At 48.6% G+C, this 57,671-nt stretch carries 46 protein-coding genes and 4 pseudogenes (1 of these 50 running past the window's edge); 29 read left to right on the top strand and 21 right to left on the bottom strand.

Going from position 1 to position 57,671, the window contains the following annotated elements:
• The coding region (locus tag L6J37_RS14795) for a hypothetical protein (RefSeq protein ID WP_237795677.1) at positions 1–899 on the top strand (899 nt) is incomplete at its 5' end.
• A 21-nt stretch (positions 900–920) separates the two neighbouring features.
• Positions 921–1,808, top strand: a complete 888-nt coding sequence (locus L6J37_RS14800) for a hypothetical protein (RefSeq protein ID WP_237795679.1) — start codon at positions 921–923, stop codon at positions 1,806–1,808.
• An 86-nt stretch (positions 1,809–1,894) separates the two neighbouring features.
• On the opposite strand, the gene L6J37_RS14805 is transcribed toward L6J37_RS14800, so the two are convergent.
• Positions 1,895–3,478 carry a DHA2 family efflux MFS transporter permease subunit gene (locus tag L6J37_RS14805; protein ID WP_237795681.1) on the bottom strand — a complete coding sequence of 528 codons (1,584 nt, stop codon included), beginning with the start codon at positions 3,476–3,478 and terminating at the stop codon, positions 1,895–1,897.
• Positions 3,471–4,565, bottom strand: a complete 1,095-nt coding sequence (locus L6J37_RS14810; RefSeq protein ID WP_237795683.1) for an HlyD family secretion protein — start codon at positions 4,563–4,565, stop codon at positions 3,471–3,473. Before L6J37_RS14810 ends, L6J37_RS14805 begins: the two co-directional genes overlap by 8 nt.
• A 163-nt stretch (positions 4,566–4,728) precedes the next feature.
• On the opposite strand from L6J37_RS14810, the gene L6J37_RS14815 reads away from it, so the two are divergent.
• Positions 4,729–5,640, top strand: coding sequence for a LysR family transcriptional regulator (locus tag L6J37_RS14815; RefSeq protein WP_237795685.1), 912 nt, complete (start codon positions 4,729–4,731; stop codon positions 5,638–5,640).
• Here L6J37_RS14815 and L6J37_RS14820 read toward each other — a convergent pair.
• Positions 5,612–6,589, bottom strand: coding sequence for a DUF3187 family protein (locus tag L6J37_RS14820; protein WP_237795686.1), 978 nt, complete (start codon positions 6,587–6,589; stop codon positions 5,612–5,614). The genes L6J37_RS14815 and L6J37_RS14820 overlap by 29 nt on opposite strands.
• 404 nt (positions 6,590–6,993) lie before the next feature.
• On the opposite strand from L6J37_RS14820, the gene rimK reads away from it, so the two are divergent.
• From rimK to L6J37_RS14875, 11 genes are all read left to right on the top strand, one after another.
• Positions 6,994–7,899: a 30S ribosomal protein S6--L-glutamate ligase gene (gene rimK, locus L6J37_RS14825; protein WP_192017226.1), complete on the top strand. Its 906-nt coding sequence runs from the start codon at positions 6,994–6,996 to the stop codon at positions 7,897–7,899.
• Entirely contained in the window at positions 7,886–8,929 is a 1,044-nt protein-coding gene (locus L6J37_RS14830; protein ID WP_237795689.1) for a succinylglutamate desuccinylase/aspartoacylase family protein, read from the top strand. The genes rimK and L6J37_RS14830 overlap by 14 nt, the downstream gene beginning before the upstream one ends.
• A gap of 50 nt (positions 8,930–8,979) precedes the next feature.
• Positions 8,980–9,936 (top strand): CorA family divalent cation transporter, encoded by a 957-nt coding sequence (locus tag L6J37_RS14835; protein ID WP_192017224.1) that lies wholly within the window; start codon positions 8,980–8,982, stop codon positions 9,934–9,936.
• Complete coding sequence (locus L6J37_RS14840; protein ID WP_237795691.1) at positions 9,936–10,532, top strand: mechanosensitive ion channel family protein; 597 nt, start codon at positions 9,936–9,938, stop codon at positions 10,530–10,532. Before L6J37_RS14835 ends, L6J37_RS14840 begins: the two co-directional genes overlap by 1 nt.
• Positions 10,533–10,549: 17 nt before the next feature.
• The gene (locus L6J37_RS14845; protein WP_218387056.1) at positions 10,550–11,932 is read left to right on the top strand and encodes a magnesium transporter; all 1,383 of its coding nucleotides are present in this window, start codon (positions 10,550–10,552) and stop codon (positions 11,930–11,932) included.
• 158 nt (positions 11,933–12,090) lie between these two features.
• Complete coding sequence (locus tag L6J37_RS14850) at positions 12,091–12,486, top strand: DUF2391 family protein (protein ID WP_237795693.1); 396 nt, start codon at positions 12,091–12,093, stop codon at positions 12,484–12,486.
• Positions 12,487–12,670: 184 nt separating this feature from the next.
• Positions 12,671–13,003, top strand: a complete 333-nt coding sequence (locus tag L6J37_RS14855) for a DUF3332 family protein (RefSeq protein ID WP_218387053.1) — start codon at positions 12,671–12,673, stop codon at positions 13,001–13,003.
• 115 nt (positions 13,004–13,118) lie between these two features.
• Positions 13,119–13,559 (top strand): NUDIX hydrolase, encoded by a 441-nt coding sequence (locus L6J37_RS14860; RefSeq protein WP_192017219.1) that lies wholly within the window; start codon positions 13,119–13,121, stop codon positions 13,557–13,559.
• A 147-nt stretch (positions 13,560–13,706) separates the two neighbouring features.
• Positions 13,707–15,311, top strand: a complete 1,605-nt coding sequence (locus tag L6J37_RS14865) for a mechanosensitive ion channel family protein (RefSeq protein ID WP_237795695.1) — start codon at positions 13,707–13,709, stop codon at positions 15,309–15,311.
• 88 nt (positions 15,312–15,399) lie between these two features.
• Complete coding sequence (locus L6J37_RS14870) at positions 15,400–15,693, top strand: antibiotic biosynthesis monooxygenase family protein (protein ID WP_192017217.1); 294 nt, start codon at positions 15,400–15,402, stop codon at positions 15,691–15,693.
• A gap of 280 nt (positions 15,694–15,973) precedes the next feature.
• Entirely contained in the window at positions 15,974–16,630 is a 657-nt protein-coding gene (locus tag L6J37_RS14875) for a Qnr family pentapeptide repeat protein (RefSeq protein WP_192017216.1), read from the top strand.
• 141 nt (positions 16,631–16,771) lie between these two features.
• Here the strand turns inward: L6J37_RS14875 and L6J37_RS14880 are convergent, their stop codons facing one another.
• Both L6J37_RS14880 and L6J37_RS14885 read right to left on the bottom strand, forming a co-directional pair.
• Entirely contained in the window at positions 16,772–16,984 is a 213-nt protein-coding gene (locus L6J37_RS14880; protein WP_237795697.1) for a hypothetical protein, read from the bottom strand.
• 283 nt (positions 16,985–17,267) lie between these two features.
• Positions 17,268–18,434 carry a glutathionylspermidine synthase family protein gene (locus L6J37_RS14885; RefSeq protein ID WP_192017214.1) on the bottom strand — a complete coding sequence of 389 codons (1,167 nt, stop codon included), beginning with the start codon at positions 18,432–18,434 and terminating at the stop codon, positions 17,268–17,270.
• 170 nt (positions 18,435–18,604) lie between these two features.
• Here L6J37_RS14885 and L6J37_RS14890 point away from each other — a divergent pair, with 170 nt between their 5' ends.
• The 5 genes from L6J37_RS14890 (at position 18,605) to L6J37_RS14910 (ending at position 21,220) form a co-directional block, all read left to right on the top strand.
• Positions 18,605–18,817, top strand: a complete 213-nt coding sequence (locus L6J37_RS14890) for a ParD-like family protein (protein ID WP_027251232.1) — start codon at positions 18,605–18,607, stop codon at positions 18,815–18,817.
• Between the two features lie 28 nt (positions 18,818–18,845).
• Positions 18,846–19,577, top strand: coding sequence for a type I methionyl aminopeptidase (map, locus tag L6J37_RS14895; RefSeq protein WP_237795752.1), 732 nt, complete (start codon positions 18,846–18,848; stop codon positions 19,575–19,577).
• A gap of 115 nt (positions 19,578–19,692) precedes the next feature.
• Positions 19,693–20,202, top strand: a complete 510-nt coding sequence (locus L6J37_RS14900; protein WP_192017212.1) for a GNAT family N-acetyltransferase — start codon at positions 19,693–19,695, stop codon at positions 20,200–20,202.
• A gap of 31 nt (positions 20,203–20,233) precedes the next feature.
• Positions 20,234–20,815 carry a sugar O-acetyltransferase gene (locus tag L6J37_RS14905; RefSeq protein ID WP_192017283.1) on the top strand — a complete coding sequence of 194 codons (582 nt, stop codon included), beginning with the start codon at positions 20,234–20,236 and terminating at the stop codon, positions 20,813–20,815.
• 15 nt (positions 20,816–20,830) lie between these two features.
• Positions 20,831–21,220 (top strand): VOC family protein, encoded by a 390-nt coding sequence (locus L6J37_RS14910; protein WP_161442582.1) that lies wholly within the window; start codon positions 20,831–20,833, stop codon positions 21,218–21,220.
• A gap of 77 nt (positions 21,221–21,297) precedes the next feature.
• On the opposite strand, the gene L6J37_RS14915 is transcribed toward L6J37_RS14910, so the two are convergent.
• The gene (locus tag L6J37_RS14915; RefSeq protein WP_237795699.1) at positions 21,298–23,268 is read right to left on the bottom strand and encodes an alkyl/aryl-sulfatase; all 1,971 of its coding nucleotides are present in this window, start codon (positions 23,266–23,268) and stop codon (positions 21,298–21,300) included.
• A 379-nt stretch (positions 23,269–23,647) separates the two neighbouring features.
• Between L6J37_RS14915 and L6J37_RS14920 the strand changes: the two genes are divergently transcribed.
• The gene (locus L6J37_RS14920) at positions 23,648–24,676 is read left to right on the top strand and encodes an AraC family transcriptional regulator (RefSeq protein WP_192017210.1); all 1,029 of its coding nucleotides are present in this window, start codon (positions 23,648–23,650) and stop codon (positions 24,674–24,676) included.
• A 76-nt stretch (positions 24,677–24,752) separates the two neighbouring features.
• Here L6J37_RS14920 and L6J37_RS14925 read toward each other — a convergent pair whose 3' ends face one another.
• Entirely contained in the window at positions 24,753–26,396 is a 1,644-nt protein-coding gene (locus L6J37_RS14925; protein WP_237795700.1) for a GMC family oxidoreductase, read from the bottom strand.
• 262 nt (positions 26,397–26,658) lie between these two features.
• Here L6J37_RS14925 and L6J37_RS14930 point away from each other — a divergent pair, with 262 nt between their 5' ends.
• Positions 26,659–26,931 (top strand): hypothetical protein, encoded by a 273-nt coding sequence (locus L6J37_RS14930; protein ID WP_237795701.1) that lies wholly within the window; start codon positions 26,659–26,661, stop codon positions 26,929–26,931.
• A 286-nt stretch (positions 26,932–27,217) separates the two neighbouring features.
• Positions 27,218–27,943 carry a PLAT/LH2 domain-containing protein gene (locus L6J37_RS14935; protein WP_237795702.1) on the top strand — a complete coding sequence of 242 codons (726 nt, stop codon included), beginning with the start codon at positions 27,218–27,220 and terminating at the stop codon, positions 27,941–27,943.
• A gap of 91 nt (positions 27,944–28,034) precedes the next feature.
• Here L6J37_RS14935 and choV read toward each other — a convergent pair whose 3' ends face one another.
• The 6 genes from choV to betI form a co-directional block, all read right to left on the bottom strand.
• Positions 28,035–29,243, bottom strand: coding sequence for a choline ABC transporter ATP-binding protein (gene choV / locus L6J37_RS14940; RefSeq protein ID WP_237795703.1), 1,209 nt, complete (start codon positions 29,241–29,243; stop codon positions 28,035–28,037).
• 2 nt (positions 29,244–29,245) lie between these two features.
• A complete protein-coding gene (choW, locus tag L6J37_RS14945) occupies positions 29,246–30,094 on the bottom strand; it encodes a choline ABC transporter permease subunit (protein ID WP_192017205.1) in 849 nt (282 codons plus the stop codon).
• Positions 30,095–30,162: 68 nt separating this feature from the next.
• Complete coding sequence (locus L6J37_RS14950; RefSeq protein ID WP_237795704.1) at positions 30,163–31,107, bottom strand: choline ABC transporter substrate-binding protein; 945 nt, start codon at positions 31,105–31,107, stop codon at positions 30,163–30,165.
• 156 nt (positions 31,108–31,263) lie between these two features.
• Positions 31,264–32,958 carry a choline dehydrogenase gene (gene betA, locus L6J37_RS14955; protein ID WP_237795705.1) on the bottom strand — a complete coding sequence of 565 codons (1,695 nt, stop codon included), beginning with the start codon at positions 32,956–32,958 and terminating at the stop codon, positions 31,264–31,266.
• A gap of 56 nt (positions 32,959–33,014) precedes the next feature.
• A complete protein-coding gene (betB, locus tag L6J37_RS14960; RefSeq protein WP_237795706.1) occupies positions 33,015–34,475 on the bottom strand; it encodes a betaine-aldehyde dehydrogenase in 1,461 nt (486 codons plus the stop codon).
• Between the two features lie 85 nt (positions 34,476–34,560).
• Positions 34,561–35,151 carry a transcriptional regulator BetI gene (gene betI / locus L6J37_RS14965; protein ID WP_192017201.1) on the bottom strand — a complete coding sequence of 197 codons (591 nt, stop codon included), beginning with the start codon at positions 35,149–35,151 and terminating at the stop codon, positions 34,561–34,563.
• 748 nt (positions 35,152–35,899) lie between these two features.
• On the opposite strand from betI, the gene L6J37_RS14970 reads away from it, so the two are divergent.
• Positions 35,900–37,213 (top strand): cytochrome c peroxidase, encoded by a 1,314-nt coding sequence (locus L6J37_RS14970; protein ID WP_237795707.1) that lies wholly within the window; start codon positions 35,900–35,902, stop codon positions 37,211–37,213.
• Between the two features lie 26 nt (positions 37,214–37,239).
• On the opposite strand, the gene L6J37_RS14975 is transcribed toward L6J37_RS14970, so the two are convergent.
• The 5 genes from L6J37_RS14975 to L6J37_RS14995 all read right to left on the bottom strand — a co-directional run bounded on the left by L6J37_RS14975 (position 37,240) and on the right by L6J37_RS14995 (position 48,963).
• The gene (locus tag L6J37_RS14975) at positions 37,240–37,863 is read right to left on the bottom strand and encodes a site-specific integrase (RefSeq protein WP_218387011.1); all 624 of its coding nucleotides are present in this window, start codon (positions 37,861–37,863) and stop codon (positions 37,240–37,242) included.
• A gap of 98 nt (positions 37,864–37,961) precedes the next feature.
• Complete coding sequence (locus tag L6J37_RS14980) at positions 37,962–39,689, bottom strand: aldehyde dehydrogenase family protein (protein WP_237795709.1); 1,728 nt, start codon at positions 39,687–39,689, stop codon at positions 37,962–37,964.
• A 13-nt stretch (positions 39,690–39,702) separates the two neighbouring features.
• Positions 39,703–40,599: an SDR family NAD(P)-dependent oxidoreductase gene (locus L6J37_RS14985; protein WP_237795710.1), complete on the bottom strand. Its 897-nt coding sequence runs from the start codon at positions 40,597–40,599 to the stop codon at positions 39,703–39,705.
• Position 40,600: 1 nt separating this feature from the next.
• Positions 40,601–41,803 (bottom strand): FAD-dependent monooxygenase, encoded by a 1,203-nt coding sequence (locus tag L6J37_RS14990; protein WP_237795711.1) that lies wholly within the window; start codon positions 41,801–41,803, stop codon positions 40,601–40,603.
• Positions 41,800–48,963: an amino acid adenylation domain-containing protein gene (locus L6J37_RS14995; protein WP_237795712.1), complete on the bottom strand. Its 7,164-nt coding sequence runs from the start codon at positions 48,961–48,963 to the stop codon at positions 41,800–41,802. The genes L6J37_RS14990 and L6J37_RS14995 overlap by 4 nt, the downstream gene beginning before the upstream one ends.
• Positions 48,964–49,265: 302 nt before the next feature.
• On the opposite strand from L6J37_RS14995, the gene L6J37_RS15000 reads away from it, so the two are divergent.
• The 3 genes and pseudogenes from L6J37_RS15000 to L6J37_RS15010 form a co-directional block, all read left to right on the top strand.
• Complete coding sequence (locus tag L6J37_RS15000; RefSeq protein ID WP_237795713.1) at positions 49,266–49,946, top strand: TetR/AcrR family transcriptional regulator; 681 nt, start codon at positions 49,266–49,268, stop codon at positions 49,944–49,946.
• A 99-nt stretch (positions 49,947–50,045) separates the two neighbouring features.
• Positions 50,046–50,742, top strand: a pseudogene (locus L6J37_RS15005) (IS4 family transposase); the annotation flags it as partial.
• Positions 50,724–50,993, top strand: a pseudogene (locus L6J37_RS15010) (transposase); the annotation flags it as partial. The pseudogenes L6J37_RS15005 and L6J37_RS15010, both read left to right, overlap by 19 nt.
• A gap of 52 nt (positions 50,994–51,045) precedes the next feature.
• Here L6J37_RS15010 and L6J37_RS15015 read toward each other — a convergent pair.
• Positions 51,046–52,244, bottom strand: a pseudogene (locus L6J37_RS15015) (IS3 family transposase).
• A 77-nt stretch (positions 52,245–52,321) separates the two neighbouring features.
• On the opposite strand from L6J37_RS15015, the pseudogene L6J37_RS15020 reads away from it, so the two are divergent.
• Positions 52,322–52,600: pseudogene (locus L6J37_RS15020) on the top strand (ISAs1 family transposase); the annotation flags it as partial.
• Positions 52,601–52,839: 239 nt separating this feature from the next.
• Here L6J37_RS15020 and L6J37_RS15025 read toward each other — a convergent pair.
• A complete protein-coding gene (locus tag L6J37_RS15025) occupies positions 52,840–54,036 on the bottom strand; it encodes an MFS transporter (protein ID WP_218387072.1) in 1,197 nt (398 codons plus the stop codon).
• A 122-nt stretch (positions 54,037–54,158) separates the two neighbouring features.
• On the opposite strand from L6J37_RS15025, the gene L6J37_RS15030 reads away from it, so the two are divergent.
• The gene (locus L6J37_RS15030; protein WP_218387074.1) at positions 54,159–54,746 is read left to right on the top strand and encodes a TetR/AcrR family transcriptional regulator; all 588 of its coding nucleotides are present in this window, start codon (positions 54,159–54,161) and stop codon (positions 54,744–54,746) included.
• Positions 54,747–55,072: 326 nt separating this feature from the next.
• Here the strand turns inward: L6J37_RS15030 and L6J37_RS15035 are convergent, their stop codons facing one another.
• Positions 55,073–56,941 (bottom strand): ABC transporter ATP-binding protein, encoded by a 1,869-nt coding sequence (locus L6J37_RS15035; RefSeq protein ID WP_237795714.1) that lies wholly within the window; start codon positions 56,939–56,941, stop codon positions 55,073–55,075.
• A 263-nt stretch (positions 56,942–57,204) separates the two neighbouring features.
• Here L6J37_RS15035 and L6J37_RS15040 point away from each other — a divergent pair, with 263 nt between their 5' ends.
• On the top strand, positions 57,205–57,671 hold the 5' portion of the coding sequence (locus L6J37_RS15040) for an ABC transporter ATP-binding protein (RefSeq protein WP_330872802.1). Its footprint extends 100 nt past the window's final position; only the first 467 of its 567 coding nucleotides appear in the window; the start codon lies at positions 57,205–57,207; its stop codon lies off the right edge, out of view.

Below are 57,671 nucleotides of genomic sequence, written 5' to 3' on the forward strand. Positions count from 1 at the left end.
GACTGAGTATGGATGCAGTTACCAGGCCATTAACAAAAGCTCAGGTACCAACAGAAACCGAGGTTAAAGAACTATATGAAAAAATAAACTCGGATCCGGATAAAATTGAATGGGAAGTGGTCGCTTTTCAACAGCCTTATCCGAGTCGGCGTAAATATTATGTGACGTTGATGACGTTAATGTTAAATTTGATTATATTTTTTCTCATTTTAATTGGTGAATCATTTGATGTTATGAAAGCTATCACCGATGGTTTTACTTGGTTCATGCTTGGTGGTGTTATATTTATAAGTTTAACAGTAGGGAAAATTAATTTATTTCCCAGGTTTCGCCATCACTACATTTTAAGCCGTTATGGCCTTATTACTGAAGATCATGTTCATTCATCAAAAATAGGAAATGCTATCCTAAGAAAGTTGCTGGCTGTTGCCGCTGTTGGTTCATTGGCGGCGGTATTTATCATTGGTCCGTCTGCACTAGTAGGGTTTGCCGGGCTGGGTGTGACCTGGCTGGTATTGAGCGGAACGAATCTAGATAAGTATTTGTTGTCGCAATGTATTAGTACGCATGATGAGATATTTTTCTTAAGGGAGCATGATGATCATGATGAATCAAGAGACTATTTTTTAATTTATCATCGTGGATATATATTCGAAGAGCCTGAAGAGTCCGTTATTGAATTAGAGCAATATAAGGTTACATCAACCGACATTTATTGCTTACAAGGTGACAAACAAAAAATTATGAATAAATTTAATGAGTTTTTCCCTTATGGGAAAATCCCAAGTGATAAGAAGGACTTATTTAAAGGGGCAGCGAGGTTTTTACCACCTCAGGAAATCATGGATCTAGAAACACAGACCTCACCGTATCGAGATGATATAGAGAAATACAGTTAATTGTTGGGTAGGGACTTGAGCATGGATGCTTTCATCAGGCCAGACGTTAAAGCAAGTGTACCAACAGAAACCGAAGTTAAAGAGCTATATGAAAAAATAAATTCGGATCCGGATAAAATTGAGTGGGAAGTTATAACTTCTGATCAAGCTTATCCAAGTCGGCGAAAATACTATATTGCTTGTACAACGGTATTGTTTGTTTTATTAATGTTTATGATTAATTTATTCGTATCATCATTTGATGTAGTTGATACTATAACGCATCCTCTCACGTGGATGATGTCAGGTGCTGCAGTATTTGCAAATCTCACCATTGGAAGAATAACAATGTTTCCATTGTTTCGGTATCATTACATCTTAAGCCGTTATGGTCTGATAACTGAAAGTCATGTTCATTCATCAAAAATAGGAAATGCTATTCTAAGAAAGTTGCTGGCTGTTGCCGCTGTTGGTTCGCTGGCTGCTGTATTTATCATTGGTCCGTCGGCGTTAGTGGGTTTTGCCGGGTTGGGTGTGACCTGGTTGGTATTGAGCGGAGCAAATTTAGACAAGTACATGCTGTTACAGCGCATCAGTACCTATGATGATATCTTTTTCTTAAGAGAGCATGATGATTCTGATGAACCAAGGGATTTATTTTTATTATTTCACCGTTTTATGAAATTCTCAGAAACGGAAGATAATGAAATTGAATTTAAAGAATATAAGTTCTTTTCGACACAGATATACTGTCAACAAGGGGACAAAGATAAAATTATCTCTATGATTAATGGTTTATATCCTTATGGTCAGATACCGAGTGATAAAAAAGATATTTTTGATGAACTGTATGAATATGTGCCACCTCAGGAGATTAAAGACTTAGTCGCACAAACCTCGCCGCATCGTGATGCTGAGCAATGCAGTTAATCGTTTTCTTCATTGAAAAGCGCCCTGTCAGTGAACAAATTGACAAGGCGCACATGATACCAACATGTTGTCTCAGCTTTAATGGATCAACCCTTAACCAGCTCTGCATCCGGTAAAGACAGCACCAAAATGGCGGCAAAGACCAGGAAGCCTGTCATCATCATGAACACATCGTTATACGCCATGATGTAGGCGTCGGTTTGCATGCTTTGTGCCAAGCTGGCTTTGGCTTTCAGCATCGCGGTTGTTGGATCGGTACCCTGTTGCAGGTAATGCCCGGCTTGCTGTGCCAGTTGATGCCACGCGTCGTTACTGACGCTGGGTAAGCTGGCCTTGATGTGAGCCAGATGCTCCCGCGCTTTGTTGTCCAGCATGGTGGCTATCAGTGCGATGCTGAAAGCGCCGCCCAGATTACGTAACACATTGGTGATGGTCGAGGCATCCGGTGTCTGGTGTTTTTGTATGGTCTGCATCGCGACCAGTGACAGCGGCACAATGATAAAGGGGCTGCCAATGGCCCGCAGTAACATCGACAGTATCATCTGCTGTCCGCCAAAATCCTGATTCATGTGGGTATTCACATAACAGCTGATACCAAACATGATGAAACCAAATGCCACCAGAAACTTGGGTTTAACAACTTGCGTCAGTTTGGGGATCAGAGGGAAAAGCAATAATTGAGGGAACCCCATCCACATCAGTACTTTCCCGATCTCCAGCGCGTTGTACTGATGGATCTGCGTCAGATACATGGGCAGAACAAAAATGGAACCCAGCAGTGCCATGCCCAGGATCAGATAAGCCAGTCCTGACATTGCAAAGTGCGGATTAGTGAGCAACCTCAGGTTCACCAGGGGTCTGGGATGCCGCAGTTCATTGATAACGAACGCCACTAAGCTCAGAACGGCGATAACGGTTAGCCCTATGATAAAGTGCGAACTGAACCACTCCTCCCGGTTTCCTTCTTCCAGCATGACTTCCAGACAGCCTAAGCCGACCGCCATGGTCACGATGCCAGCCCAGTCGGCATTTTTCAGGCTGCTGATATTCATTGGCTGATCATCCAGGCCATAGCGGAGCATGGCCAGCATCAGCAAAGCCGGCGGCAGGTTGATGTAAAAAATGTAATGCCACGACAGATGCTCTGTTAGCCAGCCGCCCAGCGTCGGGCCGATAGACGGCGCAAACGTGGCCGTGACGCCGAACATCGCCATACCTATAGCCCGTTTATGAATCGGTAACAGCTGGACCACCAGTGAAAACGCCATTGGAATCAGCGCGCCGCCACTGAAGCCCTGCATAGCGCGAAAGGCAATCATTGAGCTCATACTCCAGGCGATAGAGCACAGCAGCGAGGACACAGTGAAAATCACAGTTGTGCCAATCAGGTAGCGTCGAGCCCCCAATGCCGTTGATAACCATCCGCTCAGGGGAATCGCGATCATTTCTGCCACCAGATACGAGGTGGAAATCCACGAACTTTCATCCAGGGTGGCGGACAGCGCGCCCTGAATATCTTTCAGGGATGAGTTGGTGATCTGAATATCAAGGATCGCCATAAACGCGCCCAGCATTCCGCCCAGCAGGGCAATCCAGTGCCGGAGCGGGACGTCATTCTCGGAGCGCTGATCAAGGGCTGGATTTGTCTGAGGCAGGGCCTGTTCACTCATGAGCGACCTCAACACTTGCCAGTGTTTCAGCTCCCTGCGCTGACTGTGAGCGGGTATCTATGGTCGCAACCACAGACAGGCCCGGCAGTAGCTGACCGGCGAGCTGCTCAGGGTGTGGGATCACAATTTTGACCGGCACCCGCTGAACAATTTTGGTGAAGTTGCCTGTGGCATTCTCGGGCGGCAGTAACGCAAACTTTGCCCCGGTGGCGGGAGAAAAGCTGTCGACCACACCGTCCAGAGTCTGGCCCGGATAGGCATCCAGCTCAAATTCCACATGTTGTCCCTGATGAATACTGGCAAGCTGAGTTTCTTTAAAATTGGCTTCAATCCAGACTTCCCGGGTAGGCACCAGACTGAGCAGCGGCATGCCCGGCTGGACATACAGTCCGATTCTCAGGCTGCGTTTGCCGACAATACCTTCAACCGGGGCATAAATACGGGTGTAACTGAGATCGAGCTCCGCCTGTTTGACCTGCACCATGGCTTCCTGTACCGAAGCTTCCGCCTGACCTTTCTGGCTGTTCAGGACCAGAAGCTGATCTTTTGCCGCCTGCAGGCTGGCTTTTGCGGCTTCTAGTTCGGCAGCACTGACTTTCAGGTGTGAGCTGGCATCGTCGACTTCATCCTGAGACGAATAGTTTTTTGCCAGCAGGGAACGGGCGCGGCTGTCTTGCTGCGTTGCACGTTCCAGCTCTGCCTGCGCCGAGCTGACCTGGCTGGCCGACTGGCGAATCACGGTTTTCTGCAGTGCAAACTGGGCATTAAGGTGGGCGACTGCAGCTTGTGTCACAACCAGGTTGGCCTTGGCCTTTTCCAGCGCGGCCTGATAGTCACGATCGTCAATGGTGGCCAGTAGTTGCCCTGCTTCGACTCTGTCGTTATCGCTGACATAGGTTGCCTGGATATAGCCGGCCACTTTGGGGCTGATGTTGGTGATCTCACCCTGTAAATAGGCATTGTCTGTGGTTTCAAAATAGCGGCCGTAGCCGTACCAGTATCCTCCCACCGACACGGCGATAAGACCCAGCGTCAGCGTTGCAATAAGAGGAAGGCGTGAAGATGTTTTAGAAGCTTGCTCGGTCATGAGAATTCGTATTGTTGTGATTTATGTTTGGGCATGAATTGTAAAAAATTATGAATTGGTTTATTAGATAGGAAAAATCGAAAACACTGTTGCGGATTTTTCACTAATGGTGGTGTTACTTGTGGTTTTCGTGCAGGTTGCTTTCTGATGAATGGATGGTGGAATGGATTTAAATGCAATGGTGATGTTCGCTCAGGTGGTTGAGTGCGGGAGTTTTACGCAGGCCGCTGAGGCAATGGATATGACTAAGTCGACGATCAGCAGGAAAATTGCGGATCTGGAGAAAGATTTGGCGGTACGCCTGCTGACCCGCAGCACCCGCAATCTGGTGCTGACCCATGAAGGGGAAGCGTTTTATCAGTCGTGCCGTCAGGTGGTTGAAATTGCGAACCAGGCTGAGCTTGAAGTCACGGCAAATCAGGATTTGATCAGAGGCAGGCTGAATGTGGTGATGCCAGTCGAGGTCGGGCAGAAAGTGTTCGGTAAGAGCATCAACGCATTTTTGAAACAGTACCCGCATGTCAGCCTGCACCTTGAGTTAAGCAACCGGGAAGTTGATCTGATTGCTGAAGGGGTCGATCTGTATGTGCAGGTGGGCGACATAAACGATTCCGGCATGGTGGCAAGGCCGTTTCATTCGTCGCGGCGGATCCTGGTTGCCAGCCCTGACTATCTCGCGCTGAACGGAAGCATTGAGTCGCCTGTAGACTTGGTTGCACCTCATCATCAGATCAAGATCTACAATGCCGTGAAGATACCGCATTGGGCACTGGAAAAAGACGGACATCAGGTGCAGATTGAACTGCCGTACCGTTTCAGGGTGAACACTATCACCTCGGCAATGTCTGCCTGCCTGGACGGACTGGGTATTGCCTTGTTGCCGGAGTTTATCTGTCGGGAACACATTGACCGTGGTGAACTGATACAGATACTGCCAGGCTGGGTGTCGCCGGTTGTGCCGATCAGCTTTGTTTACCCGCAGCGGGATTTGATACCGAACCGGCTTCGTCTGTTTATTGATTACTTGCTTGAGCGCTTTGAGGTGATCACCAGCGTTGCCGATAGCCAAGAGTAATCGCCACATCCGGGCTGTTATCCATATTGAATATATTTTCAGTGAGGACCAGCTCCAGCACGCTGGTGGGAAAATGGTAGCGGTATCCTGCCAGAATCTCGTTTGAGGCTTGTGACAGGGCCGAGGTGGCTTCTGACACACCTTCGTAAAAATGGTATTCCAGCAACACTCTGTGAGGGCCATTGAACTGATACTGCCAGCCTGCAGCTGCAGCATAGGTCAGCGTGTTATAAGGAATGAGTGCCGCCGGACTATGGCGATAAACTCCGCCAAACATGGCGTGAAAGCGATGGCGGTCCAGGTGATAGCTGTAGTTAAGCTGTAAAGCCTGCTCCAGGTTATGGTTATGGAACGGGCCGGAGTCTACATAGTTGTAATACAGGGAGGCGCCGATAGAAAGGGCTTCCCTTGGGCGATCCAGTATCTGCCAGCCGCTGTACAGGGTCAGTGTTCGTGTCAGCGTTTCGCCTTTGAAATCTGAATACTCCACCCCGTATTCAGGGATAGAAATATCAAAGCTGTGCCTGGGCACATCCTCACGGCCGTTCAGGCTTATGCCGAACAGGTTATGAAAACCAAACGTCAGGTTATCTAAGTGGCTGTCCAGAGCAATTCGCCAGCTGGCGTCCAGCTCCAGTTGCCAGCCGGCTGTGACTTGCCACATTAATCCGGTGCTGAACGTCGACTGATAGTAGTCGGCCCGGTACTCAGGGGTTTCTGCCCAGATACTGGCCGTGGCCGCCGTGGCGTAAAATTCCAGTGACTCTTCGGGTAACGCAAAGCCGCTCCTGAGCTGCGGGCTCAGGCTGTTGGACTGGAGGGGCGATTGGGCATAGGTTTTCAGCGGCCCGAAATCCTGCGGACTTGGCGGCGCTGCGAAGGCTGTGTGCCAAATAGACAAGCCAATGACGAGAGTGCCTGTTACTGCCGGATACTGAAAGCATATCATTCATTTCTCCGGGTGCCGGATAATCCGTTTTTTATCGTGCCTGATTGCTATCGTATACCGCTAAGCTGTTGTGCAATATAACCAATCTGTCACTATAGTCATGGGATAAATTTAGTCATGAGATAGATACAGTCATCAGATAAAGTCAGGATTAAATTTACTTGCGATAAGAGCAGTATAAGTTAAGTCTTGTGTGCAATTTGCCTCACAATTGCAACCCTCAGGCGGAGAACGCTGAACGCTATCTGATTGACTACACTGAGACTATAGAAGCAGGCACTCAGTCATGAGTGTTTTTCGAGTTTTTGAGCAGCATGCTAGTGTACCGGTTGGCACTCTAAGTTGTTGTCCCGGTTGTTCCATTTTGACGTGCAATACCTGCTTATGCATTTTTTGGAGTGACAATGAAAATTGGTATCCTTTCCCGTAATTCAAAGCTGTACTCAACCCGTCGTCTGATTGAAGCCTGCCGTGAGCGTGGGCACGAGGCACAGGTCATTGATGCGCTGCGCTGCTACATGAACATCAATTCCGACCAGCCTTCCATCCATTCCAAAGGTCAGGATTTATCTGGTTTGGATGCGATTATTCCGCGCATCGGCGCCTCGGTCACTTTCTATGGCTGTGCGGTATTGCGCCAGTTTGAAATGATGGGGGTTTTTCCGGTCAATGAATCTGTGGCGATTACCCGCTCCCGGGATAAATTACGTTCGCTGCAATTGCTGTCGCGCAAAGGGGTCGGGATGCCTATAACTGGCTTTGCCAGTAAACCGGACGACATTGGCGATTTGCTTGAAATGGTGGGCGGCGCACCTGTGGTGATCAAACTGCTGGAAGGGACGCAAGGGATAGGTGTAGTACTGGCCGAAACCCGCAAGGCGGCAGAAAGTGTGATTGAAGCTTTTCTGGGCCTGAAAGCGAACATTATGGTGCAGGAATACATCAAAGAAGCCGGCGGCGCGGATATCCGCTGTTTCGTGATCGGCGACAAAGTGATCGCCGCGATGAAGCGCCAGGGCGCTGAAGGGGAGTTCAGATCGAATTTACACCGGGGCGGTTCGGCGTCATTGATCAGGATTACTCCGGAAGAACGTAAGACGGCAGTGCTTGCCGCTAAGGTGATGGGGCTGCGTGTAGCCGGTGTGGATTTGCTGCGTTCTCAGCGCGGGCCGCTGGTGATGGAAGTGAACTCCTCCCCAGGTTTGGAAGGGATTGAACAAGCGACTGGTAAGGATATCGCGGGTATGATAATCAAATACATAGAATCAACCGCAAAACCGCAGAGGACGCGCACCAGTGGCAAAGGCTAGATTAAACAAAGTCATCGAATTTATTGGCACCGAAGTGCCGCCAGGACAATCTGCCACCATAGATTTAGAAGCTGCTCAGCTATATACCCATTCACCTCTGCACATTCCCGTTCATGTGGTGAACGGGCGCTATCAGGGGCCCGTATTGCTGGTCAGCGCTGCTATTCATGGTGATGAGCTCAATGGTGTGGAAGCGGTCAGGCAACTGCTGAATAAAGTGGATCCGTTGAAATTGCACGGTACTTTAGTGGCTGTTCCCGTTGTTAATGTGTTCGGATTTATTCATAAATCACGCTATTTACCTGACCGACGCGATCTCAACCGGTGTTTTCCCGGCTCTGAACGTGGATCAACGGCCGCCCGTATGGCCTACCAGTTCAGTGAACACGTCGTTAATAAGTGTACGCATATTATTGACTTGCATACAGGGGCGATTCACAGAGGGAATCTGCCCCAGGTGCGGGCAAATCTTGACGATGAAGCAAGTGCCGAAATGGCGCATGCTTTCGGCACCCCTGTGATTCTGGATGCCGCTATTCGTGATGGCTCACTACGGGCGGTAGCGGATGCGGCAGGTATCCCGGTTATCACCTACGAAGGCGGGGAAGCGTTGCGGTTTGAGCCGCTTGTGATTGCTGCGGCGGTGAAAGGGATAGTGAGTGTCATGCGGATGCTGGGAATGATACGCCGGGTAAGCCGGAAAAAAGAGCAGGCATCGCCTTTTATCGCCCGCTCCAGCAGTTGGGTGAGGGCTGAGCAGAACGGAATAGTGCGCTGTGTGGTGGCACTCGGTGAGCGGGTAACCAAAGGGCAGGTGCTTGCCTATATCAGTGCCCCGCTCGGCCATGGTGAAGACACTATGGCTGCCCCCAGAGACGGCATCGTTATCGGCCAGCAAATGCTGCCGTTGGTCAATGAAGGGGACGCGGTTTTTCACCTTGCTTATTTCAATAAAGGGGCAAGTTCAGAAGTCGAGCAACAAATTGAATCGTTTCTTGATGAAGTCAGCGATGAAGTTGATATCACCTGATGGGATGTTGAGCTAACCACTCTTATTTTTGCGCACGGGAGGCGCACCTTATGGTCAATTCGGAAACCGCTACAGATTGGTTTATTGATGGTTGGCAGTTAGGGGATACACCGCGTCAACTGACGCTTGAAGATTGCGAGACGCTGGAGAAAGACTGCTGGTATCACTGCCAGCGTGATGCCACCGGGCTGAAGCACTGGTTGTCCAAAGTGGGCGTGCCACCGTCACTGACTTCAGCTTTACTGGCAGATGATACACGTCCGCGCTTCGAGCTGTTGGGGGAGGAGACTTTCCTTCTGATACTGCGAGGCATTAATCTGAATGAAGGGAATAACCCGGACGACATGCTAAGTATCCGGTTTCTCTATTTTAAAGGTTGTCTGATCTCTACCCGTAAATACCCGTCACGGGCAATTGCTGAGGCGCGGCGTCAGTGTGAAGAAGGCAACAGTCCGCCGAGCCTGTTGGCTATGCTGGCAACCATTGTTGATAAACTGAACCGGAATATTGAAACCTTTCTCGACCCGATTGAAGAAGATATTGAATATTACGCAGAGCATCAGGATGAAGCTGATAGCCAGTCACTGGCTCACCTGAACAAACGCTTGCTGAAAATTCGCCGCTTTCTGACTCCCCAGCGCTATGCACTGGATGATTTGCTGCATTCGGAAATGGCGAGTTTGGAATCGTTGCGTATGCCCTTGCTGAACTGCCGTGATCTTGTGGTACGGATTAACGAGTCGATTAACTTTTATATCGACCAGATCCAGGTCATCAATCAGCACCTGGGCCAGATGCAGTCTGAGAAGGTAAACCGAAACACGTATCTTATTTCGATGATCTCTATTATTTTCCTGCCTATCAGTTTTCTTACCGGCTTGCTGGGCGTTAATATTGGCGGCATGCCTGGTGTGGATTCATCAACGGCATTCTGGCTGTTTTGTATCGCTTTAATAGTGGTTACCGTGTTTGAGATTATTTTGTTCAGAAGGATGAAATTTATTTAATGATAGAAGCCGTTCTACAAAGTCGGTTGGCTTATAACCTGTTTATTATTCTGGCTTTTCTGATTGTTTACGCGATTGCAAAACGTGTCATCAACTTGTGGCTGACCAGGCTGGGTAAGACCAAGATGGTGAGTGAAGCCAGAGTGCGGTTTATCTCTCGTATTTTATCGTCCGTGGTGTTTTTCGTGTTGTTCAGTGTGGCGGTGATCAGCCTGGGGCTGGGATACAGTGACATTTCACTGTTTTTCTCTTCGGCCTTTGCCGTGCTGGGTGTCGCCCTGTTCGCGCAATGGTCCATGCTGAGCAACGTGACGGCGAGTGTGTTGATCTTTTTTGTGTTTCCGTACCGTATTGGCGATCGGGTCAAAGTAGTGGATAAAGACGATGATATCAGTGGGGTGATCAATGATATCACCATGTTTCATGTGATTATTGAGCGCACAGATGGCAGCCTGGTCACTTATCCCAATAACATCATTTTGCAAAAACCAGTGATTAAGCTGACTCAGCTGGTGGTAAACCCTAAGCCGGACAATGAGCAGCCTGAGGCAGTTGATACACCACAGGCAAGCACGCAGCAGCCAATGCAGCAGTAACCAATGTAAGAAAAACTATGAATGAAGAACAAGACAAAGCAGCGGTGAAAGATCTTCTGCCACAACAGGAACTTAGTCAGTGGGTTGAAGATCTTAACCGGGTTCATGACGAAGAGCAGGAAAGGGTATTCTCAGAAGCCTCGGAAGTGCTGGAAACGTCTGAGCTGGGTTTATTGCTGGAATCTTTGCCTATTGATGAGCGTCTGGCTCTCTGGCAGACCGTTGCGCCGGAAGAGCGGGTAGAAGTCCTGGTTGCCATGCGATCCGATGCGCGGGGTGTGCTGATCGACAATCTCAGCATGCCGGATCTGCGGGCTATGCTGCACGGGCTGGATGCTGAAGATCTGATCGAACTGTCGCAGAGTCTGTCAGATAAGCTGGTGGATTTTGCGCTGGCGAAGATGAGCCAGGATCAGAAGTCCTGGTATGAACAGAGCCAGCAGTATGACGAAGAACAGATTGGCCGCTATGTGGATCACAGCCTGGTGATGTTAACGCCGAATACCCGTGTTTTCGAAGCCTTGCGTGCGGTGCGACGCGCCGATCACCCTATGCTGGATCGCGTTTATGTTGTTGACAAAAAAGGGTTGTATAAAGGCGAGGTGTCATTACCTGTCCTGCTGGCGGCCGATGGTCAGGCCAGGGTGGACAGCCTGGAAGATGATATTGCCTCTCCCCTGAAAGCGGAAATGGACGTTTATGATGCTTCAGAACGTCTTGAACACTCGGACCAGGCGGCGATGGCGGTGGTAGATGAATCCGGCCGCTTTGTCGGGCGCGCTACGCTCCGGCTGGCGATGGAGATTACCCGGGAAACCTATGAAGCCAGACTGATGGCACGGGCGGGTCTGAATGAAGACACCGACCTGTTTGCCCCCGTCTGGCTCAGTGCAAAACGTCGTGCTTTGTGGCTGGGCATTAACCTGCTTACTGCATTTCTGGCGTCCTGGACTATCGGGTTGTTCGAAGCCACGCTCAGCCAGGTGGTGGCACTGGCGGTCCTGATGCCTGTGGTGGCGTCAATGGGGGGCATTGCCGGCAGCCAGACCTTAACCCTGATTATCCGCGGTCTGGCGATGGGGCAAATCACCTTTGGTAACGTGTGGTCGCTGGCCAAAAAAGAGTTGCTGGTCGCCTGCCTGAACGGCGTGCTCTGGGCGGTCGTTATCGCCATTGTGGCGGCTGTCTGGTTCAGCAGTGTGGGGATTGGTGGAGTGATAGCCGCTGCTATCACCATTAATATTGTGGTTGCAGCAATTGCCGGTGTCGTTATTCCGGTGATCCTGGATAAATACGAGATTGATCCTGCCCTGTCCGGGTCTGTCATACTTACAACAGTCACAGATGTGGTGGGCTTTTTTACCTTTCTCGGTCTTGGCAGCCTGTTTTTGCTGGGCTGAACCACGAAGATTCCCTCCCCTTGGCAAGGGGAGGGTCAGGGTGGGGTTCGTGAAGCGGGCACGGGTTTGATGATTATGCCTTGTAACCCCCTCCTAACCTCCCCCTTGAAAAGGGGGAGGGATAGTCAAAAGCAAAATAAACAGAACCGGAGTGGTCAATGGACTGGAAATTCAACGCTGAAGATTTGGGCCAGATTGTGATCGGCGCCTTTGCCCTGGGCGTCCCCATTTCCTTTTCTGAAGAAGCCTGGCAACTGAGTGAATCTCTTCCACTGCTGAATTTGTCTGTCCTTGTTGTGCTCACCTTGGTTTTTATGGGGCTATACGCTTACCAGTCCATGTTTGGTCAGAATATCCGTAAACGCGTGCCTGTTTTTCTGGTCAGGGTACTTGGGGCCTATCTGATCACTTATCTGGTGGTTTGCCTGATCCTGTTTTCGCTTAACCAGTTCCCACTCATCGATAATTGGGTCGTTGCTGTTAAACGTGCATTGATCATTGCCATGCCCGCTTCTATGGGAGCGATTATTGTGGACAGTTTCGATAAAGAATAAAGGCACTCTCTCAACATACATTCAGCCGGCCAAATCTGATTACGGCAATTATTTGCTAATGTAATTGAACGATGTTTTTTACCTGAATGTATCCTGAATTAGTATCAGATTTAACAAGCTGCTGGTTTAAATCGAGAAGGGTATGATTACAATTAAACCCTGTTTTATTTACGGGTATTGAACAATGAAAAAAATGGCTTTTGTAGCGGTCTCTCTGGTGACTTTATTAACGGGGTGTGCGGGCCAGATGGCAGCAACCAATGCAACCATGAAATTCAATATGGATGTGGTGGATAACCGTTATGCACGTGGCGGTCTGACCATTGCGATGGCGCCGGTTTATGCTGTGACCACAGTGGCAGATTACATGGTGCTAAACCCTATCGAGTTCTGGACCGGCGAAAATGCGGTAACTCAGAAACAGTCTATCTATGACGTTAAAGGTGAAGATTACATCAAGATTAATGATCAGCTTGATGACGATCTTAAAACGGCGCCTATCAAGCCTCTGAACTGAATGATTCGTACTCCTTAACCTGCCGCTCTGCGCTAACGGCTATGGCCCGGCAGGTACTTTCTGCGTAAAACATGCGATATCATGGGCTTCCTGAAACAGAATTCGGAAGCCCGGTATGCCCCATCAGCACAGCACGTTTTCATCACCCAAAGTGGCGGTTCTCGCTGTCACCTACAAAGACGATCAACTCATTCTGGTTCAACGCAAAAATGAACCGCAGAAAGATGGCTGGGGCTTTCCCGGCGGCTCCGTCTGGCCGGGTGAAACCCTGCGTGATGCGGCTGTGCGGGAATTGAAAGAAGAAACCAGTGTGTTAGCGGTAGCAGAACAACTATTGGAAGTGGTTGAAGTCAATGAATTCGATGGTGACAACTGTCACCATCACTTTATTCTGGTGCCTGTACTTTGCCGCTATGTGGCAGGAGAGCTGCAGCCGGGTGATGACGCCAGTGACTGTTGCTGGATGTCAGTGGCCGACATTGTCAGCAACCAGTCGGATCTCATCGAAAAAGTGGCCGATGTGGCGCTGAAGGCTCAGCAGACGTTGTCAGAATAGTACCCAGCCAGCGTGATGGTGATGCGGCGAACTCACTTGTATTCTGTGCCTTTGAGAGTCAGTGCAGTTAGTGCATAACAATGTCTGGCCTCTGAAAGCAGTCGCTTATAAAATCGCATCAGCTTTGGATATTCAGACGGACATCAGATGATGCAAACCTTGTTCAGAACCTTTCTGCTTTGCTGCTTTTTTGTGCCGCTCATTGCAACAGCGGCCCCCAATATACTGCTGGGCAATCCGGCAGACCCAGCAACCACAGTAGCAGGGCAAGCGGTGAATGCGGCCTATGATTACAAAGATTCCCTGAACCGCGATACTCCCAGAGGTGCGCTGAAAGGTTTTCTGGAAGCGATTTACGAGCAGGACTACACGAAAGCGGCGAAATACCTGGACTTGCGTTACATGCCTAAAGGAATGAGCGCCAGAAATGGAGAAGACTACGCCAGAAAACTGCATGCCATCATTGAGCGGAATCTGTGGATTAATCTTCAGGACATTGATGATACCCCGGCAGGGGATCTGGATGATCTGTTGCCTGACTATCGGGAGTCGTTCGGCAATATTAATGTTAAAAACACGGAAGTGTCACTCCTGTTGCAGCAAGTCCCAAGCAAAAAGCTGGGCAAAATCTGGAAGATCTCCAATGCCACAGTCGCACTGGTCCCGAGTCTGTATGAAGAACTGGGCTACAGCCCGTTGACAGAATGGTTCATCCAGAATGTGCCGGACGGCTATCTGTTCAAACTCAGCCTCTGGGAAATGACGTTTCTTTTTACCTGTTTGTTAGCCTCATTTGCGATCGTGACGCCAGTCTGTCTGATTACAGCCTGGTTGGTCCGGAAAACAGACATCAAGATGAAAGACGATTTGGCAGGTTTAATCGCCAAGCCTTTGCTGTTTTTTACCGCACTGGCTCTGGATCATCTGTTGCTGTCGAATGCGACACTGACGGCCAATGCCAGAGCCTTGCTCAATAATGGTTATCTTCTGTTGGGTGCCAGCCTGTGGCTTGGCTGGTCTGCGATTGGGCTTTTTCAGTACATTCTTCGTGAGCGTTTAATTAACAACGGCAATAAACAAGGGGCGGCCATGGTTCGTCCCTTCCTGACATTTATCCGTATCATTTTGCTGATCTTTGCTGTGTTGTCCTGGATGGAATACCAGGGTTTCAATGCGACAGCCTTGCTGGCCGGAATGGGCGTGGGTGGTGTTGCCCTGGCTTTGGCTTCCAAACAAACACTGGAAAACTTCATTGGTACCATGATGCTCTATTCTGCGGCACCGGTAAAAGTGGGTAATTTGTGCAATTTCGGTGGGATCCGGGGCACGGTAGAAGAAATTGGCCTGCGTTGTACCCGCATCAGAACCATAGACAGAACCGTTATCCATGTGCCGAATGCCAAGCTATCGGAAATGGAAATTGAAAATATTTCGATGCGGGAAAAGATCCGGTTTAAATCGGATATTCGTCTGGATTACAGCACATCGACCACGCAATTAAAGCAGATTATTGATGAAATAAAACTGCTGCTGGAAAATCATGAAAAAGTCGATAAAAAGCCCCTGCGTGTGACGTTTCGAGGTTTTGGTGCGCACGGATTAGAAATCAATGTATTTGCGTATATTGGCACCAAAAGCCTGCCGGTTTATCAGGTGGCCGCCCAGGAAATCCATTTAGGCATTATGGAAATCGTCGAAAAGCAGGGCTCCAGAATCGTACCAGCTACTTTTGATGCCCAGCTTCTGTCGTAATGATATACCGACTTCCGGGCTGTGGCCCGTATCGGCACCTCAGAAGGTTCGGACACGAATGTTCAGATGAAAAGCAAAGGAGAGATAAATGTTTGCAGTGATTTTCAAGGCGACAACAGGTGAGCAGGACAGCCAGTATACCGAGATGGTCAAAGTGATGCGGGATCTGGCATTTGAAAAATATGGGTGCCTGGACTTTATCGCTGTGACAGAAGGGGATCAGGAAATTGCGATTTCCTACTGGAACGCCGAAGAGGATATCCAAAACTGGCACAAAGACAGCCAGCATTCACTGGCCCAGCAATTTGGCCGTGAAAAGTGGTACGCCTCCTACACTGTGCAGGTTGTGGAAGTGAAGCGGCAGTACAGTTTTAATAAGTAATTCTATCAGGTTGAATTCATCTGTGCTGTTAACGATTTCTTGCAGCACAGTTTGATACATCTACCCAGGGAAAATCATCTCCCTGCGCCCTCCTACGCAGGTAAACTTTTTTCTTTGCCCGCGGTGTCGATGAGTTGGCTTTGCGCTTCACTACAAGCTGGTTTGGTGCCTTAAAATGGCAAAATAAGGGTGTTTTAAATTATTGTTTTTTAATGGTTTGTTTTTCTTACTCTCAAACATTCTAAATGCTAGACTCTGAATCAAATTAGTGGAGGCGATGATGTATAAAGAGAATGAAATATTTAATCAGGTTAGTTTTTCCCGCCAGGATTTATCAGAAGCTGTATTCAAGCGCTGTCAGTTTTACCGTTGTGACTTTAGCCGAGCAAATTTAAGGGATGCAGTTTTTGAAAACTGTAAGTTTATTGAGCCGGGGGCTATCGAAGGCTGTCATTTTGACTATTGCGATTTGCGTGATGCGAGTTTTAAAAACTGTCAGTTAGCTTTAGCAAACTTTAAAGGTGCAAATTGCTTTGGTATTGAATTGCGGGATAGTGATCTGAAAGGTGCCAATTTTATTCAGGCGAGTTTTGTGAATCAAATCAGTCATCAGATGTATTTTTGCTCTGCTTTTATTACCGGCTGTAATTTAAGCTATGCCAATTTTGAAAGTCAGTGCCTTGAGAAATGCGATCTATTTGAAAATAAATGGTATGGGACGAACTTACGGGGGGCATCTTTGAAAGGGTCGGACTTATGCAGAAGTGTTTTCTCTGAAGACTGCTGGGTACAATTTTCTTTCCAGGGTGCAGATCTTAGCTATTCAGAACTTGATGGTCTCGATCCCCGAACAGTCGATTTAACGGGTGTGAAAATCTGCGATTGGCAGCAAGAGCAATTGCTGGAGCCTCTCGGTATTGTCGTTCTGCCGGGTTGATGTGTTTTTAAAGCTGTGAAACGACGCCGTTAGCCAAGGCTAGCGGCGTACGTGAAGAATCCACGGAGACGGAAAGATTAACTTATTAATTCACATTGAAAAGCCATCAAACCAGCAGTGCTGATACTTCAGGGATAAGATTTATTCAGCAGTGCTCGAACTAAAATGGACAGACTTAATATCAACCCATTGATTGTTGCCGGTGTAATCGTTTTGATTATCCTGTAAAGAAAGGATAGGTTGCTGAGTAAAGATACCAGGCTCAGGGACATAGTCACTGCTCGCGTCAGTCAGACCATCGGTGAGTGCCACATTCATCGGTGTATTGGCATCAATCAATCTCAGTTGCTGCATGAGTTGATCTAATTGTGGCAACGAACCGGACAGGCTTCTATTCGTGCGTAAGATGATTTTCTGCTCGGTTAATTGATCGTTCACTAAATGTTGGCGCGTTTTCACACCACCGAGTTTACTGACATAATTTGTATTGGATGAACCGGCTCTTCTTACAAGATTAATATCAAGTCTGAATAGATGTCGCGAGAAGGAGTGGTTTCAAGCCTGGTTGTTTTGTCGTCTGAAGTGATTGGTTTGAACAAAACGGCGGGTTCAACCGCCGTACAATATGACAACTTTTTTAATCCAGAATGATATGAGGAATAAACATCGAGGTATCTTTGGTGATGTAACCTGTATCTTCCCGGATCGTCAGTCCGGCGGGTTCGTCATTGATTAACCAGCTGCCGATGAGCATATGGTTGTTACCGAAACGGGGTAAATGGGTATATTGCTGGACTATATAGCCTTCGTCGCCGTACGGCCCCGGCTCATGCTGCAGTATTTCACCGGCACGATGCACGCTGATGTTGGCACCTTCGCGACTGAAAATCGGTTTTTTCACAAAATCCGTCAGGCTTGCAGCTTTGGGATCATCAGAAAAGTAGGCGGGCAACAGGTTCGGGTGGTGAGGAAACATTTCCCACATCAGCGGCAGAATGGCCTTGTTTGAACTGATGCTTTTCCACATAGGTTCCAGCCAGTTGACATTGGCGGTGTGCAGATACGCGGCATACTCTTCCCGGAACATGAACTCCCACGGATAGAGCTTGAACATCCAGCGAATGGGGTTGTCGTCCAGATCGGTAAACTCACCGTCCTGATTGATACCTATGTCTTCAACGTACACAAACGCGATTTTCAGTCCGGCTTCTCTGGCGCAGTCTTCAAGATACTGCACTGTATCTCTGTCTTCCACACTGTCACGGCAGCAAGCAAAATGCAGTGTTTGGCCCGGCTGGTAGCTGCCTAATGCCGCCATGCGCTGAATCATCAGCTCCTGAATCAAATTGTACTGATCGGCGCGCCTTGGCAGTTTGCCGGCATTGACCTGATCTTCAAGCCACAACCATTGCCAAAAGCTGGCTTCGTAAAGTGACGTTGGTGTGTCGCTGTTAAATTCGAGCAGTTTTGCCGGATGACGACCATCGTAGGCAAAATCCAGTCGCCCATACAAACTGGGTGCTTTTTGTTTCCACGAGCTGGCAATCAGATCCCACATGTTTTCCGGGATCTGAAATTTTTTCAGTAAGGCTTCATCGCGGATGACTTTATCGACGGCTTCCAGGCTCATTTGATGGAGCTCGGCGGTAGGTGCTTCCAGTTCACTTTCAATCTGCTGCAAACTGAACTGAAAGTAGCGGTCTTCGACCCAATACGGTTCGCCTTCCAGGGTATGAAAACGAAATCCAAATTCATCTGCCAGCATTTTCCAGTTGGGGCGGGGGGTAATAGGAACCTGAATCATAGTGCTGCTCGAATGGTCAATCAGGCCGACATTATCATGGGGGACGGATGAGAAAGTAAAGATTCCCTGTGTATGAAAAGTCCGACTTGGATCATGATCGCATAACATTGATGAGAATATACGTTTCGCATACACTTCGTTTATTCAATGTATATCATTCAGGGCACCCTATGGGGATTGTAAAAATATCGGATGAACTTCATGAGGAAATCCGCAAAGCCAGCAGCACGATGTCGCGTTCCATTAATGCTCAGGCCGAGTTTTGGATAAAGATGGGTCTGCTGGCCGAAATGAACCCGACACTGACGTATAACGAACTGATTCGCAAACTGTTACTCAGTGACGCGGGATCAGTACAGGAATTAATGAGTGAACAAAATTAATATTAAAACCGCGCAAGAAATTGAATTGATGCGGGAATCTGGCCGTTTGTTAGCCTCGGTATTTTCGATGCTGGATAACTTCGTGGCTGCCGGTGTATCGACCATGGCGATTAACGATAAGGTCGACGCTTTTATTACCGACGCATTGTCTGCCCGACCAGCCAGTAAAGGCCAGTATGATTATCCGTATGTCCTGAATGCGTCGATCAATGAAGTTATCTGTCACGGTATGCCGGATGAAAACCGTGTGCTGAAAGATGGCGATATTATCAATCTCGACATCACACTGGAGAAAAATGGCTTCATTGCCGATTCCAGTAAAATGTATTGCATAGGTAAAGTTCAGCCACGTGCGTCCCGGCTGGTAAAAGCAACCTACGAAGCCATGTGGCAGGGTATCGCGCAGGTGAAGCCAGGGGCGACACTGGGTGATATCGGTTATGCGATTCAAAAACATGCGGAAAGTCATGGCTATTCTGTGGTCCGGGAATATTGCGGCCACGGCATAGGCCGGGAAATGCATGAAGAACCCCAGGTGCTACACCATGGGCTGAAAGGACGCGGGTTGCGACTGCAGCCGGGCATGACATTCACCATTGAACCCATGATCAATGAAGGCACATACAAAACCAAAACCAAGAAAGACGGCTGGACCGTGGTGACGAAAGATAAAAAACTGTCGGCGCAATGGGAGCATACAATACTGGTGACAGAAACCGGTTATGAAGTACTGACGCTGAGAGAAGAAGAAAAGCACTGACGGGTAATGCCGGCTAAACAGAGACCCCAGTACGTCTGACTGGCTGTTTGATGGCATTGGAACCCTTGCCAGATAGCCGACTCTTCATGGTTACATCAATATCGGAATAACTAGCATGGTAGCAATCACCACGGAACGTCTGACGATCAGGCCGCTAACGGCGGCAGATGTCGATTTCATTTTTGAACTGTATAACACCCCGGGCTTTAAACGTTTTGTCGGCGATAAACAGCTCCATACTCGTGAGGATGCGCTGAATTATCTCGAAGCATCGCTTATCAGTATGTACCAGACAAAAGGGCTGGGACTCCAGCGCGTTGCATTGAAAAGCGATGATACACCTATTGGCATCTGCGGCCTGATCAAGCGTGATTCTCTGGAAGACATTGATTTAGGGTACGGCTATTTACCCGGTTTTGAGGGAAAGGGATATGCTTTTGAAGCCGCCCGGAGCACACTGTGCTTTGCTCGCGATGAGCTCTCTTTGACCCGCCTGGTTGCTATAACCGATTCAGAGAACCGCAGATGCATTGATTTGCTGACCAGGTTGGGTTTCCATTACGAGACGAACCATGAAACCTTGCCTGACGGCGGGTTGCTTGTGCTGTATGGCATTGAGCTGTGAATAAATAAAGGAGTACACAGTGTCTGAATCAATGACAGAGAAAGAAAAGATGCTCGCGGGTCTGGCATACAGTGGCAGAGATGCCGAGCTGGTCAATGACCGTAAAGAAGCCAAAGTCATGTGTCACCGTTTTAATCTGGCCGATCCGCGCGATTCGCAAGCCAGAATGGCGATTCTGGCAGAAAGGGTACAATTTTCCGGCGATGCCCATATGGAACCGTCTTTTTACTGCGACTATGGTTATAACATTGTGCTGGGCGCTAATTTTTATTCGAACCATAACCTGACCATACTGGATGTCTGCAAAGTGACTATCGGTGAGAATGCGTTTATTGGCCCTAACGTCATGATTTCCGCAGCCTCTCACCCTATCGATCCCGTTGAGCGGCTGCATGGGGAAGACGGTGCGCCGGTGTGGATAGGTGACAATGTCTGGCTGGGAGGCAATGTGGCCGTTTTGCCTGGCGTTCGTATTGGGCATAACTGTGTGATTGGCGCCGGCAGTGTTGTCACCAGAGATATTCCGGATAACAGCGTTGCAGTGGGTAACCCATGCCGTGTTGTCAGAGAGATCACACCGTCTGAGCCATCAGCTGTGATGGCCGGCGGCTAATCAGGGAGAAATATTGTGGCGCAAGCGATTCTGACTCATCTGATGTTTGAAGGGGATGCCGAAGAGGCGATGAATTTCTATATCAGCCTGTTTGCCGGATCTGAAATTCGTCACATTGAGCGTTACCCGGATGGCGAGTCGAAAGGCATGGTCAGGCAGGCCCGTTTTGTGCTTGCAGGCCGGGAATTCATCGCTATCGATTCGTTCATTTCGCACCATTTTACGTTTACGCCTGCGATGTCTGTCTTTGTTGACTGTGAATCGGCAACCGAGTTTGAGCGGGTTTACGCCTCGCTCACCGAAGGCGGTAATGCCCTGATGCCTGCAGATAATTACGGTTTCAGCCAGCGTTTCGGCTGGGTGACGGATCGTTTTGGGGTGTCCTGGCAGATTAACCTGCCTTGAGCCGGATGGAACCGGAAAATGAAAAAAGCCGCTGAATGTCAGCGGCTTTGCAGAATGAAACACAGAGTAGCCTGCGATTAAGGCGTGGCAATCTTAAACCAGAACGGGAATTCGTCCATCATGCCCATCAGCTGACCAAAGGCCTGAACATTGCCTTGGGTTGTGACCTTACCGTCTTGCAATAGTTGCTGGAAGCTTTGCTGTTTAATCAGCATGTTGTCCATATCGCTGCGGTTAATGGTGATGGTGACATCGGCGTTATCGCTTTGCTGGCCTTTGATGTTATTCAGGTGGCTGTTTTCCAGCTCCAGCAGATAGCGTTCATCACGATCCGGGAACACAAAGTTAAGTGTGAGTTTTTTCCCTTCCGCTTTTTCTGCGTTCAGGCGCACACCCAGATAGTCGAAAATCAGATCTGTACTCATTGCGCTGACAAAGTCGGGGCCAACACGGGTGGCCCGCGCATTGGTTGGCATACCATTACGTAATTCGTAAGCACCGACCAGATAGGTGTTTCGCCAGCCAGCTGATTCAGACTGGTAACCCAGTTGCTCGAAAATATCAGCCTGAAGCAGGCGAGCCTGCTGGTTGTCAGGATCGGCATAAATAACCTTGTTCAGAACTTCTGCCGCCCAGCGGTATTCACCTTTATCAAAGCTGGCTTTTGCCCGTTGGATGATGGCATCGGCACCGCCCATCGCCTCGACATATTTGGGTGCAGAGTCAGCCGGACTGAGCGGGTTCAGGCTTGCCGGGTTCATGTCGAAGAAACCCAGATATTTGTTGATAACGGCCCGGACATTGTGTGAATACGAGCCGTGGTAGCCACGGTTGTACCATTCGTTGGCGAGAGAGTCCGGTACTTCAAATTCGTTATGGATCTCGTTGATGGTGACGCCTTTGTTGGCCAGGTTCAGGGCATGGTCATGAATGTAACCGTACATGTCACGTTGCTTTTTGAGTACGTGCATCAGGTAGTCATTGCCCCACCGCGGCCAGCTATGTGAAGCAAACATCACGTCTGCCTCTTTGGCCACACCATGGATCAGGCTGTTAATGTACTTACTCCAGCCTTGAGCATCCCGCACCTCGGCGCCACGCAGGGTATAGACATTGTGCATGGTGCCAATGACGTTTTCGGCTGTCCATAATGCTTTAAACTGCGGAAAATACGTGTTCATTTCCGATGGTGATTCAGTGTTCGGGGTGTTCATGAATACCATCTTAATGCCGTCTATGGTGACGGTTTCTGTGTCTTCAGTCACTTCCCGGGTTGGCTTGATCAGACCAATCACGCCCAGGGATGCCCCCTTACCAATGGCAGCATCAACGACACCTTTCGGGCCGATAGGCAGTGCGTTGGCATATTGGTAAGTTGCGCGGCGTGTCATGGCATTACCGGCCAGCACATTTTCTTTAATCGCGTGCTCCATGAAATGGCGGGGGGCAATGATCTCGACTTCACCGCTGTCGACTTGCTCTTGAGAGACCACACCTTTCACCCCACCAAAATGATCAATGTGCGCATGGCTATAAACCACGGCATGAATTGGGTAGTTGCCGAGCTCTTTTGTTACCAGTTCGAATGCCGCTTTGGCTGTCGGTGGCGTCAGCAGCGGATCGAACACAATCCAGCCGGTATCGCCTTTAATGAAAGTAATGTTGGAAATATCGTAACCACGCACCTGATAAATACGATCCGTGACTTGATACAAGCCGTAGGCCATGTTCAGTTTGGCCTGACGCTCCAGGCTGGGGTTAATCGTGTCGATTGATTTATCACCCATCAGAAAATCATAGTTGCCCAATTCCCAGACAGCGGTGCCGTTCTCATCCTTGATGGTGACTGCCTCCGGGCGCTTTATCAGGCCTTTCTCAACCAGTTCAAAATCTTTGGTATCGGAAAAGGGCAGTCTGTCTCTCTGCTGCTTTTGATAAGCTTTTGTAAAGGGAGTGGCATCTTTCGCTTCTGTGTTGAGAGCGGCGGCAAAAACGGATTGAGAAAAGACAGCCACAATCATACTGGCGACTAAAGTTCTATGGCGCATAGATCGTCCTTGTTAAATGTCGTAGAGGTAAGGCGTTCAGGGCGCGATTGTTTCTGCCCTGACAGGCCATGCAGGCTCATTCAGTCAATTAGCTTATAGGACGACTGTCTTATCGAGTTCTCAGTTCACGCCATTTTATGTTGCGCGGGTGCTAGTTGTTAATAAAATGTGTCATTGATGTGTGGTGTGTCAAATGTCTGCTTCAGTGTGAGACTTTGTTCTTCGCTGGCTTTTGGCAATACCTGGGTTTGTCGGTGAAAGTGTGCGTCTGCCAGAAAAGCTGACTGAGTGGTCAGTCCACAATAGCAGCATTTTATGGCTAAATGACATGGCTTGTGACAGGACGCTTTCGATGTGAACAGTGAGGCGATATACGCGTATGAATGCTTATTACTCAACCCTGAGTGGCTGGTTGATCCCTTTTAGCCGCATGATGGCTGCGAACCAGATAAACGAGCAACAGGCATTGTCGGCTTGCGGGATTTCACCCAGTGAAGTGTTGCATCAGGAAAGCCGCATTGGCATAGAAAAAATCACCAAGCTATTGCAGTACTGCAATCAGCGGTTACCACGCCAGGATGTCAGCGTGCAGGTGGCCCGCAATTTTCATCCCAGTGTGTTCTACGCGCTTGGCTACGCCATGATGTCATCCAGTACACTGAAAGACGCGCTGGAACGTATCGCCCGCTATAAAAGAGTGGTGTCCAATACTTGTTCGATCGAGTTGATTGAGTCTGCAGAGCAGGTCGTATTCCGAATGAATATCGTCTGCCACGCGGGTAGCCATACCCCGGTTATACCGGACATAGTTGCTGAAACCTTTTTAGCAACCATGGTGCAATTTGCCAGGGATATGGTTCCCGGCGATTTGCACCCGGTCAGAGTGTGTCTGATGGCGGCCGATCAGGGGCAGACTTTTCTGAGTGAATTCATGGGCTGTGAGATCCTCTACGGCCAGGCAATGAATGCGGTGGTTTTTGACAGTGAGCAGGCTTCACGGCGGCTCATTACCGGTAATTCCTTGCTGGCACAAACCCATGAAAAAATGCTGGACGAATTTCTGACGCGGATGGATAAAAATGATCTGATTCAGATTATTCGCAATAAGCTTTGCCAGTTATTACCTATGGGCGTTCCCACTCAAACCGAGATCGCGGAATCTATGGGGATCAGCCTGCGTAGTCTGCAACGAAAGTTACAGGATAAAGGGACATCGTTTACCGATATTCTGGAAAGTACCCGCAAAAAGCTGGCGCTGGAGTATATTGAGCAACCGCATCTGTCATTGGGTGAGATTGGTTATCTGGTGGGGTATTCCAGCGTGGGGAACTTTAACCGGGCCTTTAAGCGCTGGACGGAAGAAACGCCGGGCCGCTACCGCAATCAACTCTCTGAGCAAATCCGGTAGCGTATTCATCGCCTCGCTGCAGGAACAACCGGCTGAGTTTCGCAGCCGGTTTTTTTAAATGCGGATGTGTTGCGCATTAAGCAGTGATGCTGTCTGTGTGATGTTGCTGGTGGCTGGCTGGTCTGTTGAGTATAAGCTCAGCGGCTTTTTCTGCAATCGCGATAGTCGGTGCATTGGTATTACCGCTGATCAGGGTTGGCATCACAGAAGCGTCCACCACGCGCAAGCCTTTCACGCCATACACTTTGAGTTCGGTATCTACTACGGCCATCGCGTCATGACCCATTTTGCAGGTACCAACCGGGTGATAGACCAAACCTATGTGCTGTTTGATCTTGTCAAAGATTGCCTCATCGGTGTCTGCTTCAATGCCCGGATTCAGTTCTTCAGCCCGGTAGCCATCGAAAGCCGGCGCTGCCAGAATCTTACGTAACTGCCGAATGCCGTCGACCAGCACCTTTTTATCTTCCTCATGGGCGAAAAAGTTAAAATCAATGTCTGGTGCCATAGCAGGGTCTGCCGAACGGAGTTTTACCGTCCCGCTGCTTTTCGGGCGCAGTACACAGACGTGGCAGGAATAGCCATGCTGAGCCATCAGTTTCAAATCGCGGCCGCTGTCGTCAAACAGCAACGGCAACATATGCAGCTGGATATCAGGGCGATCCAAATCCTCCCGGGATTTGATAAATCCGCCCGCTTCAGTGATGGAATTGGACAGCTTGCCTTCCTTCTTCAGCACATATTTCAGTGTATCGGGAGTCATACGCAACAGGCCGCCGAGTGAAGCGGTGAAGCCGTCTTTTTTCTTACTTTTAACCAGTACGCAGGCATCGACATGCTCTTGCAGGTTTTCGCCGACGCCCGGTAAGTGGTGCTGGCAGTCAATGCCATGCGCTGCGAGGTGATCCTGGTTGCCGATACCCGACAGCATCAGCAGCTGTGGTGAATTGATGGCACCGCCACTGAGGATAACTTCCTGATCAGCATGGAAAGTGAGATCCTGCCCTTTATAGGCGAAGCTGACACCAATGGCCTTTTTATCTTCAATAACGACTTTTTTTACTGTCGCTTCCGTCAGTACGGTCAGGTTTTTCCGTTCCATGGCCGGGTGCAGATAACCACGGGCAGCACCGCAGCGCTGGCCATTTTTAATCGTGCATTGGTAATAACCCACGCCTTCCTGAGCAGCGCCGTTGAAATCTGGATTGAATTTGAATCCGGCCTGCTGGCTGGCCTGAATAAAAGCCTCTGTGAGCGGATACTGGGCCTGACGGTCACTGACATGCAGTGGGCCACTGTCACCATGAAAGGCATCGGCTCCGCGCTCATTGCATTCGGATTTCTTGAAGTAAGGCAGCAGATCATCAAAGCCCCAGCCGGAATTGCCCAGTGCAGACCAATGGTCGTAATCCTCTTTTTGACCACGGACATAGAGCATACCGTTCACGGAAGAACTGCCGCCCAGCACTTTGCCTCGCGGTACGAAAACCGGTTGTCCGTTACGCAGTGCAGGATTGGACGTTGCGTTGTAGGCCCAGTTAAATTTCCTGGAAAACATGAAATACGCGAAGGCACCAGGGGTACTGACAACGGGCGTTTTGTCCGATGGACCGGCTTCCAACACCAGCACTGAGTATTTTTCATTGGCTGTTAAGCGGTTTGCCAGTACGCAGCCAGCAGAACCGGCACCGACAACAATATAATCATAACGAGATTTCATAGTGCCTCCTTGCAAGCAACTGCTGATATTTTATCAAACTGTTAACATTTTGCTGTTTGCTGAGGACGCCAAATCATTATCATCTGGTCGTTTTTATAAATTATGTCAAATTAATGAAAATTTATTACTTAAAAATCATTACTTTATAAGCAATCGCTTGCCTCTGGTACAGGATCACATTTCATAACATTTCCTGGCAATCAAAAGTGCAACATAGTGCATTAGCGATTAGGATCTTACTATCTGGTAAGCGGATTACCCTGTGGATAAGGATGTCACTGTGCTGAAAGCTGTCTCTGGGCTGATTGCTCTTTCGATGTGGATAATGCTCGCTGTTACCCCTGCGATGTTTGGTTTGTTACTCGCCGGGCCGGTTTGTTTGGTGCTGGGGGAAGTCAATGGGGCAGTGGTGATGAGTTTCATTGCCATTGGCTTGATTGTCGGTGCGGTATGGGCGGAGAGAATCCGTTCTGGTGAAGGCCTGTCAGTATTTTGGAGTAAGCTGGTGGCTAGCCCTGAGTTGGATAGGTATTAAAGGGTTCGTCTATGACGGAGTTATCAGCCGGAATGGATTTTGGTTGTGTAGCGAGGGTGAGAAATTGCCATGACAGCTTGGTTCCAGGTTGGAATGGTTAGTGGGGCTGGATGTATAGAATGACAGTCATTTATTTTATAATTAGCCTTTGCATTAAATAATGCGATAGATCGCAATATAGCCGAGTTGTTATAAAATTAGTTGCATATATTAATCGTCTTTGCGCATACTGACTTTGGTTTTAATCAAAAACCTGAATTTTAACAGTTGGTAATTATAAGGATTAATGATGTCTTACGATTATGAAATAATCACTATTACTGATACCGATAGTGGCGATAATACTAAAAATCCGGTTTATGTGAAACTACAGTCAACATCAGAAACAGGACCTGAGAAAAAATTATCCAGCGAGAACTTTAATCAAGGTGAATTGTTTTCAATAGTTTTGAATGGGCTAACGACAGGGAATGCGCCGTTAACGAACGAAGTCTTTCGGTTAGATGGTAAAGATGCATGGTCATTAAACAATACTTGGGTTACACGTATTAATGATGGTCAATGTTTTGCTGGTGGTGGCGCATGGTTGGACAATCATGCTTCTAAAACTGTCGGGCTTTCGCAGTATAATGGCGGGGATTCAACGCACCGGGATAAGGCAGATTCGAGTTTTATACTGACAATTAAAACTTCAAATGATGACCATGCAGGATCAAATAATGCTGTTTACATCAAGTTATTTGATTCTTATGGAAATGCATCGACACTCACGCATATTGATCAGCCTTTAAATGACTGGCAAACAGGAAAAACGGACACAGTTGAAGTAAAAGTGTCTGTTCCTTTAATCGGGCCGATCACCAGACTGATGCTGAATAAACCGGGCACACAAGGATGGAAGCCAGAGTCTATTTCAGTGAGGTCGAAAATTTATTCAGAACTGAGTACACATTTCACGGTAAATTCTTGGTTGGATGGCGAGAAACGCTGGTGGTTTGGCGCTGCGGATTAAAATTATTCACCTCCAGTATATTGATAACAAAGCGCCCGGTTGATAGCCGGGCGTTTGCGTCCACTGAGACAGGTTGCCGATTCAGAGTGAATTACGCCAATTTCGCCTCAAAGTGTTTCCCCAATAAGGCGTGGTAGAAGTCCTGATCGGACAGCACGCCCACCAATTTATTTTTGTTACCCTCTTTCTGCTCGGTCAGTAGCACAGGTTGTCCGGTACGGTAGCGGATTTCCAGCGCATCGCGCATTGAGATATCCGGACTGGCAGTGACAATATCAGTCTGAGACAGGAGGTCGAGATCGTCACCCTGGTGCCAGTTTTGCAGCGCCAGATCCTGATCCTGACGACGTGCCGCCAGTACTTCACCATCATCATTGGTATTGAGCCGGGTGCCTTCGTGACGGTTGAGGATCAGCATGTCTTCCAGGTTTTCCAGCGCGCTGGTCGGTGTCATCAGCGAGCGGCCACGCAGTACGTTAAGCGGGTTAGTGTGGGCGACGAAATCTTTGACATACTGAGTGTTAGGCTTCAGAACAATCTCTTCCGGCTTGCCGTGCTGGATCAGTTCACCGGATTCCATGATCGCGATGTTATTGCCGATTTTCAGCGCTTCATCCAGATCGTGGCTGACAAAGACGATGGTCTTATTCAGTTTGCGTTGCAGATCGAGCAACTCGTCTTGCAACTGACTGCGGATCAGCGGGTCCAGCGCCGAAAACGGTTCGTCCATCAGCAGAATATCGCTGTCCATGGTAAAGGCACGGGCCAGGCCGACACGTTGCTGCATCCCGCCTGACAGTTCGTGCGGCAGCTTGTCTTTCCATTCAGCCAGCCCCACCATTTCCAGTTTTTCCATCGCCCGGCGGCGGCGTTCAGATTTACTGATGCCCTGCATTTCCAGACCAAATGCTGCGTTATCCAGCACAGATAACCAGGGCATCAGGGCAAATTTCTGAAACACCATGGAAATACGCTCGGTACGCATGTGGCGCAGGCTAGTGGCATCGCAGCTGGCCAGATCGACCATGCCATCGCCGTCCTGTACTTCCAGCTTACCGCGCGAAACCGGGTTCAGGCCGTTGATGGCCCGTAGCAGACTGGATTTACCTGAGCCGGACAGGCCCATCAGGACACAAATCTCGCCTTGCTGTACGTTAAGACTGACGTTATTCACGCCGACCACATCGCCGGTTTCATCAATAATTTCCTGACGGCTTTTGCCCTGATCCAGCAGTGCCAGTGACTGCTCGGTATTTTTACCGAAGATGACGTCTAAGTTTTCAATTCGAATGGCAGTCATGTTCAGCCCTCCTGATTTTTGCTGGCCGGGGTTTTACACAGGCGGTCGAGAATAATAGCGACCAGTACAATCGCCAGACCTGCTTCAAAGCCCTGCGAAATGTTCACGGTATTCAGTGCGCGGATCACGGGTTTACCCAGACCATCGGCACCCACCAGCGCGGCAATCACCACCATAGACAGAGACAGCATGATACATTGGGTAATACCCGCCATGATGTTTGGCATTGCCGCCGGCAGTTCTACTTTGAACAGCAGCTTGGAACGTGTCGCACCGAAGGCCTGACCTGCTTCGAGCAGTTCTTCCGGTACGCGGCTGATCCCCAGGTAGGTCAGTCGAATCGGAGCAGCAATGGCAAAAATAATGGTGGAAATTAAGCCCGGCACCACACCCAGACCGAACAGCACCAGGGTTGGGATCAGATATACAAAAGTCGGGATAGTCTGCATCAGATCAAGAATCGGCCGCATCAGGGTATAAAGCCACGGCCGGTGCGCTGCCATAATGCCGATGGGCACGCCAACCAGCACTGAAATTGAAGTGGCGGTCAGCACCAGTACAAAGGTTTCCAGCATTTCCTGCCAGTAGCCCAGATTGAGGATCAACAAGAGCGCGACCACCACAAAAGCGACCAGCGAAATACTGCGGTGCAGCGCCCAGGCCAGCAGCGCGGTGATCAGAATCGGCGCGGCAGGCGGCATCCATTTAAACACATCCACCAGCATCATGATCAGAGATTCCAGGCTGTAGGAGATGGCGTCGAAAAAGCCGGCCGCATTAAAAGTCAGCCAGTCGACCAGATTTGCCATCCATTCGCCCAGTGGGATCTTATGATCGGTAATAAAATTCACATTAACTCCTTAAAAGGGGTACAACAAAAGCGGCCGCAGGCACCAGGTTCAGCACCTGCGGCAAATTATTAAATGTTCAGGTAATTCTTCACGGCGTCAGTGCCCTTGCTGCCGTCGAGAGCAGTCACGTCTTTCAGCCATTTATCCAGCACGGCCGGGTTGTCTTTCAGCCAGGCTTTCGCCGCTGCTGCTGGTTTTTTCTGATCGTTGAGAATGTCACCCATCAGGGTGTTTTCCATCTCCAGGCTGAATGTCAGGTTTTGCAGCAACTGGCCAACGTTCGGACAGGTTTGCAGGTAGTCTTTGCGAACATTGGTAAACACGCTGGCGCCGCCGTAGTTAGGGCCGAAGAAATCATCCCCGCCGTCCAGGTATTTCAGTTCGAAATTGTTGTTCATCGGGTGCGGCGCCCAGCCCAGGAAAACCACCCACTGATCACGGTTTACGGCACGTTTGACCTGAGAAACCATGCCCGCTTCACTGGATTCCACCAGGCGGAAGTCTTCCAGTCCGAAGGCGTTCTGGTCGATCATGTCCTGGATCAGGCGGTTGCCGTCGTTACCCGGTTCAATGCCGTAGATCCGGCCGCGGAATTTGTCTTCGAACTTCGCCAGATCGGCAAAGCTGTGCACGCCGGCATCGTAAACGTATTTCGGTACGGCCAGGGTGTATTTAGCGCCTTCGAGGTTGGCGCGAACAGTTTCAACGGTGCCATTGTCGCGGTATTTGGCAATGTCACCTTCCATGGTTGGCATCCAGTTGCCGAGGAAGATATCTATGTCACCATTGGCCATGGAAGAATATGTCACAGGTACAGACAGCAGCTGTGTTTTGGTGCTGTAACCCAGACCTTTCAGTACTTCGCTGGTCACGGCTGTGGTGGCAGTGATGTCGGTCCAGCCCACATCAGAGAAGCGCACCGTGTCGCACTGCGCAGCCATAACAGGCTGGGTACCGGCAGCAAAAAGTGTCGCAAATGCAGTGTACTTGATGGTTTTCTTGATTGTCGTCATGACGTGTCCTTTATCCATTTCGTTGCTGTTATTTAGCCTCGTGTTCGGCTGAGGCGTGAGTGGCAGGCCCGCCTGCTGACTGAAAACAGGCATGCAGTGGCCCTGTGGTGGTGGGTTTCACCACCACTAAAAGGTGCTGTTGTTCAACGTTGAGCGTTAGTTCGCGTCAGCAGCTTCAGGTTCTTTGCTGCGTTGCTGATCCTGCCAGTTGTCCGCAATCCAGACCGGCACATGCGCCGCGGGCAGGGCAGGTTTGCCCAGAATCTTATCGGCGGCTTTTTCTGCCACCATGATGGTTGGCGCGTTGAGGTTGCCGTTGGGAATAGTCGGGAAGACAGAGGAGTCGACCACTCGCAAACTGTCGATGCCACGCACCTGGCAGTCACTGTTCAATACCGCCATGGCATCCTCATCGCTGCCCATTTTGCAGGTGCAGGACGGGTGATAGGCACTTTCGACATTTTCACGAACCCAGGCATCAATGGCTTCATCACTCTGGATATTTTCGCCAGGTTGGATCTCCTGTCCTCGGTACGCCGACATTGCCGGTTGGGTCAGAATTTCACGGGTCAGGCGGATAGTATCGCGCCAGTCCTGTTTGTCCTGCTCGGTGCTGATGTAGTTGAACTCAATACCCGGCTTGGCTTTCGGATCAGCAGACGTCACCCAGATTCGGCCGCGGCTCTGCGGTTTATTCGGGCCGACATGCACCTGAAAACCATGGCCGTCGAAAGCGGCCTGACCATCGTAACGCATCGCGGCTGGCAGGAAATGGTATTGCACATTGGGCCATTTCAGACCGGCACGCGAACGGATAAAAGCGCAGGACTCAAAGTGGTTAGTGGCACCCAGTCCGTCTTTGAACAGGATCCAGCGGGTACCGATCATGCCTTTGCTGATCAGGCCCAGCTTGCTGTTCAGGGTCACCGGCTCTTTACATGCGTACTGGAAATAGACTTCCAGGTGATCCTGCAGGTTTTCACCCACGCCCGGCAGGTCGTGTTTCACCTCAATACCTGCCTCTTCCAGCACGGCTTTCGGACCAATGCCCGACAGCTGCAGCAATTGCGGTGAGCCGACCGAACCGGCGGACAGAATCACTTCTTTTCTCGCCGTCGCTGTTTGCACCATACCGCTGCGTTCAAACTCAATACCGGTGGCTGTTTTGCCTTCCAGTACCACTTTGCGGCTTAACACACCCGTCAGTACGGTCAGATTGCCGCGTTTCATTGCCCGGCGCAGGTAAGCGTTCGAGGTAGAGGCCCGCACCCCCTGATCCACCGTCATGTGCATAGGGCCGAAACCTTCCTGCTGATAACCGTTGTAATCGGCCGTTGCCGGATAACCTGCCTGCTGACCGGCATCAATAAAGGCCTGATACAACGGATTGAGCGCCATATCATTACCGTTACAGGTGGCGACCGGGCCGTCTCCGCCGCGGTAGGCATCTTCACCGTCTTTCCATTTTTCAGCACGGCGGAAGTAGGGCAGACACTCACGGTAGCTCCAGCCTGCCGCGCCGTGTGCTTCCCATTCGTCGAAGTCGCAGGCGTGACCACGGACATACACCATGCCGTTGATCGATGAGCTGCCACCCAGCACTTTACCGCGCGGGCAGTGCAGCTGACGGCCATCCAGGCCAAATTCCGGCTGAGTCTCGAACTGCCAGGCATATTTATCGCTGTTCATCGGGTACGACAGCGCCGTTGGCATCTGAATAAAAATACTCTTGTCGCTGCCACCGGCTTCCAGCAGCAGCACCTGATGCTTGCCGCTTTCGGTCAGGCGGTCTGCCAGCACACAACCTGCTGAACCGGCACCGACAATGATGTAATCAAATTCTTGCTTCATGGCGTTCCCTTTACGTCTGTTCACTTTGGCTTGGCGTGTTTTTTCCACATACGTGGTTACTGGTAAGGGCATTCAAGATCACCCAGTTCAATCAGCACACTCTTGGTCTGGGTGTAATGATTCAGGGTGTCCGGACCGTTTTCGCGCCCGACACCAGAGTGCTTGTAACCGCCGACCGGCATTTCTGCCGGAGAACCGCCCCAGGTGTTGATCCAGCAGATACCGGCTTCAATGCGAGCGATCAGACGATGAGCGCGCGACAGATTCTGGGTAAAAATACCGGCTGCCAGGCCATAATCTGTATCGTTGGCACGGCGAATCACTTCGTCTTCATCACTGAAACGCAGCACAGACATTACAGGGCCAAAAATTTCTTCTTTGACCTGGGGCATGTCGTCGGTGCAGTCGGCGAAGATCGTCGGTGCAACAAAGTTACCTTTGTCCAGACCATTTGCTGTGACGCGTTCACCTCCCGCCAGCAGGCGGGCGCCGGACTGCTTGCCAGCTTCAATAAAGCCCAGCACTTTTTCCAGATGATCAGCAGAAATCAGGGCGCCAATCTGGGTATTGATATCGCTCGGGTCGCCGACTTTCAGCTTGGCGGTGCGCGCTGCCAGACGAGTCAGGAACTCGTCGTAAACAGCATCGTGAACAAACACTCGGGTGCCGTGCGTACACACTTCGCCCTGGGTGTAGAAGTTCGCCATCATGGCGGCTGACACAGCGTTATCCAGTTGGGCATCGTCAAACACGATCAGCGGTGATTTACCGCCCAGTTCCATAGTGACGTCTTTCAGGGTGCCGGCGGCATCGGCCATGACTTTTTTGCCCGTGCCGCATTCACCGGTGAAGGACACTTTGGCGATTTCCGGGTGGCGTGACAGCATCTGGCCGACGCGATAATCACCCTGAACCACGTTGAACACACCGTCAGGGACACCAGCCAGGGTATAGATTTCAGCCAGCTTGAGTGCCGTCAGCGGTGTTTCTTCAGACGGCTTGAAAATCATGGCGTTACCTGCCGCCAGCGCAGGGGCAGACTTCCACATAGCAATCTGGATGGGATAGTTCCAGGCACCGATACCGGCACAAATGCCCAGCGGTTCGCGCCGGGTATAGAAGAACTGGCCGTGACCGAGATCCTGCTGCTGGCCGGCTAAGCTGGCTGCCAGACCGGCGTAGTATTCGATCACATCGGCACCTGTCGCTATATCAACTTCCAGCGCTTCCTGCAACGGTTTACCTGTGTCCTGAACTTCCAGTGCCGCCAGTTCGTCGTTACGTTCACGCAGCAGCGCGACCGCTTTCATCAGAATACGACCCCGTTCGGCACCACTCATGGCAGACCACTTGGCAAAGCCAGCTTTGGCAGATTCAACTGCACGCGCCATATCGGCTTCAGAGGCCTGGCCGATTTCAGCGATCACTTCACCGGTGGCCGGATTTCGGGTTGTGAAGTGTTCACCAGAAGTGGCTTGAATGGCTTGGCCGTGAATGTACAGGGATGTCTTGGTCATACTGTTTCTCTGCTCCTGAGTCGTGACTGATGGGGTTGCATCAGTCCCGAACAATGATGAGTGTCTGCTTGCTGGCACACTGTGATTAAAGATACGGTGCCAGTTGCTTTTCGAGGTAATCGGTAATAATGGACTGCGCCTGAGTCGGGCTGATACCGCCCGGTGTTAATGCTCCCCGCAACCAGATACCGTCAATCAATGCTGCTGTGCCCTGGGCGACAAACAAGGCTTTGTCAGCAGGCAGCACTTGCTTTAATTCATGGCGAAGGTGAGACAGCAGGCGCTTTTCGTTAACCCGCTGCAGGCGGTGAAGTTGCGGGTCGTGCATGGCCTGCGCCCAGAAGGACAGCCAGGTTTTGACGACTTTGTTGTCGACCTGATAGCTGTCGAAATTACCGGCGACAATGGCTTTGATCCGGCCCGGGACATCTTTCTTGTCAACGCTCGCCAGGTGTTCCATCACAGTATGCGAAAGCTGGCGCAGTACCGAACGCATGGTTTCTTCCAGCAGACCGTGTTTACCGCCAAAGTAGTGGTTGATGATACCCGGTGACACACCGGCTTTTCTGCTGATCAGTGCCACACTGGCCCCTGCCAGCCCCACTTCATCTATGGCTGCCATAGTGGCTTCCACCAGTTGTGGTTTTCGGATTTCCGGCATTCCTACTTTGGGCATGATCAGTCACCAATATTTTTAATTGAACGATTAATTAAAAATAAAATGACACATCGAATGATCTAAGTCAAAAAAATGTTTAGTGTTGTAATGTTTAGTTGTGTGATTATTTTGAAGGGTTGCTTGCTTGTGGGTGACTGTAAGAATGAAGGTTTCTGGCTGTTATGCAGTAAAACGGACACTTGAAAGATTGTCCGTTTTGTTCTGTTTTAAGGGTGAAATATGAGCAGAAATAGCCTTAAATTATTAGACTTCTGAGTTATGTGGTTGCCATGGCAGCCTGCCAGAACTCAGCGGTTTTGAACCGCTGTGACGAGAAATTGAATATCATGCATTGGAAACCTCCAGTAGCGAACCTTGGCCGATGAGCCAATGGTGGTGAAGACCGCAGATGTTGTTGAGAGGATTGTGGTGAATAATCCGCTGTATCTGGTTGGGGGGCACAGGCTGCGATGGTATTCAGGATTTTCTGTTCCATTTCTTCGCCAAGATGGGTGGTTGCTTCATCCAGGATCAGGATTGGCTTGCCTGTCCCGTCTGAGAAAGAAAAGCACTTGGACAGCATTGTCAAAAAAGTGATGTCTGACTGCAAAATACTTCAAGTACCGCGAAAACTACGGGACTTTGCGTCTTACTATTCAGAAACCCTTCCGCCATCTCAACTGCTACTGTTTTCATTAGGCGGGACCTACACCGCCAGATCCTCGATGAATAACAACAAATGCAGTGGTTAGGCAGAGGTGTAACCATGAAGTACTCACATGTCTTTTTGCTGGCTGTGGCAATAACAGCACTCGCGGGATGTAATGATGATGATGAACCGACAAGCGGGGATAACTCACCCTCTGTTGTGGCTCCCGGTGACTCAGGCGGCGACGGTACACCTGGCAGTCCTGATGATGGCCCGGGCGATGGCCAGTCTCCGGGCGATGGTGATCCTGATCCGGAACCCAGGGTGGATATCGATGGACTGCCATTACCCGATACCCAGTCCAGCCCGGATTATGAAACGTATGTGGCTGGCCAGCCTGGTTACTACACCAGTTTGTCCAGTACCGAATTTAATAACATTCGCTTTACCAGCGTGGCGACGGAAGACAATACGCCCAATGATAACGAATTGAACAATCCGGTAGCGAAACTGGGTCGGATTCTGTTTTATGATGTCCGTTTATCGGCCAATAACACTGTCTCATGTGCTTCCTGCCATCAGCAGGAGCATGGTTTCACCGACCCGGCGCAACTGAGCACAGGGTTTGATGGCGGGCACACAGGGCGCCATTCTATGGGGCTGACCAATTCCCGCTATTACGATCCCGGCCGTTTCTTCTGGGATGAACGGGCTGCAACGCTTGAGGAGCAGTCGGTAATGCCGATTCAGGATCCGGTAGAGATGGGCATGAACTTGTTTGATCTCGAAACCAAGCTGGGGCAGACCAGTTTTTATGGTCAGTTGTTTACCGAGGCTTTCGGCGATGAAGCCATCACCAGCCAGCGGATAGCCCTTGCGATGTCCCAGTTTATGCGGGCCATGGTGAGTTATGAGTCCAGGTTTGATCAGGCGGTTCAGGCAGAACTGAATAATGATCCAACGCCTGTGCTATCTGCTCAGGAACTCAGAGGGCTGGACTTGTTTGATTCTCTGAACTGCATTGATTGCCACACTACCACCGCCTTTGTGCTGGACAGAAATCACAACAATGGCTCAGTCAGCAATAATGACCCGGATCAGGGCGTAGGCGGCAATCTGGCCGGATTCTTCAAAACGGGATCCCTGCGCAATATCTCCGTTGGTGCCCCCTACTTCCACGATGGGCACTTGCCTGATTTGATGTCAGTGATTGAGTTCTACAACAGCGGTATCAATAACCACGCTAACCTCAGCCCCGATTTGAGAGACCGCACCGGACGACCCGTCAGAATGGGATTAAGCCAGGCGGACAAAGAAGCGCTGGTGGCTTTCCTTGAAACCCTGACCGATGACAGCTTCCTGAGTAATCCTATATTCAGTGATCCTTTCCCGCCAGAGGAAGCAGAGGAAAACAATCAATCGGGACCTTGATGTTTATCATTTCATGGGAATAAAGTTTAACTGAGAGTGATCTCCGAAATTTGCTTCATATTAAGCGGCTTACTTGAGAGAAGGCGGTTTGTCGTAGCAATATCTTTGTTACCTAAAAGATTGTGAATGACTTTTTTATCGACCTGATATTTAAGTTTGAGTGCTAATGTTCGTCGGCCAGAATCAATACTTGGAGATTGGATTCCTGCATCTTTAAGAATCACTTTGATTAATTGATTCAATGTCGGACAACTGAGGCTGATATGACCACGGCTCGTCTTTCGTGCAGATAGTTGAAAAGTGGTGCCGTTCGAACGAAGGAAGAAGGGCGCAGTAGGAGAAAAACAGCGGAAACAATTTCTATGATAGCCGTCTTTACGACGATTATTTACATAATTGACAATAAGTGTTTTGAGTTTTGGGTTTGTCAGGTAAATTTCTCGCTCAGCATTGCCTCTGACGATCATCTTCTCATGGATTTGGCCGGAAATTTCAATAATGTCTTGTACTTGAATTTGACAAATTTCGATAGTTCTCATTCCTGTACTTAAAAAGAACCCCATGAGGCATTGTGCCAAGGCTGGCTCATTGGAATGGCTTGCTGAGAGAAAAATTGCCTCAGTATTGGTGAGTTCAAGAGGGAGAGGCATCGCGTTTACACTCCTTATAATTACTATTGTTGGGTAGGAAAAATGATTGTTAAAAACAGGATGCCTGACCCTGTTTTAAGTCAGATTTACGGGGCATGCTAATAGGTTTGTCGCCGGGTTTCTGTCAGCCTGAATCGTGAGGAATAAAAGCTTGGCTCCCCATAGCCGGTATTTGCTGATGGATTTACACTACCACCATGAATATCAGTGAAGACTTCAGATTGACTCAGGAAATAGCTCCCTGAAAAGTTCACAGAAAGAATCGCTCCAATATCTGCAGCCATGTCAGTCATACTTTTCTCAATGTAAGGATCAGAAGTGTAGAGCCCAACAGACAGGCATCCTGTCGTGGAAGCGAGAGCGCGGATACCTGTGTTTGCTTCAACTAATGTTTTTCCGAGTGCGATGAGCGTGATGGGGCCATCCGGAGGAAGCTTGGCTTGCTCCAGAGCAAGCTCTGTCGAAATCAATGCTGGGCTCCATATCTGTGCGTGATGATAAACCGGATGTGACATCCGACGTGCCTGACGTATAACTCTGCCGAATTCACCGTTGTTCGCTTTCGACAGTGCCGTTTCGCCATCATGGATGACAAGTGCGCCGAGAATATCTCCAGGCGTATCGGCTTGCTGTAGAATGATATCCATCATCTCGGAAAGATCTTGAATAAACGTTTCAGGAGGATGTTTTCCTTCAGGTGTCTGGATGCCGTCTGAGGGTATCCAGAGTACTCGTGGTGAAGTACATAACTGGGCTGAATATGAGCAAAGACCAAATGCAATATTGCGCAACATGCCTTTGTAATTGTTTGAAGAATGTAGAATTACGGGAGTAATTCCACTTTTTTGAAGAAATAACCGGGCATGTCTGGCATTCATTTCAAGCCACTGCCCCATATTTTCTCGCCCGGTGTAATCAATAATTCTTACCTCTGGGTTCATTGCCAACTCTTTAGCTATTTTGGCTTGCTGGCTGTCCGGTGTCAGGGTAATGATTGAAATGGGCAAACCGACTTCAGATAAAACTTCTCGCAGAATCTTTACGGTCAGAGCAAGTGGTAAAATAGCATCCGGGTGCGGTTTTACCAGAACCGGGTTGCCTGCCATCAAGGAAGCAAAGATTGCTGGGTAAGCATTCCAAGTGGGAACAATCCTGCCGCAGATCACTAGGCTGAGTCCGAGTGGACGAGTCATGAAGGTACGTTGAAATCCCATCTCAGGTTCGTTACCAATATTGATCTTCCAGCAATTACTGGTTTCCAGTAGTTCCATTTCTCGAAACATGCGAGCAATAGATTCAATAGCTCGATACTGTGCATGGAGTGCATTTGCATGAAATCCCATTAAATAACTGTGGCCACTGGTATGGACTCCAGCCTCTGCGAAAATAAAACTGGCCTGATGAAGTCTGGCTACTGTTTCGAGTAATATTGCTGCCCGTTGCTTGACGGGAATATTGCCCCAAACGGATAAAGTTTCAGATGCATAGGTACACGCGACTTCTGGACGGATCACCGGATAGGCAATGTTCAGCGCAGGTCCGTAAGGTGAGCGTGTTTCAGTTACCCATTCTGAGATGTGTTCATGCATGGGGAGCTGAAAACGAGAGTTCAGCATGGATTCAAAAGAGAGCCTGCCATGTTCCTTTAGTTCTGGTAAGTAGTCTGCCAGATTATCTGAAAATGGTTGCCAGTGGATACCGTCGGCAATCGCTGCCAACGTGTCTTGAAGAAGTGAGTGGTGGGCTTGCCACCACTGATTTACGACTTCCTCTTTTAGCTTACCGGTCTCCCGGTAAGCTTTTTCATTCCTTTGAGATTGAGTCATGTATTCCCCGAACTCAGTTCATCAGTTCATCATGAAACTCTTGATGTCTCGGCATTGCAGCTGATAATTCTTCATCAAGCTCACGATCTTCTTGCGACCGAGCTTTGATTCGGAAATTTGTCGCATCCTCACCAACTGCATAACGGGTGTGGGGGTGTTCATCCGTTAAGGCTTTGCAGATGACATGTGCAAAATCTTCGGCAGTGGTCGGGCTTTGTTGAGCATGTACCGGGCTTGCCGCAAGAAACTCGTGGAATGAGCGACTGTAGATAAGTTTAAGTTGTTTCGGTGCTTGCTGGACAATGTCTTCACCGACGGCCTGAAACTTATCCCAGATAGGTGTATTGATAGCACCTGGTTGCACAACAATGACATCAATACCTGAATGATGAAGTTCGCGTCGAAGCGCATCACTAAAAGCTTCTTTTGCGAATTGGGCAATTGAATAGGCACCGAGGTAAGGTAAAGCAAGATTGCCTAAACCAGAGGTAATATTAATGACTCGCCCTTGGGTTTTCCGTAGCAAAGGCAGCACCTTCTGAGTCACGAGTAATTGACCGACGACATTCGTTTCCAACTGATTGCGAAGGTTATCAACCGGTAGCATTTCTAATGGAGATGGAACGCAGATTCCTGCGTTATTGACAACAGCCCAGAGGCGAGCTCCTTGCACAGACGAAATTTGAGAAACAGCGCACTCAATACTTTCAGCGCAAGTGACGTCCAGTTCTACATAATGCATGTTGGTATATGGTGATGGCGAAACCTTGGCTGTATCCCGTACTCCCGCAAATACGATGAATCCCTTATTTGCTAAATAATCAGCAGCCTGTGCACCCAGTCCGGTTGATGCACCAGTAACTAGGACGATTTTATCAGCGAACGTTTGGTTTAAAGTATGCGTTATCATATTACCCCCGGGTTTGTTCTGGTGTATTTGAGTTCAATTGACCAATACTGCCGGCTTTGAAAATCAGCGAGTTTTCTAAACTTCGTTTTAAGCTGGCTGATGGCGCAAATTGCAAAGAAAGATCCCTTTTCAGGCAGTGGAAAAAACGGTCATCTTGTTCTACTTCACTCAGTGTTCGAGAGGCGTTCACCAACATTTCAGCTCTCGGAATCCGAAGTGCTTCATATTGCCGTAGTGCTTGAACTGGATCTGAGTTTATGCTGAGGCTATGGCCCAGCACTGCGGCATCTTCAATGGCCATTCCTGCACCTTGCCCCAGACTGGTCAGCATTGGGTGGGCTGCATCTCCCAACAGAGTGATTCGACCTTTTCCCCAGTTTGCAGAAAATTGCCGGTCCTGAGCTGCAACGGAAATAATGTCTTCAACTGGCGTTTGAGAAATGATATCTCCAACAATTGCAGGCCAGCCATTATAAAAAGACATGATATCTTCAGTGTTACCGGTCCAGTTCCTTGCTTGTTCATTTTTCATATTGGCGGTTCCCCACCAATATACTTCGCCGTCTCCAACATCGATCAAACCGATACGCTTACCAGCCCCCCAGTAATGGCCAACATAGCCCGGTGTAATTTGCGGATGCTGATAACGGGTAATCGCTAACCAGCAAATATAATCTGCGGTTCTTACTGGTTGAGGGCCTTGAATGTATTCCCTGACAAAAGAATAAATGCCATCAGCTCCAACGAGCAGGTCGCATTGCTCAGTTCGGCCATCATCGAAGGAAATACTGACACAGTCAGTACCTTCATGGATTGCTGATACTCGGGCACCGACGTGGATACATCGTTCATCTAATTGTTGCAGCAGTGCCTGCTGCAACGCTTTTCGGGAGATACAGACACTGTCCGCACCATTGGCTGAAGAAATTTCAGGCAAAGGGAGCCTGCGGATCAACCGATCCCGGGTGCTTCTGATTTCAAAATGGCGGATGGGAGCACCGAAGTGCTCCAGATTCAGATTAATGCCTAAGGTTGACATGGCAACTGAGGCATTTGACATCACGGACAGGCCCGAACCTGCAGTTCTGAGAGCTGGTGCCTGCTCGTAAACTTCCACATTACAGCCAATTCTGCGCAGCGCAACTGCGGTGCTGAGGCCGCCGATTCCGGCTCCGATAATGATGACTTTTAATGGACGGTTCATGCTTCCTCCAGTTCATTTGCTACCAGTTTGCTGGCCGATTTTTCCATTTCACTCAAAATGACTTTCGCGACTTCTTCCACGTAAGGTTCCTCCATGATTTCCAAGTGATCGCCTGGAACATCAATGACATTCAGTTCGCCGGTAGTTTTGTTTTCCCAGCCATTTTTTGGGTCACGGTATTCACTGCGGATAGCATCATGCATGGAGCGCAATACTTCCGGTAATGGGCGAGTGGCATGCAGTAAAGTCATGTCTACATCTGCGGTATATACTGCGTAGTCCGTGGCTGCTTTCCAGTTGGTTCTGTAAACCTCGAACAAACGCTGAACGACGGCCCGGGAACTTCCATGAGGAATAGCGCCTGTTGAAATCGCGTGTTCGGTGATGTATTCAAACCGTTCTTGCAGTGTGGTGATATGTTCAGGCACAAATTGCTCTGGCAGAGTGGCACCTTCATTGAGCCACAATAGTTCCCAGAAGAACCATCGCAGTAGGGCATCATCATTCGCACGACCTTGAGACTCAGTGTTCAAAGCGACAGTATCTAGGACGAAAAGATCGTTGACTTCTTCGCCTTGCTCTCTGAGTTGTCGAGCCATTTCGAAAGACACAAATCCGCCATAAGACCATCCACCGATAGAATACGGGCCGTGAGGTTGAATTTCACGAATGGTTTTCAGGTAATTTTCTGCCTGTTCTTTGACGCTTGTCAGCGGAACAGAACCCGCATCCACACCATAAGCCTGCAAGGCGTAAAATGGCTGATCTTGCGGGAAATATTTCACAAGCCGCAGGTATGAAAGAACATTTCCTCCCATTGGGTGGACGAAAAATAGTGGACGTTTGTTCCCGGTCGTTCTCATTGGTACGAGCGGGCTGAACGTTGGCTGCGCATCTTTTTCCCGAACTCGGATAGCCAGTTGAGCAATCGTAGGATCACTGACAAATACAGACAGTGGAATATTAACGCCGAAATGTTTTTCAACCAGAACGACAAGACGCATTGCGGTCAGAGAGGTTCCGCCAATGTCAAACAGGTTCTGATGGACTGACAGTGAAGGAACCTTTAACAGCTCGGCTGCCATCTCACACAATGTACGTTCATAATTGTCACGGGGAGGTGTCTCTTCCACTGTTGTTGACTGGTGAAGTGACCGCATGTTTCTCAGAGCAGCATCATCTCGTTTACCGCTTGGTGTTTTGGGTAATTCTGATAGCCACTCAATCTGAGCAGGGATCATGTATTTGGGCAGTACTTCAGCTAAGTGTTGCTGAACACAAGCTTTCATTGTGTCATTGGGTTCGCCGACAAGAAATGCAGCCAAATAGTGGTCGTGATCTCCGCGTTGTTGTACTACAACGGCCACATCGCGAATCAGCTCTTCAGAATCAGGCGTATCTGCAATCGCCAGTTCAACTTCAGCTAGCTCCACACGATAGCCACGAACCTTGATTTGTGCATCTTTTCGACCCAGGCAAATAATATTGCCATCAGTAAGCTCGACACCTAAATCACCGGTACGGTACAGCACGCTGTCATCCCCTGAAATCGCAACAAAACGTTCTGCGGTCAGAGCTTCCTGGCCGTAATAGCCAGCTGCCAATGGTGCGCCTCGCGCATAGATTTCACCGGTCTGACCCGGAGCAACTTCCTGAAGGTTGTCATTGAGAATGACAACATCACAATGCGCAATTGCTTGTCCGATTGGTGGTAGTGCTGGGAAATCTTTCGCCTCACCTGTCATGCTGTAAGAAGTAATGACATGGGTCTCAGTTGGGCCATATTGATTTTCAAGAATTCCGCCTTTTAATTGACCGATAAAAGCGCGGATATCTTCGGTAACTCTGAGTTGTTCACCAGAAGAAATTACGACTTTCAGGGCGTTTGGATACAGATTTAGTGCAACCGCAGTTTCTGAAAGCTGCTGAAGTGCAACATACGGGAGATAAATACGTTCCACCGAGAATTGTTCAATCTTACGAAGTAGCTGAACTGGATCACGGCGCTCCGCCTCGCTAATCAGGATGAGTTCCCCTCCAGATGTCAGGGTGGCAAAAATTTCCTGGAAAGATACGTCAAAGCTCAGTGGCGCATATTGAAGTGTTGAATGAACGCCTTGCCCTGTCATGCTTTTATTCTGCCAGGCAACGAGGTTTGCCAGACTTCGGTGAGGCATTGCAACACCTTTGGGCTGGCCGGTCGAACCAGAAGTAAACAGTAGGTATGCCAGTTGTGTTGGCTTGATGTTCGAATCTTCGAAAGTCGACTCGACATTACAAAGTTCTCGGACACTGATGACTTTTGACTGCTCAGCGGCAGCGGGTTGTTCTGCGGAGTCTTCGATAATCACAACAGATGGCTTCGCTTGTGTCAGCATAGCTTCAATGCGATGTGGCGGATAACTCAGGTCCAGTGGTAAACAACCTGCACCTGCTCTCATGATTCCGAGTAGAGTTGCAATCATTTGAGGCGAGCGTTCCAGAGCTACAGCAACGGGACGATTCGGTTGTGTGCCGTGAGCAGTAAGACCCGCTGCAATTTGCCCTGATTTTTTCCATAGCTGCTCATAGGTCCAATGCTGATCCTGGTAACTTAAAGCAATAGCATCAGGGTTTGAACGCATTTGATGAGCAATGTCTGACACCACTGAAGCAAAGGCCGGTGATGCCTCATCAATGGTTGCTGGCTCTAATGCACGGCTTAACGTAGCTGGCTGATTCAGATCAGATACGATGTGATTCAGGATAGCCAAGTAGGCTTTCATGTAAGTTTCTGCCTGAAGGCGGGAGAATACAGATCCATCAAAATCACAACGCAGCTGTGTGCGTTCCGTTGTGAAATCCTTCATCACATTTAAAAGAAGCTCAAAGTTAGTTTCTTCCCATGGGTCAAAAGATTCAAGTGACAAAGCATCTGTATTCAATACATCTTTGAGAACATGAAAGTGAATGTAGTTAAATGCAGTGCTGATTTTAGCACCTTCACCTGCGATGGACTGAATTGTACTGAGTGGATAGCGTCGGAATGGTGCATGATCCTGCTCAGCTTGGAATACAGTATGGATACACTCTTTCCATGTTTTTCCTTTGGCCGAAAAGCGAACAGGTAATGTATTGAGGAACAATCCCAGCATATTTTCGGAGCCATCTACATCCGGCCGCCCGTGAGTCACTAACCCGGTCGCAATGCTGTCTTGCCCAGAGATCATTTCTATCGTTAGGCAATGTGCTGCAAAATATATCGATTTTGCAGAAATATTCTCTTGTTTCACAATGTTTTTCAGGTTGTTTTCAGTTGTCTCAGGAACCCAAAGTTTCTGCGTGAAGATACCGTCTACCGGGTAGCTTTCGTACATTCTGAGGTTTGGTAACTGGGTTCTTGACTGGCCATCAAATCTGGATTTCCAGAAAGTATGGCTTTCGGCATGCTGCATGGTTGCTATTTCATCTCGGACATATAGTGCCGGAGAAGGCAGTAATTCCTCAGGGTATAGCCCATCATTCTGATACCGTGAGAAGAGTTCTTTCAGAAGATTTGCTACGCTGCCGCCATCCAAAACTGCATGATGGAAGCTAAGCACCATTTCAATAGCCTCAGCTGTCCGGAATAGACCGATGTGATAAAGCGGTGCTTGATCAAATTTGTAGTCAAACCGGGTTTTCTTACGCATATATGAACAGATCATTTGTTCGACTTCATGGGGATCGAATATGCGTAGATCGCTGATATCCAGCACGTCATCTATATTGACTTCATGACGAATCACCTGCAAGGGGGCACTGAAATCAGCCAGATTAAAGTGAGAACGCAGTGCAGGATGCTTTTGGATGACTGATGCCAGACATTGACGGAAGAGCGCAGGCTCCCAGGTTCCCTTCAATGTGTAGCGAAATACATCTTTATATGTTGCTGAGTTCCGGCTTTGCTGACTGTGGAAGATCAAGCCAAGCTGAAGCTGAGTCGCGGGGAATGCATCTTCATATTCTGTAAGGCGTGCGCGCTCTTCTTCCCGAATGAGTTCGAAAGGGCGAAGCGCCATAGAAATGGAAGTGCGTTCATTTTGATCTAAATGCTTTGCCAATGCTGCAATCGTGAGATGCTGTGAAAGTTCAGTCAGACTGGTTGGCATGCCAGCTTTTTCTAACTCGGAACGGACTTTCAGCATCAGGATTGAATCTCCGCCGAGGGCGTAGAAGTTATCATTTGTGCTGGGGGCTGGCAGCTTCAGGATGTTTTGCCAAATATTCGCTAACTGACTTTCAGTTGCTGTTTTTGGCGTTTGATGATGCTCAGCTTTATTTGCAATCGCCATCGCACTTAGTGCGCGCCGATCCGCTTTTCCGTTCGGTGTCACTGGAATATGGGAAACGGCGATAAACTTCGAAGGCACCATAAATTCTGGCAAAAAGCCTTCTAAATGTGTCCGTAGATCATTGTCTTCAAATGTTTGACCATCGGTGACGTAATAAGCACATAGATGGAAATTGTCACTTGCATTTTTTTCCGGGATGACTTCGGCTGAAGAAATGCCCTCGATCTGCGTCAGTGTGTTTTGGATTTCTCCAAGCTCAATCCGATTGCCTCGAATTTTAACTTGGTTGTCAATACGGCCTAAATATTCAATGCTGCCATCAGACATCCAGCGAGCAAGATCCCCGGTTTTGTACCAGCGCTTACCTTCATCAGAAATGAATTTTTCTGCGGTCAGTTCGGGCTTATTGTGGTACCCCCGGGCAAGACCAATGCCTCCGATTTGGAGTTCACCTGCCACACCAACAGGCTGACGCATACCATGGTGCGATATAATACGTAACTGTGTATTCTGTATTGGATAACCAATTGGCACACAATCGACTCTGTCGTTTTGCGTTTCGGGCAAGAATTCAAAATAAGAAACATCAACGGTAGCTTCAGTTGGACCATAAAGATTAATTAATGCTGGTGCCTGGTTTCCTAATGCGCTAAAAACCTGACGGAATTGATTTACGCGAGCAGGTGGTAACGCTTCACCGCTGGTAAATACGCGACGTAAACTAGATAGCTCTGAAATTAATTCAGGTTTTGCTTCAAGTATTTCCAGGAATGGCTGCAACATTGAGGGGACGAAATGAAGGGTCGTTACCTTCTGCGTTCGGATTGCGTTGATGATTTCTTTCGGATCTTTGTGTGCGCCAGGAGGCAGCAATGCAACAGATGCTCCAGTAATTGACCACCAGAATAATTCCCAAACTGAAACATCAAAGGAAATTGGTGTTTTTTGCAAAATAACGTCAGTTTCATCCAGAGGATAACGTTCTTGCATCCACTCAATTCGGTTGATTACGGAACGATGTTCGATCATGACACCTTTCGGTTGGCCGGTTGAGCCAGAGGTATAAATCATATACGCCAGACTGTCAGGGTTTAATGAGGTTTCGGCTGATGAATCAGGTGTATCGGTTAAGTTGTTTCCATTGATAATGGTAAAGTTTCCAGAAACCTTATTGATATAATCTGTGTCGGCAATGATGACATTGACACCACTGTCTTGCAGCATGAATTCAATTCGCTCTGCTGGATATCCTGGATCGATTGGTAAGTAAGCTGCGCCTGCTTTTTGCGTACCAAATATTGCAGTCAGCATATCAGGGCTTCTGTCCATTAAAATGGCGACCATATCGCCTTTACGGACTTGATGATGAACAAGTACTGAGGTCATTGCTTGAACACGATTTTGGTAGTCTTTGTACGTCAGACCAGGATGATTACCTATCGAATGGACAGCGATTGCATCTCCATTTTTTCGAGCCTGCATGTCAAATAGAGATGGCAGTGTTTCATTAGATGAAAATGAAATTTCTGGCCCTTGTTCAAAATTGAATAATTGATTTTGCTCACTTTCTGTGAAGATATTGGTGCCAGAGATTTTTTGTTCTGGTTTTTTGATCACCTCATCCACAAGCCGGCATAATGACTGTGTCATTTTTTCGAATGTGTAATCCTGATCGAAAATATCAACAGATGCACTTATATCAACAACAACATCGTCGTATTCTCCGTACGTGTTCATATGGATTGCAATAGCATCATTGTCATGTGCGATAGCGAAGTTATTGGTATTTTCTATGTTATTTTTGAACAGCTTACCGGCCGGTAAGCGATTGTATGAGACTGTGACGTCAAAACGCTTGCGGATATCAGAACCTAAAGCATTCAGTAATTGACTGAGCGGAATATGTTCATACTTCTTCAATGTTGTTGTATCTGTTTTGATTCGTGCTGCAAGATCACGGAAGGTGTCATCAGCACCTGCCGAGATCGCAAGAGGAAGCGTGTTTGCCCATTGGCCAACAGTATTAAGGCGATTTTTACGGTTATTGAAAGGTACACCGACAGTAAATTGCTCCTGATTATGCACTCTGGAAAGTAGTACTACTACAGCAGACATTACGACTTGGTAAGGCGTCATTCCTTGTCTTAAAGCATCTGTAATGTCCTGCTTCTTTAGAATATGACGGAAGCGTAATCGATCGGTTGTTGGCTCTGTTGAATGTTTGCGATTAAACAGAATGGGATCGCATTTGTTCACGATTTCTGCAAGTTCAGATGTTTGAGTACCAACAACAGCGGATGATAATTCTTTCTGGCTTGCTGTCACTGCTGAGATATATTCAGCAGTATTATCAAAACTGGTTTCTTTTTCGGTGGATTGTTGCAAGAAACGCTGAATGATTTTGTCAGCAATTAAATTAATTCCTGAACCATCACAAACAATATGATGCCCCCGAAGTAACAGACCCATTTGACCTTGTGGCAAACCGGTCAATACGGCTGCTTCAATGTACGGGCCATCTTTTAAATCAAAAACCTGTTTCGACCATGTGTCGAAACAGGATGTCATTGAGTTTCCTTCGGCATTCAGTTCCTGCAAGTGAACGTTACCCTTGGGAAGAATCTGCTGATAGAGCTCTCCACCAGCCTCAACGATACTTAACCTGCTTGTCAAATCCTGCTGAATAACATCATAAATACTCGTTTTCAGAAGCGAACTGTCAAAATTTTCCGGCAGCATTTTTGCGACTGCAAGCGTGAACTGATTACTTAGCGGGCTTTTCTGTGATTCGAAATAAATGTCCCTTTGGTAACGTGTTAAAGGGATCACCTTGTTTTCACCGTTCATTTCCTTTCCTTAGTATCAATTAATTCAATCACTTGCATTGCAATTTGTTGCAACTCAAGGCGTAAAAAGTTATAAAAACCTTTTTTATCAGGTAATTAAACTGATTGTCATAGTGAACTTATTGTTCCGTCTCACTACAGAGCGGTTTCATATGATGCTAGAAAGATGTCATCTCGTGACACTTTTTGTCAAGTGACTTTTTTAGTTTTTATACTTCTATCTCCTATTACACTTTTTATTCATGTGACATAATTAGCCTGGAAGTAAGATTTAGGGGGATTGCCCTTAATAAGGAAATGTCTATGGCTGATGAAAAGAAAATGTCTGTAGTGCAAGACATCACTGAAGAAATAGCTCCAGCGCCACTTGGGCGACGTGAAAGAAAAAAGCAACAAATGCGTGATTCTTTGATCAAGGCTGCATATGAACTTTTTGAGTCAAAAGGATTTGATGACACTCGAATTGAAGATATTACTGAACAGGTTGATGTCTCTGTCAGAACGTTTTTTCGTTACTTTTCTTCAAAGGAAGATGTCTTACTTGATTATCAGGAAGAAGAGCATAGGGAGCTTCTCTCACAACTGCAGGCCAGACCTGAACATGAGCCTGCGATAACTGCTCTGAAGCATGCAGCTGTACAGGCCGTGAGAGGGTGTGAAAATTGTGCGTACGGTTTTGATGCGGATAGGTTTATTAACTTGCAGAACCTGCTGCGCAATAATCCAGTGGTGAGAGCACATAACCTGGCAAAAGGTCAGGATAGAACGAAAGATATTACTAAGCTTTTAGCGGACAGGATGGGAAATGACCCTGATTTGGATATTCGTCCGGCCATCGCCGCTAATTCTCTTGAACTGGCTTATCACAGTGCCTATCAGCTTTGGAAAAAGAGAAAGTACTGTGATAAACCATATTCAGAACTATTATCAGAAGTTTTTACTATTATTGAGGAGGGTGTTAACTTTCCTTCGAAGAAGTCATAACAAAAAACACATAGGTATGCAATGCCGATCGTTTTAAGTCATTGAACGATCCTGCGTAGGCTTCATAATCGGTCTCAACTTTGTTGAGGCCGATTTTTTATGTCTGAATTTTCTAAAGAACTGCATTTCACCGCTGAGTTCTGCCAGGACCACCATATCAATACTTTTGCTAAGCGCATTCCCTAGAATGGGTAGAAGAAGCGGTTCAACAGACAGGGCGGGCTTCTGTTCGTAAACGACGTTTCCCTGCCGAACAGGCTGTGTGGCTGATGTTGGGGATTGGATTACTTAGAAACCGCTCGATTCAGAACTCTTGCGACAAACTTGAACTCGCCTTTCCGGACTCGAAAGGAGAGCTACCGCCTTTAGCGACAAGCAGTATCATCAAGGGAAAAGAAAAACTCGGAGCCAAGCCAATGCAGTATTTATTCAAACACACTGCCGCACAATGGGAAAAGCAGTGTGAATTTGACCAAGTCTGCGGGCTTAAAGTGCTCAGTGTAGATGGCACCTATTTTAAGACCTATGAGACACCGAGCAATCAGGTGTTTGGGTATGCTCAAAAGTCGGCCTCCTTCCCCTCAGTCCTGGCTGTAACATTGATGTCGACCAGAAACCACATACTGTCAGATGCGGCCTTTGGTCCTGTAACCAATAGTGAAATTTCCTACGCACAACAACTTATCGGCTCGGCACCAGAAGATGCACTCACGTTATTTGACCGGGGGTTTATGTCAGCAGAGCTCTTTATGAGCTGCCAGGGAACCGGCCAAACACGCACTGGCTAACTCCCATAAACTTCTCGGGCATTATATTCGTCAGCATTGGCGCATAGAGAACAGGCAGAATTATGTGTTAGATGTTGTTTTCAAAGAAGATAGCTCACGAGTAACCCTGGATGGTGCGGTTGAAAATATAGCGCTGTTCAGGCGTTTTGTGATGAACATACTAAAACAGTGTGACTGTGGCGCCCCAAACCAGAAAATAAAACTGAAAAAGGCAGCTTGGAGCGATGATTATCGGACAAGAGTTTTCTTCGGGTTATGAAAGTGAGTAAGGTATGCTCCATCTTGCATAAAGTGTATTAGTTCTGTAGTGGTCAAGTAATATTGGCCACAGGTTTGTAGCTATTCCAGTACCGCTTTTCCGATTCATTTGGTGTCAATCCACCATTGTATGAATGCGGTCTTAGCCGGCTGTAATAACCAAGAATATAATCACCGATGCGTTGTTTTGCTTCGGTAAAGTTGTGATAGCCTGTTGTTGGCACCCATTCCGTTTTTAAGCTCCTGAAGAACCGTTCCATAGGGCTATTATCCCAGCAGTTTCCACGTCTACTCATGCTTTGTGTTATCCGGTAACGCCATAGCAACTGCCGAAATTTACGACTGGTATAGTGGCTGCCCTGGTCACTGTGAAACATGACATTCTTGGGCTGGCCTCGATATTCAAATGCCATTGCCAGTGCCTGGCAGGTTAAATTACTGTCTGGCGAGTAACTCATCGCCCAGCCAACAGGCTTGCGGGCGAACAGGTCGATGACAACTGCCAGATAAGCCCAACGGTTGCCAGTCCAGATAAAGCTCACATCACCACACCATACTTGGTTGGGCGCGGTGACGGCGAACTGTCTGTCTAACAAGTTCGGGATCGCGACATGTTCCTGCGTCGCTTTCTTATAAGCATGGCTGGGCAATTGGCAACTGAACAACTGCATCGCTTTCATCAAACGCCCTGCACGGTAACGGGATAACGTAAAATCATGCGACTCATCATTGGTGATGATGTCCGCCACTGTTCTGGCCCCCGCAGAGCCATTGCTCTGGCGATGTGCTTCTCGTACTAAACTGCGAAGCTTGATAGCTTCAGGAGATGGGCGCTTGTCCCGCTACTGCCAGTACTTAAACGTGCTCCGGTGGACATCCAGCACCTTACACAACTGCTTTACCGAATAACGGCATTTCTTGCTCTGACTCAGTCTCTCGATTAACGCGAGTGTTTCATGGAGTCCGACATCAACAGAGCAGAAGCTTTTTTTAGAATTTCCTTTTCTAATTCAAGGCGTTCAACCTGCTTTTTGAGGTCTCTGATTTCACGCTGCTCAGCCGTCATTGGTGCGGCCTGTGGTGTTTTACCGGCACGTTCATCACGTAATTGTTTTACCCACTTGCCGAGAGTTGAATAACCCACACCCATAGCTTCGGCAGCTTCCTTATTGCTGTAACCTTGATCAAGCACCAGTTGTGCTGTTTCGAGTCTGAATTCCGGACTGAAATTTGGACCTTTCTTCTTCGCCATTTTGTCACCTAATCTATCTATAGCTGCAATCATAGCAGCTCTAATCAGGTGGCCAAATTAACTATGCCACTACATTCACCCCCGAACGTTTTGCCGATGCAGTCCGAGGTCACTGGGAAATCGAAAATCGGTTGCACTGGGTGCTTGATGTCACGATGAATGAAGATGCTTGCCAAATCTATCGTGGCAATGCCGCCGAACTCCTGGCTGGTGTGCGTCACATGGCTCTTAACATGCTTCGATTAGAAACAAGCAAAAAGGCGAGTATCAGGCGCAAGCAGAAAATAGCAGCCATGAATGTTGCCTATTTGGAGCAAGTAATACTAGCGGGAATCCAAGGTTTGGATAAAAACTGAGCATACGTGCTCTCGCCCTATGGTCGGACACCTGGCACGATACCGAAAAACTTGAAAATATTGAGGGAAAACGGGAAAAGATTGATCCTACCCAACAAGCGGAAAGGAAGCACTACCCCCCAGAGCAGTACTTAAGAAAACAGCAAAATATCCAGTACGGAAGAGGGATAAGAACGCCACTCGCTCTTAAGCGAGTGGCGTTAGCATAGATATGCGAGTTTTTAACGTGGATTACAAATTTATGCAGTTTCCAGTACCATTCTGCGTTGAAGCAAACGATAGCAGGCAATTGCAATCAACAAGACTGTCATACCTGATGCTATGGTGACCATAAAGCCAGCTTTTACTCCAAACTCATCGATAACCCAGCCAGCTACTGCAGCCCCCATTGCAACACCAATTCCTAATCCGGTAATCATCCATGTTAAGCCTTCAGTCAATTTAGAGGAAGGAACGATACTCTCAACTAACCCCATGGCAATAATCATCGTGGGCGCAAAGAATATACCTGCGGCAAACACTGAAGCCGACAGTGTTGCTATGTCGTAGACATAAAAAAGTGGTAGCGTCATAGCAGCAGTTGCAAAGGATGCAATCAGGAATTGTTTTGGCAGTGATGCATTGAGTTTATATGCACCAAATGCAAGCCCTGCGAGGCAAGAGCCAACAGCATAGACAGATAAAACAATACTTGCTGCAACGGGTTGACCTTGTTGTTCAGCAAACGCCACGCTAATCACATCAATCGTGCCGACAATTGTTCCCAAGGCAATCAAAGCAAGTACGAGCATTTTCATTGGTAGGGGTTTAAGCGCAGACTCTTTAGAAATATCAGACTCTTGGTGAACTGGAGGCTCTGTGCTTTTTTGCATTACGAACACCATCACACCAACTGCCAGAAATATAGCTGACATGAGTGGCCCTGCTTCTGGCATCACTGCGATACTCAAACCAACGGAGATAGGCGGGCCGATGATGAAACAGACTTCATCCAGGACTGACTCAAACGAGTATGCAGTATGAAGTCTGGGGGTACCGCGATGAATTTCTGTCCAGCGTGCACGGACCATAGCAGGCATACTTGGCATACATCCGGACAACGCAGCGAAAATGAATAGTGTCCAGTCTGGAGCTCCGTAATGAGCACACAAAAGAAGCAGTGCAATTGAGATAACACTAATGCCTGTTGCTATAGGAAGTACACGACTCTGGCCATATCGATCTACTGCACGAGAGATTTGCGGTGCGATGAGCGCCATAGTGAATGTAAATGTTGCTGCGACGGTGCCTGCCAACCAGTACGACCCTTTCATTTGTGACAGCATTGTAATGATACCAATCCCAGTCATGGATATTGGCATGCGAGCAACGAGCCCAGCGAGCGAGAACGCAATGGTTCCGGGAACACTGAATAGTTCTTTGTATGGGTTAGCCATATTTACTCCGATAGTGTTGTAAAAACTTTCAGACCGTCTACATACGGTACGTATGTAAAACATATTGACATACGATGTGTATGTCAATTATAAATGCAATAAATTTCTTAACAGGACTCGTTATGACCCGAAAATCCAGAGCGGAAATGATGGAAGAAACTCGATTGAAGTTGATTGCGACGGCGAGAGAGCACTTTGGTACCGTTGGCTATGCGCAAACTGTCATGGATGAGCTAACTGCAAAAGCTGGCCTCACGCGTGGGGCCTTATATCATCACTTTGGCGACAAGAAAGGGTTATTTTGTGCAGTGCTGGCACAACTTGACAGTGAGTTGGATGCCCGACTTGCAGATATTTCAGCAAGTGCTCCGGATGCTTGGAGTGCATTCACTGGACGCTGTCATGCTTATTTAAAGATGGCCATTGAACCAGAAGTTCAGCGTATTTTGTTAAGGGATGCTTCCTCAGTACTCGATGCCGATGAGCTACAAAGCATTCGGTTACACTGTGTAACTTCTATTGCGGACATGCTGAGGCGCTTAATGGATGCTGGGACGATTAAAAGTTCATCACCAGAAATGTTAGCGCGCCTGATTAATGGTGGTTTGATGGACACTGCGCTATGGATTGCAAAAAGTGAAGATGACGAGCAGGCGCTTAGTCAGGCTTTGAATAGTCTGGATGTATTGCTCCATGGCTTGAAAATCTGAATTGAAGGGTACTGATAGTAAGTCAGATGAATTTGACTGCTTGAGCGCCCGCTCTTGCGCTGAGTACAACATTTTAAGGTTGTTAAGAATTATTAATTGATCATTAGCGATACCGACAGATAGTGGTTATGATTGTTTTTGACTGGCGAGCTGGTAGGTAAGGGGTGAAGGAGGACACACCGGTCGTCACTCTATAGGGCTGACGAATTCCCGCCAGAGGAAGCAGGGACGAGCGAAGAGAGTACCGCTCCCTGATACGTAACGGTTAATAAGCATAAAAAAACCAGCCCGCAGGCTGGTTTTGTCTGTTTGAGATCAGGAGCGGGTTATTTTGCCATTTCCGCTTCTGGTTGGCTTTCTTCCAGATCACAGGCGATAAAGCCGCCTGTCTGGTGCGCCCATAAATGGGCATAAATGCCGTTTTTGCTCAGCAGTTCCTGATGGCTGCCTTGCTCAACAATCTGGCCCTGGTCGATGACGATCAGGCGATCCATAGCTGCAATGGTTGATAAACGGTGCGCAATCGCGATGACTGTTTTGCCTTGCATCAGTTGGTACAGGCTTTCCTGAATTGCCGCTTCAACTTCTGAGTCCAGCGCTGAGGTCGCTTCGTCCATCACCAGAATCGGTGCGTCTTTCAGCAGCACGCGAGAAATGGCTATACGCTGGCGCTGACCGCCGGACAGTTTCACACCGCGCTCACCGACCTGTGCATCGTAACCGACATTGCCGTGCGGATCTGTCAGTGTTTCAACAAATTCATGGGCGTGTGCCTGACGGGTAGCTGCCCGCAGCTCTTCTTCTGTTGCATCGGGTCTGCCGTAAAGAATGTTTTCACGAATAGAGCGATGCAGCAATGACGTATCCTGCGTGATCATTCCGATATTGCCGCGCAGTGAATCTTGCGTGACGTCAGCGATGTTCTGGCCATCAATGCGGATGACACCGGATTCCAGATCGTGGAAGCGCATCAGCAGGTTGACCAGCGTTGATTTACCTGCGCCAGAGCGGCCGACCACACCCACTTTCTCACCGGGTTTGATATGCAGATTCAGCTGTTCGATAACGCCTTTGTCTTTCTCGCCATAGTGGAAGCTGATGTTATCGAATTCAATGCCGCCCTGAGTCACATCAAGTGGCTGCGCATCGGTTTTGTCTTCAATCGATACCGGTTTAGACAGGGTTTTCATGCCATCGACGACAGTACCAATGTTTTCAAACAGCGCACCGATTTCCCACATGATCCATTTAGACATGCCCTGCACGCGCAGCGCAATACTGATAGCTACAGCAATAACACCCACAGTAACGGCACTGTTCATCCACAGCCCAATTGAGACAGTGGCAATCACGAACAGCAGCAGGTAGTTAATGGCATCGACACTCAAAATGAATTTGGTTGCCAGGCGCATCTGACGGTACACAGTATCCAGAAACCCCTGCATGCTTTCTTCGGCATATTCGGTTTCACGGTTGGTGTGCGAGAACAGTTTCACCGTGGTGATATTGGTATAGCTGTCGACAATACGGCCGGTCATCATAGAACGGGCGTCGGCCTGTTCGGTGGCGATTTTTTTCATTTTCGGTACGAAGTAGAACTGAATACCGATATAGGCCATCAACCATACCAGGATAGGCAACATCAAAATGATATCGGCATTTCCCATCATGACAATCATGGCGGTGAAATACACGCTGATGTAAACCAGCACATCCACCATTTTCATCACGGTTTCCCGGACGGCCAGCGACGTCTGCATGACTTTGGTTGCAAGGCGTCCGGCAAAATCATCCTGATAAAACGTGACGCTCTGGCGCAGCAGATAGCGGTGCGCCAGCCAGCGGATCGACATCGGATAATTCCCCAGCAGGGTCTGGTGCATGATCATTGAGTGAGTGAAAGCAAGGAAGGGGATCACCACCACAATCAGCAGACCCATCATCCAGAGTTTTCCGCTTTCTTCAGCCAGAAAAGTGTCAGGTGAGTGTTGAGCCAGCAGGTCAACCAACTGTCCCATGAAGCCTAATAAAGTAACTTCAACAATGGCAATACAGGCGCTGAGAACAGACATTGCCAATAATGGCCAACCGAAACCACGTGTATAGTAGCGGCAAAATGCCAGCAGGCTGCCCGGGGGCTGCTGAGGCGTTTCGTCCGGGAAAGGCGCCGTCAGTTTCTCAAAGAATTTAAACATAAATTATTGATTCCAATTGTGCATGTGACGCAATAGGCGATAGCCTTAAAGGATGGCCGTAAGCATTACGGCTGAACACTGTTTACTGTTTGAGTGCTCTTTAATGTGTCAGAAATAACGGCAATATTTTATCAGAATCTGACCATAATGACGCATCAATTTTAGATGTCCGGAGTGAATAGGCGAACAGAATGTCTGACAGTCAGGTTCAGTTAAAGATAAACATGCTGAGGTCAGGATTTGAACAATCCCAGGATCAAGCATTGACGGTAAGTTTGCCAGCGGGCAAACACCTTGCTCTTTCCGGCCGCTCGGGCAGCGGAAAATCGAGTCTGTTACAGGTACTGGCTGGTTTACAGCCTGCCAGTTCAGGTCATTTTCTGTGGCAGGGGCAGGAAATCAGCCCCGGCAACTTACGCTGGTGGCGGCAGCAATTCTGCTATTTACCTCAAGCGCCAGTGATGGGGGGCGAATCGGTGGGGGATGCCTTACGGCTGCCATGGACACTGAAAGCCGTGAAAAGCGATATGCCTGACGATAAACGTTGTGTGGATGTGCTGCTGTCACTGGAGATTACCCATGGGCTGGAAAAAGCGGTCAGTGCGTTGTCCGGAGGTGAAAAGCAACGGGTTGCTGTTGCCCGGGCACTGTTGATGGACCGGCCCATCTGGCTGCTGGACGAGCCGACTTCGGCGCTGGACAGTGCCAGCCGTGATAAGGTGATGGCCCA

It is taken from the genome of Photobacterium sp. WH77 (assembly GCF_022014395.1).
Lineage (GTDB): Bacteria > Pseudomonadota > Gammaproteobacteria > Enterobacterales > Vibrionaceae > Photobacterium > Photobacterium arenosum.

Coding starts and splice junctions, on each gene's coding strand:
- L6J37_RS14800 (WP_237795679.1), top strand. CDS start 921: ATGGATGCTTTCATCAGGCCAGACGTTAAAGCAAGTGTACCAACAGAA.
- L6J37_RS14805 (WP_237795681.1), bottom strand. CDS start 3,478: ATGAGTGAACAGGCCCTGCCTCAGACAAATCCAGCCCTTGATCAGCGC.
- L6J37_RS14810 (WP_237795683.1), bottom strand. CDS start 4,565: ATGACCGAGCAAGCTTCTAAAACATCTTCACGCCTTCCTCTTATTGCA.
- L6J37_RS14815 (WP_237795685.1), top strand. CDS start 4,729: ATGGATTTAAATGCAATGGTGATGTTCGCTCAGGTGGTTGAGTGCGGG.
- L6J37_RS14820 (WP_237795686.1), bottom strand. CDS start 6,589: ATGATATGCTTTCAGTATCCGGCAGTAACAGGCACTCTCGTCATTGGC.
- rimK (WP_192017226.1), top strand. CDS start 6,994: ATGAAAATTGGTATCCTTTCCCGTAATTCAAAGCTGTACTCAACCCGT.
- L6J37_RS14835 (WP_192017224.1), top strand. CDS start 8,980: ATGGTCAATTCGGAAACCGCTACAGATTGGTTTATTGATGGTTGGCAG.
- L6J37_RS14840 (WP_237795691.1), top strand. CDS start 9,936: ATGATAGAAGCCGTTCTACAAAGTCGGTTGGCTTATAACCTGTTTATT.
- L6J37_RS14845 (WP_218387056.1), top strand. CDS start 10,550: ATGAATGAAGAACAAGACAAAGCAGCGGTGAAAGATCTTCTGCCACAA.
- L6J37_RS14850 (WP_237795693.1), top strand. CDS start 12,091: ATGGACTGGAAATTCAACGCTGAAGATTTGGGCCAGATTGTGATCGGC.
- L6J37_RS14855 (WP_218387053.1), top strand. CDS start 12,671: ATGAAAAAAATGGCTTTTGTAGCGGTCTCTCTGGTGACTTTATTAACG.
- L6J37_RS14860 (WP_192017219.1), top strand. CDS start 13,119: ATGCCCCATCAGCACAGCACGTTTTCATCACCCAAAGTGGCGGTTCTC.
- L6J37_RS14865 (WP_237795695.1), top strand. CDS start 13,707: ATGATGCAAACCTTGTTCAGAACCTTTCTGCTTTGCTGCTTTTTTGTG.
- L6J37_RS14870 (WP_192017217.1), top strand. CDS start 15,400: ATGTTTGCAGTGATTTTCAAGGCGACAACAGGTGAGCAGGACAGCCAG.
- L6J37_RS14875 (WP_192017216.1), top strand. CDS start 15,974: ATGTATAAAGAGAATGAAATATTTAATCAGGTTAGTTTTTCCCGCCAG.
- L6J37_RS14880 (WP_237795697.1), bottom strand. CDS start 16,984: ATGCAGCAACTGAGATTGATTGATGCCAATACACCGATGAATGTGGCA.
- L6J37_RS14885 (WP_192017214.1), bottom strand. CDS start 18,434: ATGATTCAGGTTCCTATTACCCCCCGCCCCAACTGGAAAATGCTGGCA.
- L6J37_RS14890 (WP_027251232.1), top strand. CDS start 18,605: ATGGGGATTGTAAAAATATCGGATGAACTTCATGAGGAAATCCGCAAA.
- map (WP_237795752.1), top strand. CDS start 18,846: ATGCGGGAATCTGGCCGTTTGTTAGCCTCGGTATTTTCGATGCTGGAT.
- L6J37_RS14900 (WP_192017212.1), top strand. CDS start 19,693: ATGGTAGCAATCACCACGGAACGTCTGACGATCAGGCCGCTAACGGCG.
- L6J37_RS14905 (WP_192017283.1), top strand. CDS start 20,234: ATGACAGAGAAAGAAAAGATGCTCGCGGGTCTGGCATACAGTGGCAGA.
- L6J37_RS14915 (WP_237795699.1), bottom strand. CDS start 23,268: ATGCGCCATAGAACTTTAGTCGCCAGTATGATTGTGGCTGTCTTTTCT.
- L6J37_RS14920 (WP_192017210.1), top strand. CDS start 23,648: ATGAATGCTTATTACTCAACCCTGAGTGGCTGGTTGATCCCTTTTAGC.
- L6J37_RS14925 (WP_237795700.1), bottom strand. CDS start 26,396: ATGAAATCTCGTTATGATTATATTGTTGTCGGTGCCGGTTCTGCTGGC.
- L6J37_RS14935 (WP_237795702.1), top strand. CDS start 27,218: ATGATGTCTTACGATTATGAAATAATCACTATTACTGATACCGATAGT.
- choV (WP_237795703.1), bottom strand. CDS start 29,243: ATGACTGCCATTCGAATTGAAAACTTAGACGTCATCTTCGGTAAAAAT.
- L6J37_RS14950 (WP_237795704.1), bottom strand. CDS start 31,107: ATGACGACAATCAAGAAAACCATCAAGTACACTGCATTTGCGACACTT.
- betA (WP_237795705.1), bottom strand. CDS start 32,958: ATGAAGCAAGAATTTGATTACATCATTGTCGGTGCCGGTTCAGCAGGT.
- betB (WP_237795706.1), bottom strand. CDS start 34,475: ATGACCAAGACATCCCTGTACATTCACGGCCAAGCCATTCAAGCCACT.
- betI (WP_192017201.1), bottom strand. CDS start 35,151: ATGCCCAAAGTAGGAATGCCGGAAATCCGAAAACCACAACTGGTGGAA.
- L6J37_RS14970 (WP_237795707.1), top strand. CDS start 35,900: ATGAAGTACTCACATGTCTTTTTGCTGGCTGTGGCAATAACAGCACTC.
- L6J37_RS14975 (WP_218387011.1), bottom strand. CDS start 37,863: ATGCCTCTCCCTCTTGAACTCACCAATACTGAGGCAATTTTTCTCTCA.
- L6J37_RS14980 (WP_237795709.1), bottom strand. CDS start 39,689: ATGACTCAATCTCAAAGGAATGAAAAAGCTTACCGGGAGACCGGTAAG.
- L6J37_RS14985 (WP_237795710.1), bottom strand. CDS start 40,599: ATGATAACGCATACTTTAAACCAAACGTTCGCTGATAAAATCGTCCTA.
- L6J37_RS14990 (WP_237795711.1), bottom strand. CDS start 41,803: ATGAACCGTCCATTAAAAGTCATCATTATCGGAGCCGGAATCGGCGGC.
- L6J37_RS14995 (WP_237795712.1), bottom strand. CDS start 48,963: ATGAACGGTGAAAACAAGGTGATCCCTTTAACACGTTACCAAAGGGAC.
- L6J37_RS15000 (WP_237795713.1), top strand. CDS start 49,266: ATGGCTGATGAAAAGAAAATGTCTGTAGTGCAAGACATCACTGAAGAA.
- L6J37_RS15025 (WP_218387072.1), bottom strand. CDS start 54,036: ATGGCTAACCCATACAAAGAACTATTCAGTGTTCCCGGAACCATTGCG.
- L6J37_RS15030 (WP_218387074.1), top strand. CDS start 54,159: ATGACCCGAAAATCCAGAGCGGAAATGATGGAAGAAACTCGATTGAAG.
- L6J37_RS15035 (WP_237795714.1), bottom strand. CDS start 56,941: ATGTTTAAATTCTTTGAGAAACTGACGGCGCCTTTCCCGGACGAAACG.